The following is a 57,671-nucleotide window of genomic DNA, read 5'->3' on the forward strand; positions in this document are numbered from 1 at the left end:
GTTTAAGCACATGCCCTACAGGCGCCTTATCAAACAAGTTACGATATCTTTGCTCGCTTTCGACTAAGGTGGCCTGAAAAGCCTGACGACGGGCAATTTCCTTCGATAAGGCCATGGTTTTTTCAGTCACTTTCTCGGCAATACGTTGGCGCTCGCCGGAGGAAACCAGCGTCATACCGCCCACAACAGCACAGGTGATAAAGGCGAGGAGCAACATAAGTAACGATAAGCTAAATGTATCGCCCATCAGCACTGCATAGGATTGATAAATCACTATGTGCCAATGCCGATCTGCAAGCAGCAGGTTTGCTTGAAAATACTGGCCGGTTTTATCGCTAAATAGCTTGCTGCTAAATGCGGGAAATGACTTCTGGGTATTGCTGTAAAGCAATGCACCGCCCGCACTCATGTCGGAGAGTTTCCACTGCAATCCCTTTACGCTCTCAACATCATTAATAATGCTTTGCAAATCAATCACAGCTGAACAAAATCCTGAGATTTTACCCAGCCGATCGAACGAGGGCGCTAGAAGTAAGGTGCCACCTGGGCCATTGGGATCCTGTGCTAATTGGATCTTAGCCGTCATCACAGGCGCTAAGGTCGCGCGCACTTTAGCAATGGCAGCGGCTCGTATTGGTTCACTATTGAGATCTAATCCCAATGCCGCTTCATTACCTATGAGTGGCTGAATATAAATCACTGGCACTAACCAGCCATCGGCATTAGCTTGCCAACCTTGAGGCCGGGTGACTTTGTAGGGAGCGCCAATGGCTGAGCGGGTCGATGCCTCAAAACTGGGTAGATCGGCGGCCGCCACTAACGGCGACCAAGACCAAGCTCTAAAGCCATCTTGCTGCAGCATGTTACGTTTGCCAAACTGCACAAACTCATCCTCAGAAACCTGTTCGCTATTATCGAACAAGCTCGCTAAGGCGATGATTTGCTGCAGATTAGCCTCTTGAAAACTTTCAATATTGCTAATCACGGCATTGGATTGGATCTGAAACTTATCCTGCAACTGTTGGCGCTGGTTCATATCCGAGTAGTAATAAATCCCCACGCAGAATAAAAAGCCCACCAGCAGGGGAACACCCGTCTGAATGCGGCGAGCACGCCAGATAGCTCGCTTATCAAATAACAACATAGTCAAAGGGATAAAGATCACGGCGCCGAGCAAATCCCCCGTCCACCAATTCACTAAACTTCCCAATAAATCAGATGGTGGAATCGTACCGTTGATCACTAAGGCACTGTTGCCAAAAACGGTCGCCACAATACAAGTTAAGGCTAAGCTCAAGCAGGATTTAATAACGGTATTAGGATTATCTAAGGTGAATAAATGATCGACTCGCCCAAGAACATGGGCAGAAAGTACAGCCTGTATACAAGACCCAATCGAGATAGCAAAAGGTAACCAGCCCCAATGGATATGCCCGCCAATATTGATGTTGATCAGCAGGGAACCAATAAACACCCCAACCCAAGGGACATACTCTTTCCACAGGATACAGGCAGCAATGGCAATCCCTGCGGCAGGCCAAATGGCAGCTGAATATCCTGGTGGCAACGCAATCATCAAGCCTAATTTACCTACAATGATGTAAGCTAAGGCGATGAAAATGTTTACCTTAAGGTATGGGGTAATTGACTTTATGTGTAATCCTTTAAACTGCCATAGTTACAATATTCAGAATCATAATGCCCTACTCGTTAACGCAATTTCAAGTAGATATCTGGGCAGTGATAAAATCACAGTCTAATAATCGTTTTACCTAATGTAAATAGCGTAAATGACTGACACAATAATTGTTTTAACTTGATGTTTTTATTTGAGATGCCCATCTCAAATCCGCTTAACCAAACTTAACTCGCATCAAAAATCAGCATGCAAAAATGTGCGGCGAGCAAGGGTAAACAGCAGTGTCATTCGTATACGATAAAAGCGACTGTTGGCTAAAACCCACATGCTCATGGGGGCATTAATCCACGCCATACCGTCGCCAATACATCAGCTTTAGCCAAAACGAATAAATGAAGCGCCTCACACATTTTTATTTTATGAGAACCAAATCAGTTAAATTTCGGTTAATTTTGTAAATTTATTGATTTCATTTAGTTTTAATTAAGGTTTTTTTAACGCTTAGGCCCTTTTACCGCGGGGATCCGCTTTCATTCAATAGCCGCTTCTTGGTATCCTCCTGCCGCATAAAAAAGTTGCATGCTGAATATTTTTTGTTCTGCCAACTGGCTCCCTTTCCCGTTCAACCGGACCCGTTAATTGAAATTAGCTCTTAGCCAATTCATTGCTGAAAGATTGAACCTGATTATTCGGTTTTCAACCTTTAGCATGACAAACCTAACCCTGTTTTTCGGGTTATTGTTTGTGCTGCCTGTAGCTGACGTTTTATACGTATTGATCGGCGGTTGTGTCGATATTAGTGAACTCATCAGCCTCAGCAATGGCTTTTTAGTCGAGTTTATCGGCGCCAGTCTGCTCAGCCTGTTATTGCTCAACCCCCTCGTTATTCTGCAGTTATGGCATTTAATCGACTGCTGCTTCAAATTTTTCAATAATCTCGATTTAACTAACGCTTCACTTTTTTTAGCACCCCCAAGGCTAAAACCCCTCGAACATACCGCCCACGGTTGTCGCGCCCCACCATTTTAACCCTCTGTTTTTAAATTCAAATTAAGCATTAAGCGCTGAAAGCTGATCTTCGATTTCGTCGGGATGGTGGCACATTTTTGTGTCATGTCTCTTGGGTTTCAGGATTTGCGCTCAGATAACGCCGCTTAGTGCGACTGCCGGTTCACGCTTGGCAGAGTTGTAAACCTTAGGGTTAGAGGAATCTTCCTTTGTTAATTCGAAAATTAAGTAAAGCGGCAATCGCGGCAGTAGCATTCATGCTCGCGGGTTGTGATGGCGGTGTGTTGGACCCTAAGGGCCAAATCGGTATCGATGAAAAACACCTGATTATCGTCGCCACCCTACTCATGCTCATTGTTGTTATCCCTGTGATTGCCATGACATTGTACTTCGCGTGGAAATACCGCGATGGCCGAGATCAAGAAATCTATGCGCCTAAATGGGCACACTCAACGGCGATTGAAACCGTCGTGTGGATAGTGCCGATTGTGATCGTAATAGTGCTAGGTGTGATCACTTGGGGTTCGACCCATGATCTTGATCCATATAAGCCTTTAGTGCACGAAGCTAAACCCGTCACGGTTGAAGTGGTGTCGCTGGACTGGAAATGGTTATTCATTTATCCAGAACAAGGCGTGGCATCGGTCAATGAGTTGGCGTTCCCTGCCAATGTGCCGGTGAACTTTAAGATCACCTCTGACACTGCGATGAACTCCTTCTTCATCCCTCAGTTAGGCAGCCAGATTTACTCTATGGCGGGCATGACTACTAAATTGCATTTGATCGCTAACGAGCCAGGCACCTTCGATGGTATCTCGGCTAACTACAGCGGCGCCGGATTTGCGGGCATGAAGTTTAAAGCGATTGCCACTCAGACACCTGCCGACTTCGATGCATGGGTTGCCAAGTTAAAACAACAGGGCAAGACATTGGACTCAGCGGCCTATGCCACACTGGCTAAACCGAGTGAATACAATCCGGTTGAATACTTTGGCTCAGTGAGCAAAGGGATGTTTGACCAAATCGTGATGCAATACATGCACATGGACTCACATGACGGCATGAAAGGTCACGAAGGAATGGACATGCACGCAGGCATGGAACCTATGGGCACTGAGCACACATCTGACATGGCAGACATGAAAGGTATGCACGACATGGCACATATGGCAGGCGAGCACGCGATGGAAAATACACAGAACATGGCCGACATGGATAGCTCAACCCATTCTGACACTTCATCTACAGAACACTCATCCACTCAAAAAGTGGAGGCGGAGTAATCATGTCATTTCTCGGTAAATTAAGCTTAGATGCGATTCCGTATCACGAGCCTATCATCATGGTGACCTTAGCGGTCGTCGCAGTGGTAGGTTTGTATATCGCAGCCTTGATCACTAAACACAAAAAATGGAGCGTACTTTGGAACGACTGGTTAACTTCAGTTGACCATAAACGTCTCGGTATCATGTACATAGTGTTAGCTTTGGTGATGCTCATTCGTGGCTTCTCCGATGCCATTATGATGCGTACCCAGCAAGCACTCGCCACCAACGGCGCCGCAGGTTATCTGCCGCCTGAACATTACGACCAAATCTTCACCGCCCACGGCGTGATCATGATTATCTTTATGGCGATGCCATTTATGATAGGTCTGATGAACTTAGTGTTGCCGCTGCAAATTGGTGCCCGCGACGTTGCCTTCCCATTCTTGAACAACCTCAGCTTCTGGCTTACCGCCTCTGGCGCTGTGTTGATCAATATTTCATTGGGTTTAGGTGAATTTGCTAAGACAGGTTGGGTGGCGTATCCACCACTCTCAGAGCTGGCTTACAGTCCGGGGGTTGGGGTCGATTACTATATCTGGGCACTGCAGATTTCGGGCATAGGGACGACCTTAACCGGGGTGAACTTTATCGCCACCGTGCTGAAGATGCGTGCCCCAGGCATGAAGCTGATGCAAATGCCAATCTTCACTTGGACTTGTACGTGGGCGAACATATTGATCGTCGCGTCATTCCCAATCTTAACCGCTGTGTTAGCCTTGCTGACACTCGACCGTTACATGGATTTCCACTTCTTCACCAATGACGGTGGCGGTAACGCCATGATGTATATCAACCTGTTTTGGGCGTGGGGACATCCTGAAGTTTACATCCTGATTTTGCCTGCTTTTGGTATTTTCTCCGATGTGATCTCAACCTTTACCTCTAAGCGTCTGTTCGGTTACACCTCTATGGTGTGGGCGAGTGGTGCGATTTCAATTCTAGGTTTCATCGTTTGGTTACACCACTTCTTCACCATGGGCTCAAGTGCCAACGTCAACGCCTTCTTCGGGGTGATGACTATGGTGATTGCGGTTCCAACCGGGGTAAAACTGTTTAACTGGTTGTTCACTATCTACCGTGGCCGCCTACGTTTAACGGTACCTGTGTTGTGGACGTTAGGCTTTATGGTGACTTTCACCATAGGCGGCATGACAGGTGTGCTATTAGCCTTACCTGGTGCCGACTACGTTCTACATAACAGTTTGTTTTTAATTGCACATTTCCATAACACTATTATTGGTGGTGCGGTATTTGGTTATTTAGCAGGCTTTGCTTACTGGTTCCCTAAAGCGACAGGTTTCCACTTAAATGAGCGTTTAGGTAAAGCGTCATTCTGGTGCTGGCAAATCGGTTTCTATGTGGCCTTTATGCCGCTGTACGTACTGGGCTTTATGGGTATGACACGCCGTATCAACCACATTGATAACCCAGCGTGGAACGTGTGGATCTACTTAGCCGCCGTGGGTGCTTGCATCATCATGGTCGGTATCATTCTGCAGTTTATCCAACTGTACGTGAGTATCCGTGACCGCGACCAAAACCGCGACACCACGGGCGATCCATGGAATGGCCATACTTTAGAGTGGTCAACCGCTTCTCCACCACAGTTCTATAACTTCGCTAAGCTGCCACAGGTTGCTGATATCGATGCCTTTACCGATGCGAAAGAAAAAGGCGTGGCTTATCAACGTCAAAAACACTACCAAGCTATCCATATGCCGAAAAATACCCCAAGCGGTATCTTAATGGCGCTGGGGATCACTGCCGCGGGTTTTGCCGCTATTTGGCACATCCTGTGGTTAGCCATTGTGGGTTTAGTGGGCGCTTTCGTGGTGTTCCTGTTCCGTGCTTATAACAATGACGTCGACTATTACGTGCAACCCGATGAAGTGGCTCGCATTGAAAATGCCCACTTAAACAATGTAGTAAGGGGCTGATATGAGTATTGCAATCCCAGCAGATTTAGAAGTAGCTCACGCAGAAGATCACCACGAACACCATGACACCAGTGGCAACACTCTGTTTGGTTTTTGGATTTACCTGATGACCGACTGCATTTTGTTTGCCTCGGTTTTCGCAACCTATGCTGTGCTCTACATGAACACGGACGGTGGCGTTTCGGGTAAAGACATTTTCGAATTGGACTTTGTGCTGATTGAAACTGCCGCCCTGCTCGTTAGTAGTATTACCTACGGTATGGCGCTGATTTTTGCTAAGCGCCACAACAAAGCCGCGACCTTGGCTTGGTTAGCCATTACCTTCGCCCTCGGTTGTGTGTTTATCGGGATGGAAGTCTATGAATTCCATCACCTGATTGAACACGGCAATGGCCCACAGCGTAGCGCTTTCCTGTCGTCCTTCTTCACCCTTGTCGGTATGCACGGCTTGCACGTGACCGCAGGTCTGATTTGGATGGCGATCATGATGATTGAAGTGGCGAAAACCGGTTTAGGTAATCGCAGCATCACCCGCCTGAGCTGCTTAAGCTTGTTCTGGCATTTCCTCGACATAGTGTGGATTTGTGTATTCACGGTCGTGTATTTATTGGGAGCACTTTAATGAGCGCACATAGTCATACTGATAAGCCTAGCCATGGCACTGACGATCTGGCCGCGAGCATTAAGTCATATCTAATGGGCTTTATGCTGTCAGTGGTATTAACCGCCATTCCGTTTTGGGCCGTAATGACTCATCACTTCGAGAAAGCGACCACCCTTAGCTTAGTGCTAGTGATGGCGATAGTGCAGATAGTGGTACATCTTAAGTACTTCTTACACTTAGATTTCTCGAAAGAAGGCAAAGTAAACACCTTCTCCTTCCTGTTTACTGCCCTGATTATTGTCATGGTAGTCGGCCTGTCGGTGTGGATCATACTCGAAGCCAACGCTTTGATGATGTAACGAGAAACAGTCTATGCAAATACAAGACAGATTTATGTCACCGCAATGGAAAGCACGCTTCAAAGGGTATGTACAGGTGACTAAGCCTGGCATCATTTTCGGGAATCTGATTTCCGTTGCTGGCGGTTTTTTATTAGCCGCCAAAGGCGACGTAAATCTGGTCTTGATGCTAGCGAGCTTAGTAGGATTGTCCTTGGTCGTAGCCTCGGGCTGCGCAATCAATAACTGTATTGACCGTGATATCGACGCCAAGATGCAGCGAACCTGCAAACGCGTGACCGTCACGGGCGAAATTGCAGTGGGTAACGTACTCGCGTTTGGACTCGCCTTAGGCGTGTTGGGCTTTAGCATCTTAGCCTTGTTTACCAATGTATTAGCCCTGCTATTTGCCGTTATTGGTTACATAGTATATGTGGGGGTTTATAGCCTCTACATGAAACGTAACTCAGTGTATGGCACTTTAGTTGGCAGCTTCTCGGGCGCAGTACCGCCCGTGGTTGGCTATTGCAGCGTGACAGGGCAAATGGACATGGGCGCGGCTATTTTGCTGTTGATGTTCAGTCTATGGCAGATGCCACATTCCTATGCCATCGCGATTTTCCGTTTTAATGACTATGCGGCCGCCAATATTCCTGTGCTGCCAGTGGCAGAAGGCATGACCAAAGCAAAACTGCATATCGTGCTTTATATTGCCGTGTTCGCCTTAGTCAGTGCACTGTTGCCACTCGCGGGTTACACAGGTATCGCCTTTATGGCGGTCACCTGCGCCACCAGCCTGTGGTGGCTTGCCATGGCATTAAAAGGTTATCGCCACGGCGTCGACATGCAACGCTGGGCTCGCCAAGTGTTTGGTTTTTCAATCATCACTATTACGGCGCTCAGTGTGACTATGGCGCTCGACTTCCAAGTCGTGAGTCAGGCGCCACTGCTCACCTTAGTGAAGTAAACCCTAAGCTTTCAGCTAATTGCCTAGTCCTGAAATAAGTTGATAATAAAAAGCGCTAACCTAAATTAGCGCTTTTTTTCTACCTTAAAACAGCCCCTGATATATCACTTCTAAGTGAACATCATTCGCCACCACATGCCTGGCAGGCTAGTAAAGCCAGTCGTGTAGTGTTTTAACTCACCATCTTTAAAGATCATAATGGTTGGCGTCGCCTGCAATGACCAATCACGGGCAATCTTGCTGTCACTATCGTTAATAGTGTCAAAGCCATAATCCTGATGCTGAAGATATTTTCTCAGTTTCTCATCCTCACCCGAACTCATGGCAACCGTCACCACGGGGTAATAGGCCGACATTTGATTGACCGCCGGGCTGACAAAATTACACACAGGACACCAAGTGCCCCAAAAGTACACCAATACCGCCTGATCTTGGCTGAGCGTGGCAATATCAAGCATCTCCCCTGCCAACGTCGTCCCTTGGAGTTGCGGCAAATTATCCCGCGGAATATCTTTGCCGCGCCAGATGTCCATCACGCTGGTCACGATAATGACAATGAGCAGCAAAAGTGCCAGCTGCTTAATCCAGCCCAATATGCGTTTAGGTAAAGATATCGAAACTTGTTCGGCGCTCATATTTTCAGTTTCCTTTGGCGGCATCTTAACTGCTCTTCTGCGTCTTATCTTTAGCGGCAATCGCGGCTTCAAGCTGCTCTTTTAACACTTCGTAAGGCACTAATCCGGGAATAAGCGTATCGGCCACTATCATACTTGGCGTGCCACCTATGCCTAACTCATTCATTAAATTAACATTGTCATCGACCATTTTAGCGACGCGCTCATCTGTGTTGCCGACCCAGCGCTCAGTTGCCGTCAGTTTAGCGACCTTAGCGATGGCGGCGGCATCGAGTCCACGCGGGCTCGACATCAACATATCCTTCACCTTGAGATACTTTTCAGGCTCGTTTAACCAAACCGTTTGGGCAAAATCGACCGCCATTTTGGAGCCTTCGCCCTGCAGCGGCACCATTTTGACTATGATTTTTAACTGCGGAAATTCTTCAATCAGCTGGTTCAGCGAAGGCTCGATTTTCTTGCAGTATGGGCAGTTAAAATCGGTGAAGTACACCATCTCAATCTCAGGTGTCGCAGCGCCCTTCCACGGATCGCTTTTGGTCTCATACATGGCTTTATGATGAGTCACAAGACTGGTTTGCATGGCTGTATTTGCCCCCTCTTGCTCCCTTGCTTGCCACGCAATAATCGCCTCTCTCATTAGGTCAGGATCATTGATCAAGGCATCTTTAAGAATCGCTCGCACCTCTTGCTGCTGCGCCGCCGATAAACTGCTGTCCTTGGCATAGGCCATTGTGCTCACCGAAGGCAAGGAAACCACCAGCATGGCCATGGCGACACCCGAGACAGCAAACATCTGCAACTTGCGATGTTTGAATAAAGAGCTAAATTTCGACATTTTGGTGCCTCCGATGACTTGAGTATTCTGCATTGATTCAGTGATGTTTTGTGCTTCAATTGTCTGTTTCATAATCGATTTCCATTGTTTCAGGTCAGGGGCTTCCTGACCTGAGTATTTGTTGAGTGTCACTCGGCGAGCTACCGTACGAGATTGGCTAGTGATATTGCCGAGTGACATATCCGAGTGAATGGCTGGTCGTTAGCGTTATTTCCCTGCCGCTACGGATGACTTTTCAGGGGACGCAGAGGCCTGCTCAATCGCAGCAAGCACAAGGTCAGTCGATAGAATTTCCGGTAACTCAATCCCCTGCGGTGCACCCGGGCCGTAAACCACGTTAAATGGCACTCCAAAACGATTATGGCTTTGCAGGTAGTGAGTAATGGGCTCAGAAGGCGTAGTCCAATCGCCCTTCATCGGCAAAATATGCGACTGTTGCAACAGGCTATAAACAGGATCTTGCAAGATCACGCCAACTTTATTGGCCTTACAGGTAATGCACCAATCGGCAGTGACATCAACAAACACAGTTTTGCCTTGGGCAACCTGCTGATTAATCAATGCTTGGTCCAATGGCGTCCAAGCAAGATCCGCAGGTAAAGGTTTAGCCCACTGGTTCGCCGTCATAAATGCAATAACCGCCGACAGTAAAATGCCGATACCTAAGCAGCTCACAATAGCAATCGCGCCATATTTTTTAGCCATAAACACCATAAATATCAGTGTAATGACACCCGCCAATGGCCACAGGTAGTTAGTATCAATGAAGCTGGCCAACAGGCTAATCAGCCACAAACTGGTGATGAGCAACATGCCGGAGAAAAACACTTTAACTGTGTTCATCCAGCGACCGGGTTTAGGGAAATAACCCGCCACTTGCGGGAATGCCGCCACGATTAACCAAGGGAACGCCATACCCACGGCCAACGCGGTAAAGATGGCAAACAGGCTCAGTACATCGGCGCCCAAGGCGAAAGCGACCGCGGTACCCAAAAATGGTGCACTGCACGGTGTCGCCAGTAGCGTCGCAAACATACCCTGTAAAAAGTGACCGCTGTTATTATTGCCGCCCGTCGTCGCCAACTTGGTTTGTACGTTAGAGGGTAAGTTAATCTCAAACACACCTAACATATTGAAGGCAAACACTGTGGTCACCAGCGCCATAAAACCGATAAACCAAGGGTTTTGGAACTGCACACCCCAACCAATCGCTTGACCCGTGAGCTTAAGCATTAAGATAAAGCCAGCCAGTAACCAGAATGAGGCCAATATCCCCAGCGCTGATGCGATGAACTGTTGGCGGATTTGATTACGCTTAAGATCAGGCGCAGCAACCACTGAACTGAGCTTCATGCCGAGAACGGGTAACACGCAGGGCATGACGTTTAAGATCAAACCACCGATAAGCGCTAACAAAATCATGCCAAATATCGAGGTACTTGCTTGAGTAATCACCACAGGCTTAACCTCGGCGCTGTATTCCAACGCCCGCTCGCTATCGGCGACAGTCATGTTCAGCGATTTACCCAAAACTTCAGGCTCGCCCAGCCAACTTTTACCGCTGAAAATACCGACCAATTGCTTGCCGTTAGCATCACTTTCGCTTGGCTTTAAGCTCACTAGCTTGAATGTGGTATCTGGCTCGCCATCGATAATCACTGTGGGTTGCTGCCAGTTGGCATTATTGAGTCTGACTTCAAGTTGACCTTTGGCGGCATCCCAACCCATTGTCATGGCAGGATTCTGGCCCTCTTGGGTCAACACTTTTTGTGGCACAAGCGACACGGCCTTGTTGTAGGCCAACATGGCATCGGTATCCGCTTGCAGCGCATTGGGCGTGAAGTCGAGACTAATCTGATAATCCGTCAGTACACAGATAGTGGTACAGGTCGACAAGGTCACTTTGCCACGCAGCTGAGTTGGGGCAGCGATATCATCGACTTTTAGGGTTAAGGGAAAGGTGGTATTACCTTTGTAACCAAAGGTTTGCAATCCCAACAATGAGAATTCCTCTGGCGTAGGCCATCTCCAATCCACTTGCTGTAGATTGTGTGAGCCATCCCATTTTATCGTCGGCGCAATACCGCCTTCCCCAGGACTGCGCCAATAGGTTTTCCAATCGCCCTCAAGTTGTACTTCAAGCACAGCGGGCAAAGTATTCGTTGCGGGATCAACTTCGCCCGTTAGCATAAAACGTACTTTGGCTGGCGGGTGATTATCGTTAACTAACCATCCCGTCGATGCGGCCAATAGCGACGGACTCGTCACTATCAAGGCGAGTATCCAGAATCTGGTTAACATGGATTTTAATGTACTCATTTTGTCCCCATTGGCATGAACTGTTCGTTATGCCCTGTAAATGCTTGCTTTACTGCTTAACTCTGCCCCCATTACAAAGGGCGTGATGACTTAAGAAAAATCAATGTGATAGCAGGCTTAATTCAAGAAATTTGATAGGAGATAGGATGTGTAAAAGCGGACGTTCTGCAGCTAGGTAATGGTCCTTTCAACCGGTAAACGGGTAAGAAAAGCCAACTATCGAGCTAGAGAATGGGCGCCAGAATAAACTCACCTATCAGTTTGATAAGTAAATTATTTCTATTCTTGAAAGCGACAGAGAGTGAGATGTATTCGCCTAGGTTTAGCTTGATAACCTTGTATGGGTAACAGTGTTATCACGCGGGAGGCGCGGGGAAGTAACGGAAGTAGGAACAACAGGATAAGAAATGGAATGGAACTCGGAGCATCGATACAGGTTCGGATCGATTTCTCAGACAATTCACATTTTTTAGGCTCGCTTTTGACCAGCTCAGTACCCGCCGCTTGGGCATCGACGTGACTAGCCATATTGCTTGAAGCTGAGCTGCTGTTAAAAGCTGAACTTGAGTTTAAAACTGAGTTGGCGCCAAAACCAGCACCAGAAAAAGACGTAGCCGACATCGCTTGCGCGCTCGACTCCTTGAGCAACAAGTTAAGTATTCCACTGTTTTGAGTCAAACAGAACAAGGTCAGAATGGTAAACACCATCACGCCCCATAAGTTGCCTGTTTTCTTAGTCAATAACGTAAAAATTTGGATTTCTCTTCGTCTTATTCTTTGATAATAAAGATAAAAAATGAGTGTCTTTCAACAGATAGCTGAAGATAAGACCGGCGGATTGTAACAATAGTTCATCAACAAGCAAATTATTTTGCCTTGCCTGAAAAATAGATACAGACAAAGCTTATGCTGAAAACCCACCATCAATCATCAAACTCGCACCAGTGATGTAACCCGCTTCTGGACCCGCGATAAAAGCGACAAAGCTGGCGATCTCTTCGGCTTTACCATAACGACCCAGAGCACCCATCGCCTTGATTGGCTCAGATGAATCGCCGTTATCAGGATTCATATCGGTATCCACAGGGCCTGGCTGAATGTTGTTCACCGTAATCGCACGCGAGCCTAAATCCCGCGCTAATCCCTTGGCTAAACCGACTAATGCCGATTTACTCATGCCGTAAATCGCACCACCTACAAACGGAATACGCTCAGCGTTCGTGCTACCGATATTGATGATGCGGCCGCCGTCATTCATGTGCAGCGCGGCTTCTTGGCTCGCCACAAACACACTGCGCACGTTAGTGTTAATTGTTCGTTCCCAGTCTTCTAGCGTCAGATTTTCGATGCTATCCCAAATCAGCGTGCCCGCATTATTAACCACTATATCTAAGCCACCGAAATGCGCTTTGGTCTCGCGAATGGCACGACGGATCGCCTCTGGCTCAGTACTGTCAGCCTTAATGGAAATGGCTTGACCACCCTGCGATATAACTTCATCCACCAGCAATTGTGATTGGGCTTCAGATGACACATAGGTAAAGGCAACTGCGGCGCCGTCACTAGCCAATCTTTTAACGATGGCAGCGCCGATACCACGGCTACCACCTTGTACAAAAGCCACTTTACCTTGCAGATTATTTGACGATTTCATAGTTAGCTCACTCAATAGGGATATAAACGTTATGGTATAGAAAAGCGTTGTTAATCAATTACAAAATGACGTTCGCTTGTTAGTTAACGCTCATTTTCATACTGTGGTAGTAGCTTACGCGATTCACTTTCCATGATTAAGTCACTAAAATGACCATCACTAAGTCCTTCAAGGAATTAATTGCCGTGATAAATAATCAATTTGTTGAGATACGCCATTTCGTCACAGTTGCACAACTCGGCAGTTTTACCTTAGCGGCGCAGGCGTTAGGCATGACAGGTTCGGCGCTCAGTAAAAGCATAGTGCGATTAGAAACCCGCTTAGGCACTAAACTTTTACACCGCACCACAAGGCGTGTGAGCTTAACCAATGATGGCGATTCGTACCTCAAAGAGTGCCAAAATGCTATGGCAATCCTAGACAATGCACAGAGCCGACTCGGCAGCGAACAGCAAATTCCCTCAGGTCGAGTGCGAGTGGATTTACCCGTCACGTTTGGGCGGCGATATATACTGCCAACCCTATTATCACTATCGCAAAAATATCCCAAGCTCGAGTTATCCATTACCTTCAACGATAGAGCGACTGACTTGTTCAGTGACGGCATTGATTTGGCGGTGCGTGTCGGACAACTCGGCGACACTGTGGATTTAGTCGCCCGTAGATTAGGAGAACAACGCCGAGTAATCTGCGCATCTCCCGCCTATTTCGCTCGACTTGGTACGCCACAAGACAAAGCAGATCTCAGCCAGCACCAATGCATTGTCGGCTGGCCGCTTGGGCAGCAACATCGCTGGTTACTTAAAAATGAGGATGGGATTATCGAGGCTTATGACATTCCAGTACGCCACGAAATCGCTGATTGCGAAGCCATTTTAGCGGCCACACTGGCGGGAGTGGGTTTAGCGCAAGTGCCTATATGGTTGGTTGAGGACTATCTTAAAACTGGTGAACTTATCTCGGTACTGGACGAACTCGCCAGTGACGACACACCCATCCACTTGATTTGGCTTAAAACCCCTTACCTCCAACCCAAGCTACGGGTGATCATCGAAGAACTGGTCGACTTAGCGAAAGCGCCCAAAAGCAGATTTAAGGCAGGATAAGTAAAAGGCCTCGACTAAGCGCGACCTTTCACTTTGGGACTAACGGCTATTTATTTTGATGTACAGATTGGTCATAGAGAGTGATCGCTTTGCTGAGCGCGTCAAAATCCGCCGAACACAAATACCGCTTTAATCTTTCAAACTTTTCGGCAGGCCAATCGTAGATTTTTAACGCCAGTAACTCAGTAATGACGTCTTTATCAAACCGATACTTGATTAATTTCGCAGGTGATCCCGCCACAATACTGTAGGGTTCGATATTTTGAGTGACGACACTATTTGCGGCAACAACCGCACCTTCACCTATCGTCACCCCAGGCATCAGCATACATCTCATGCCTAACCAAGCCCCATCACCAATATGAGTATCGCCTTTGCCTACATAGGCCTCCTCGATGAAATCCATAAAGGGATATAAACAAAACCAATCCGCTCTATGCGTATGATTTCCGCCCATTAAGATCACAACTTCGGCGGCGATACACACATAGTTCCCGATATAAAGTTTATCGATAGGCCACTTAGGCTCCCACTCACGGCTCACTTCATCACCATGAAGATATCTCACTGCTGATCCCTCAAAGCCAGCATCCCAGCAATCACTGTAATAGCTATGTTGGCCTTTGACTATGATATTGGGATTGGTGACCACCTCATGCAATAACTGAACTTTTGACCAATGCTTGTTCTGCATTGTAAATCCTCTTTATAAACAAAATAATAGATATAAGACATCATGTTATGAGAAGTTTCACATTAGAATAGTCAGTGAATACGCGGTTGTTTTAGCAGAGGAATGAGTTTCATATAAAAGTCATAAGTGGGTATCAAAAAGAAAATAGCCCATAAAGCTGAAATATCGACATGAGCTATGCCAGCCGACATGTTAACCACCATAGCCCGCCGCTGCAAAGCTATGATGGTTAGTTAAGTCACACGTTTAGACAATGACTTGAGGGCGAAAAACATTTTAATCGTAATAATATCCCACTTTTTTACCGCGCAATAAAATCTCATCAATCATATTTACCTTTATATAAATCTTGAACCATTGTTTGATATAGCCCTGATTTCTGTATTTTTTCAAAGCCAGAATCATACTTTTCGACAAGAGCTTCGACATTAGGGTAATTTTTAGAAAACATGAGGAAGGAGAAATTTTCATCATACGCTAAAGGGTGAATTTGAATTTTAGCTTGTTCTTCAGCAGATAAATCGCGTATCAGTTTTCGCCCCACAGCTTCATTTACAATGAACGCGTCAAAGCGTTTAGCAAGTAGCATCTTGATCCCCTGCGGATATTCGTTTAACTCTTGAACTTTAACTCCTATCTCAGTCAGTGCTTTAACATAGTAATCGGCTCGGTTGCACCCAATAGTAAATTGTTTAAGATCACTCATAATCTTCCAGTCAAACTGACTATCTATTCGTTCAATAAATACGCTGCGAGAAACGATTATCGGTTTCTTACTGAACAGATATTGGGCTTTACGATCTTCTTGAATGGACCAACCGGGTGACGCGAGAAAATACCCATTACCGGTCTCGACTTCAATACGAGCCCAAGGTTTGAACTCGAATTTTGCGGTAATTCCTTCCTGCTCAAAAGCGATTGTGACCACATCGTTTAAAAAACCCAATCCTTTCAATTTAGCACCAGCATACGGAGACCATTCTCCGCTACCGATAAGAACATCTTGGTTTGCAGCCGAAACAAAGGCACTCATAGTTAAAATCAGGAACAGCAGAAACTTACTCATCAATTTCTCCTAAAATATTCCAACTTTCTTTTTATTCACTTAGAAACTAAGTCAAACCACCAGCAAGCTAAACCTAACAAGATGTTTTTATATCATTAATGAATCACCATATTTTTCAAAAAGATAATCGGTAGTCCTATAGAGATAAGGCTCAAGTTTAGTTGAGCCAGTCAAAAACACAAAAAGATAGGCGAATCCTTTTGCTCGAAAGTCGCATAAAACAGGATTACAGCTTATTTCCGCCATGATTCTCGCTATGCATAAGCAGGTAATCTCATGGGCGTAATGACACAAAACTTGACCTATTAAATGATAATCAATATCATTACAGAATTATTAATATTCTTGCCTATACCGTATGACGTCGGTCAATATTTCTTCTCCTATCAATAACCTATATAGAGATAACCAGTTTTGGCTACGCGGCTGGCTATACTCACGCGTGGGTTGTTCAGAAACAGCGGCCGACCTAGCCCAAGATACATTTCTACGTTTGTTAAAAACCGGAAATTTACCGCCTTCAGGCGAATCTCGGCGTTTTTTAACCCGCATTGCCAAAGGATTAATGATTGACGCTTATCGTCGGCAGAAGATTGAAGAAGCCTACCTAGAAAGTTTGAGCTTGATGCCAGAAACCTTCATTCCTGGGCCAGAAATCCATCATGTCATCATTGAAACACTCGCTGAAATTGCCGTTATGCTCGATAACTTGCCGGATAATGTGCGCTTGACGCTGTTACTGCGCCAGATAGAGGGTTTAAGCTATGCCGACATTGCTAAGCAGCTATCAGTCTCTGTTTCATCGGTAGAAAAGTATGTTGCGCGAGGCTTAGCGGCCTGCTGCCTCGCGCTGGAATCCTATTAGTCATGCCTGCCAATCAATCTGGGGCCAAGAATATCGGGCAGGAAAACGACAGCAATGCCATTGAAGCGGCGGCTGGCTGGATGGCCCGTCTGTTGGCGGATGACGCTACCGAGCAAGATAGTATTAACTGCCAACAATGGCGTGACCAAAGCTCACTTCACGAACAAGCATGGCAACGCATGTGCCAGATCACTGGCAAGTTCGCCTCCTTACCTAAGGGTACAGGCATCCAAGTGCTTGAAAAAGTTAGCCAGTCCGTCGTATCACGTCGGCGTTTCCTCAATGTTTTAGCGCTGGCAGGGATTGGCGTCACCGCGACTTGGCTTGGCGCGTCACAGACTCGACTTGGCCGGAGTCTGCAGACTCAATACCGCACCGGCGCAGACGAAACTCGCACCTTTACTCTTGAAGATGGCACCCGCTTAACACTAAACATAGATACTGCGGTGGATGTGGATTTCTCAGCCGAGAAGCGGCAAATACAACTCCATCAAGGAGAGATCTTAATCAAAACGGGTCATGAATCTCCCCGTCGCCAATTCTTAGTCACCACCCACTTCGGCCAACTAATCGCGTTAGGTACTGAGTTCTGCATCCGCCAATACGAACACTATGCCCGTGTAGCCGTAATCGACGGCGCTGTAGAAGCTTATTCTGCCAGTGGTGTTAAGCCACAACGAGTAGATGCAGGCCAACAAACTCGGTTTGATAAGACAATGATTGCGCCTCCCGAACCGCTACAAAATGCAGCGATAAGTTGGCGCCATGGCAAGCTAGTGGCAGAAGGGATGCGGGTAGCAGATTTTGTCGAGGAGATCGGCCGCTATCGACCCGGCTTCACGCTATACGATAGTACCGTGGCCAATTTGACCATCAGCGGCGTATTTTCTCTGCAAGATACCGACCTTGCCCTACAAAGCCTTGCAAGCAGCCTGTCAGTAGAACTGCAATATCGCACAGCTTACTGGGTCAAAGTGATCCCAGCCCGCTAAAACCTTAACGCTGAAAATTATTTTCAAAAATTTTTACGGGTTTTGCGATCTCGTTCGGAATAGTAGATAGAACCTATTAACTTTCTCCCTTGGGACTCTCTATGCATTCCGTTGAATTTGGCCGTTCGCGACCCAAAAAATACCGCGCTAACTACCTGTCCCTTATGGGCCTGAGTTTCACCGTCATCTTAAGCATTACAGCACCACAGCCATCACAGGCTCAAACTGTCGATGTAGATGCCAAACAAATCAACAAGCTACAACATTATCAGATTAAGGCGGGCACGCTCGATGCTGTACTCAACAGCTTTGCTCTTGCCGCGAATATTGATCTGTCGATATCTTCAGCACTCACTCGGGGTAAAACCAGCTTAGGGCTAGAGGGACAATACTCGATTGAAGCAGGCTTGCAAAAGATACTGGCGGGGACGGGTTTACAGGTCACATCGCGCCTTGAGGGGCAATATATTCTCGGCAAGGCGACCGCCGCAATAGTGTTGGCACCCATAACGGTTATCAGCGCTGCGGGTTATGAACAGGATATCAAAAATGCGCCAGCGAGCATTAGTGTGCTTTCGGGCAAGGATCTAGAGCAACGCAAATTTAATTCACTGCAAGATATCGCGCGGGAAATTCCCGGAGTCAATGTTATTGGCTCTGGCGCACAGAGCGGAATATCCATACGCGGTATGGAGAAGGGTTATACGTTAGTGCTCGTTGACGGCAAGCGGGTACGCTCGGACACGGGAAATCCGCGAGGATTGAACAACGAAGATCTCGATAGCAATTTTATCCCTCCCGTTGCGTCGATTGAGCGCGTCGAAGTGGTTCGTGGACCTATGAGTTCTCTCTACGGTAGCGATGCAATGGGCGGCATCATCAATATCATCACCAAGAAAACACCAGAACATTGGAGTGCCAGCGCGGGCTATAGTTTGCGCGTGCCAGACAGCAGCGCTATGGGGAATCAAAACCAACAGGATATCTATATTTCGGGGCCGCTGGTTAAAGATCTGCTTGGTGCTTCCATTTGGGGAAATCAAGCCGTACAGGACGAAGACAAATATTACGGTGGATATCAGGAATCCACTAAGCGAACCCTAGGCGGTAAGCTGCGGATCACGCCTAATCGCGACCACGAGTTTATCCTCGACTACTCAAAGGCGAGTCAGCGCTACATTGGCAATCCTGGTGGAGTTCTACTCACCACCGCCAGAGGAAGTATTGACCGCGAATGGACCCGAGATGCATGGAGCATTGCCTACAATGCCTTGTTCGATCTTGGCGAACTAGAACTGAAATACTATGAAGAAGATTATGAAAGACTGACTTATCCTGCTGCAGCTGATTTCACTACAGGCTCAACAAACAAAGTCGGCGATGCGCGCTTCATCACAGGTGTGGATAGCCATACTCTGACTTTCGGTGGTCAATGGACTAACGACAAACTGACTAACGGTGATTTAGGTAATGGCACTCCCCGAAGCTTTGGTACCCGCTCTGTCAGCGATATCAGTATTTTTGCAGAAGACGAATGGGAACTGCTCACAGAGAAACTTTATCTCACCCTTGGTGCGCGACTAACGGATAACGAATTCTTTGATCATCATGTATCACCTAGAGCATATCTTGTTTTCAATCATAACGATCACTGGACTTTCAAAGGGGGCATAGCCACTGGCTACAAGAGCCCGAAGATTGACCAGATTGATAACTCCACAGGCTCTCAACGCGGCGGCAGTACGAGTCAGTTTGTCATTGTTGGTAATCCCGACTTAGAGCCAGAACAAAGCACGAATTATGAAATCGGCGCGCTTTACACTAAAGATGACACGCTAAATATCGGCGCAACGCTATTTTTCAATGACTTTTCCAACAAAATCCTCAACACCAACACCTTCTATTTCGACGATGGTAACGGTGGATATATTCCAGCCTATTGCATTTCAGGTGACGTTGGCACCAAAGACTGCCCAGCTTGGGCAACTTGGCTAAATGCAAAGGGAGCACAGATCCGCGGTGTCGAACTTGAAGGTCACTGGGACATGACTGATACCTTGGCGCTCAAAACGAGTTACACCTATACCGATTCACGAATTGACGCAGACAACGTGATCATCAATACCCCCGCGGGTCCACGCCCTTTCGGTGACACCTTGGCATTGCTGGACGGAAATTCGCTCGTCGGCATTCCAAATCATAACGGCTCAATAACGCTCGACTACCAACCCACAGATGCACTCTCGGCATTCCTGAGAGGTAATTATGAGGGCGAGATCACCCGAGTCAGCTTCGAGCGCAACACGGTCGATAAGAGTGACAAGGATTTGATCACGCTGGACGCAGGTCTGAACTATTCGCTGAACCGCTTTATTAGCCTCAACGTCGGGATAGACAACATCACCGACGCTACACGATTTAAAGTGAATAACGATACTGGGGCCTACCGCTATTCAGAGCGCGGACGTAGCTATTTCGTTAGCGTTAAGACGCAATTCTGAATATGGGCCTACATATCATGCTCGAAAAAGACTCACGATTATCCCATCAATCGAAGCGCAGCAATCAAAGCGCCGTTAGCAAATGGCTGTTCACCACTGGGATGGTGGCACACTCAATCGCCATCTGTTTATTGTGCTATTTATCCAGTGGCCAACTTGTTAATACAACAGGAGCTCTGCTTTACCACATGGGCATGCCATGGACGGATGCCGTGGTAGTCACCAGTATGCTGGGGTTTATCTACTTAGTGCTGATTCTATTGTGGGCATTTTCCCGTAACGGCGTCCTGCGAACTTGGCTGAATGTAAGCAGCCTGATGGGTTTTAGTATCTTCATGGCTTGGATAATTGGAGCATTAGCATGAAAGATGGATTCCGTACTCGGATGAGTCTCCTGCACACTTGGGCAGGATTGATATTAAGCGGCTTGCTGTTCGCCATTTTCTGGACCGGCACGCTGTCAGTATTCGATAAAGAAATCGATCGCTGGATGATGCCACACACTCGAATACACATGGATACTGCAAGGCCATTATCGGTAGACCGCGAGATCATACCTTTACTGGCAGAGCGAGCTGAGGGGGCAAAAGCTTGGACTATCGTGCTACCCGCTGAGCGACGACCTTTTTTGACATTGGCTTATGATTCTGCAAAGTCACACATAGCACAGCGAAATAGTTTCCACCCGATCACGCTCGAACCGCTTCCGGCTCCAAACACCCGAGGAGCGAGTAACTTTATTTACCCCTTCCATCATAATTTAACCTTACGCCAAAACAACATTGGCGCCCTACTGGTTGGTATTGCGAGCATGGGTATGCTTTGCCTGTTAATTTCCGGCATAGTCATACACCGTAGAATATTTGCCGATTTCTTTACCCTTAGGCTGCTTCGTGGCTTTAGCAGAGCCAATCTCGATATTCATAACCTCACAGGCGTTGTGCTGCTGCCTTTCACTATCGTCATCACCTTGTCTGGGCTCATGATTGCGCACTTGATCTATTTCCCCAAGGCGCCCGATGCCGTTTTCGCACAGCTTAACCCACCATCCGTGACGCAGGAACGACCCAAATCCAAAGTAAGAGAAGCTTCACGCAAACGTGAGCAAGATGTTAGCAGTGAAAATGAAGACGAAATGACCGATGCCAGAGAAGGCTCACGCAATAGTCCTGCACGGAGCCGTTTTATCGCCGAATCACAGGGGCGTGTTAGACCACAAGCAATAGGCCAACCCGCCAATGTTGCCGCAATTGATCCTATGATTGCGGCGACCGAAAGCGAGCTAGGTCAAGGGGCAGTCTATATGATTCGGGTTAGCAATCCTGGAGATGCAGGTGGTGTCGTCGCACTCAGGCTAAATGGCGATAACAGCGTATCTCAGAATATTGATAATAGGAGATTTTCTACCGCCGCTGGAGAGGAACTAGCACATTTCAACTCATCCTCGACGACCAATGTATTTAACTTTATTGCTGGTATGCATTACATCAAATTTAAACACTGGCCACTGCGCTGGCTTTATTTTATCGCAGGGCTGGGTGCTTGCGCGTTAATCGCCACTGGCCTACTGCATTGGACTCAGGCACGTAACCAAAGGCAAGGCAGCACTGGCTTCAATGTGTCTTTTATGAATGCACATAACATCGCTGCGATCACTGGCATTATTTCTGCGACCGGGGCTTTTTTAGTGGTCAATCGCTTGCTCAATAATAGAGAACAATTTGCAGGTATCTCCAGCCGCGATCTAGAGGTATATGCCTTCTTTGGTGTCTGGCTAGCTTGTTTACTTCATGCGTTGATCAGAGAGTTTTTGAACAAACAGCATGGTTACCGAAAGGCTTGGGCAGAACAATGCTGCGCGATTGCTCTGATTGCTATCGCAGCTGTGGGACTGAACTGGATAACCACAGGCGACCATCTGCTTAAGACCCTATTCACCCATACCTATTGGCCCGTTGCGACCCTAGACTTAGTGCTTGTTACTAGTGCAGTGATGGCCATTTACGCAGCGCGGAAACTATCCGTTATCCGTGAGAGTTAGATGTTAAAAGGAGAGGATTAATGCCTAAAGACCTGCTGTTAGTCGCCATATTTAGCACGGCCTACCTCAGCTTTGCTTTGTTCGCCCTGAGCGAAGTACGGCATTGGCGCGTTGTTTTCGATAAGGCGCTACCCACTCAAAGGGAGGTGTTGCTCCTACGCAGCCTAGGCATCTTGATGCTAAGCATATCTTTAGCACTGTCGCTGGTGCGCGACGGTGCCAGCTTTGGCAGCCTGCTCTGGATAACAATGATTGGCGTGGCTGCACTTGCCGTTGCTTTAACCTTAGCTTGGCGACCTCGCTGGTTACGCCCTGCAGGTAAATTATTCTCCTTCACTTACCCAGATACAGGGCGAGTTAACCATAAAATGAACCAAGTTAAAGGTTGATAAAATTGATGATATTGAAAGCCGTTTTACTCTCATTGGCACTACTTACTTTACCACTCACCGGTTGGGCGCAGGAAAATGCCAGTGCCGATAACAGCCAAGCCACGTTACCGCTCAACACTGAGACTCATGCCATTGATCAATCATCTTCAGCATCTGAAACGGTAGTTTCGGGTGTGCAACAGCCAACGGAGGAAGCTTCCGCTACAGATGTGTTAGCAACATCGACTTGGTGGAACGATGCCTTCGCGCTGCTGGAGACGGGCGGCACTGTAGTGGTGATATTGGTGTTGATGTCATTGATTGCGATGACGATTGTGCTGATGAAACTTATCCAGTTTCAGCGAGCCGGACTGTGGCAACGTAAACCCGCAAGGCAGGCATTAGCGCTATGGCAACAAGGCAAGCAGGAAGAAGCATTACAGCTTGCTGCGGTAAGCCGCAATCCCACAGCACAGGCAATGGCACAAGCGATTCGTGGCATCACACGCCAACTCCCTGAATCTTTAGTCCGCGAAGAAGTACTGCGTTATGGCTGTAATGCGCTATTTCAGTTAAGACGCGGATTGCGCCCACTAGAGGTCATAGGTTCATTATCACCACTACTGGGATTACTGGGCACGGTAATGGGTATGATCGCCGCCTTTCAACAACTCCAAGCGGCGGGTAATAAAGTGAATCCGGCGATTCTATCGGGCGGGATCTGGGAAGCCTTGCTCACCACAGCGGTCGGTTTGTGTGTCGCTATCCCAGTGGTGGCATTGCTGAACTATCTAGAACGGCGCGTCGATCATCTCGCTCACGAAATGGATAACTTAGTGACGCAACTGTTTACCCCAGAGTTATCGGCGGCCAGCACTTATCAAGCACCAAGCACAGTGGTTACACCACTCACAGCCAATAACAAACAGGCACGCCATGCAAGCGCCCTTTAGTCAACGACCAAGACTCACGGCTCATCCTTCAAAACGTAAAGCTGTGATTAGCTTAACGCCACTCATTGATGTGGTGTTTATCCTATTGGTGTTTTTTATGCTGTCTTCCAGTTTTCTAGACTGGCGCACTGTGGCGCTCGATACCAGCACGGCAGGTAGCCCCGCTCCCGCTGAGCAAGCGCCATTTTTAGTACAAATTAGCGCAGACCAACTGCAACTAAACGGCGAAACGATCACACTGGAAGCATTACAGCAAAAAGCACAAGGGCGCCAGCCTGCAAGCCAGATAGTGAGCCTACAGCCGCAAGCGGATACTCCAGTACAAAGGTTAGTACAGGTATTGGATGCACTTAATGCCGCAGGGATTACGCCGCTAACACTGGTAGAAGACTCCAATTGGCAACCCGCACCTGCGGGCAATAACATAGAGAACAGCCACTAATGCATTTTCCTGAACGTCGGCCGGACCAAACCGAAGAACGTATTTTGCCGCTGATTAATGTGGTGTTCTTGCTGTTAATCTTTTTTATGATCGCAGGTAGCCTTTCAGTGACAGCGCCGTTTGATGTCACTCCACCGGTCTCGCAAAGTGATGGCGTAGATGAACCGGATGCCGTGCTCATCCTAATAAGCCGTGACAACAAACTCGCACTCGATAATGAACCGATTACGGAAGCAGAACTGTTAGCACGCATCGATATGCTGCTGTCCGCCGAGCCAGAAACCCAAGTCACGCTAAAAGTTGATGGTGAGTTATCGGGAAATCAGCTCGTACATTTTACCCAAGCCTTGTATGGCGTAGGCGTTAAAAAGCTGCGTTTATTAACTGAGCTGGGGGCCAAATGACAGACCAAGAGTTAGCGCCGAACATAGCGCAATGCGGTATAGCTTTGCTGTTAGCGGCTTTTTTGCACATCGCCTTAACGGCTGCAGTGTTTTGGTCACCAGCAGTAATAACACCCACGGGTCAGGCTAAAGCGGTTGGCAACGGAGGGATTGAAATTTCCTTAGGGCCAGCAGGTAGCGCAGCGAGTGCTCTGCCACAAACGACGGCGCCAGTTGCTAAGCAAAAATCTGAGCCAATCGCAGAGCAACTCGATAAACCAACACCATTGACACCTGTCACAAAGAAAGCAACTCCCACACTAAGTACCAAACCTAAACCCATAGCGCCAACGCCTCAAGATGAGCTAACAACTCAGTCCGAGGTGAATGAGCAGCATAGCAGTCCAACCGAAACCCCATCGCCGACAGCGTTAGCAGCGTCTGCCAACGAAGTAGGTCAAAGTGGTGAAGGTCATTCCGCAGAACAGAATAAGGCGGCTAGCGGCGATAACATGACTGGCGGAGGTTTGCTTGGCGATACCCAGGACTACACTGCGACTTTATTAGCTTGGTTAGAGCAACATAAGGAATATCCGCGTACGGCACGTAATCGACGACAGCAAGGCACAGTAATGCTGTATTTTGTGTTAGATCGCCAAGGCAGAGTCAGCGCGAGTCGAATTGAGCAAAGTTCGGGCTATCAAACATTAGATGCAGAAGCACTAAAAATGTTGGAGCGAGCCCAGCCCTTACCTGCCATACCCGATGCAATGCCAAACGAGATGTTAGAACTTGTTGTGCCAGTGCAGTTTTTCTTACGTTAAGCTGCGCCGTAAAATGGGACATCCAGCGGACAAACTTATCGATATGGTCATCATATTTAATGAGTGCCTTGCTTGTTTGTCTGAGCAATCATGTAAATAGGTATAAACCCTATTTCATCGCGGCTTTTACGTAGACATCGAAACGGTTTTTCTTAGTTTCGATAACCGTATTTGGCTTAACCCCATCCAAATCTTCGGCATAATCTGGGCGCTTAACGACGACACGTTTCGTTGCTAAAGCCAAAGCGGGGGCGAGTAGGCCATCGGCGTCTAAATCGGCACCAACTAAGGATTGGAATACACGCATTTCCTTTTTAACAAGGGCCGATTTATCGCGGTGGGGATACATAGGGTCGAGGTACACCACATCTACCTCTTGTGCCAATTTCGAAAGGGCTTCGAGGCTCGAACCATGGAACAGGCGCATCCGCTCACGCATCCAGACACCGATTTCAGCATCTTGATAGGCGCGGCGCAGACCATCTTCAAGCAATGCCGCAACCACAGGATGACGTTCAACCATAGTTACAGTGCAACCAAGGCTTGCTAGCACGAAGGCATCGCGTCCTAAACCCGCAGTGCCATCAACCACACTTGGCATTACCCCTTGCTTTAATCCCACGGCTTTAGCGATGGATTGGCCGCGACCACCACCGAACTTACGTCTATGGGCGACGGCGCCAGTCACAAAGTCCACCACTATGCCATCGAGCTTAGGCTCATCGCGTTTATGCAGTGATAAAGTATCTGAATCAAAACGCAATTCGAAGGTCGCATTCGCATCGTAGACGAGTTGCCAACGTGCACAAATATCCACAAGTGTTGGGTATTGCTGATTGAAAAAAATCGGTGTCACAGGCTGTCTTCTAACCAACGAAAATGATGGCCATTATGCCTAAAAATCTGGTTTATGAATATGCCAGTCAGCAAATCACATCAGCAAACTCATCACTGTCTTAGTCAATTTGTCGCAGTGCACCCTTAAAGATTCAAACAAGCATCACACTGTAATTCACTGATTTATAAAGATAGTAATCTATTTGTATAACAATTAGGTGATTTATGTTATATGTTATATCCCCAGTCAACCTGCGTGACTTCCGTATGGGATAAGGACTCTTTTTGCTTCAATGGCTGAAAGGTTTTTTGTTTATTAGGGATCAAGACTTTTTAAATCCTGATAGAACAATATTAAAAACCAGCTTATTGCGGATCATTCTGCTCAGTGGCGCGATATTGACCGCTAGCATAGTGCTGCATAGCTCTTTAATTGCGTATGAGTTAAACCTCGCTTTCATTATCAGCATTACGGTCAGTTTTTTAACCGTACTCTTCTTAACTTTATGGTTTACCCGCAAATATTTACTCGCCAGCTCTATTAGCCTGCTGGCCATGGTCATTGCCGCCTGTATTTCTATACTCTTGTTTGTCCCAGACTTTAACTTATCCCAGGCGGGGATTACCTTCTTATATACCTTGCCCTTAATGGCGCTTTTTCTATTTGGCAGAAAAGTGGCCGTTATCATGATGTTTTTTAATGTATTACCTTTTTTACTGCTGCTGCGTAACCAAAATATTCCCCCGATTATTGATATTGATATCAGTCTGCCTGCGACCCACGCTTATCTGAATGGCTTGCTGTTTGTCTTTTTTAATATCTGTATTCCCTTGTCGGCGATGCGCCTGCTAAAAACCCAGAAAGTCCATGCGCAGCAAATGATCCAGCATCAAAATGATCTGCAACGTACCTTAGATCAATATGCTGAAATCTTTGAAAATAATGGTACCGCTTCCTTCTTCTGTAATGAGGACGGCGTGATCCTCAACCTGAATAATGCGGCCAAAGAAATCGCCGGAGAGGTCACACTAAACCGCACTCGCCTATGTGACATTTTTGAACTTACCGAAGATACCAGCACAAATTTACTGGCGGCCGCGTTTCCGACCCATTTAAAGAACAATAACAGTATTAAATATCTGCTGCAGAAAGCCTCATTAGAGCACCATGACACTTTGTTGTTTCACTGCCACGATGTCACTGAACAGGCTAACCATGCGATTGAACTAAGCCGACTTAAAAAGCACCATATCAGCACACATTTCTATGATTTAGTGACCGGATTACCCAACGAGAATCACTGGTATAACCCAGCCCCAAGTACGATCCATTTGGATATGACAGTCGCCTTAATCAAAATTGATAATCTGAGTCAAATCAATGCCGCCTTCGGTATCAGCGTCGGGGATGCCATCCTAAAAGCCTTTGCGACCGAACTCAAAAATCGCTTTGGTCATCACGCAAAAATATACCGGTTTAGGGGAGCCTCGTTTGCGCTTGAGTTTACCAGCCTGCCGCTGATCTCCCCCGAAAACCTCGCGCTACAATTACGCGAGCGTATTCCAACAAACCTGCAGCTCAAACATGAACAACAAATTGAATATCATCTCGAGTGCCGAGTCGGTTGCAGTTCGGGTAATAAAGCCTCACCGCAGCAAGCCGCAGAGCAATGTTTAATTGCCATTAAGCAAACCACCCAAGCTAGCCCAGTCATGGTGTATTACATTGGTTTGATTAATAATCTTCTCGAAGCCTCATCGCAGAAAGCTAAAATTCGCGACGCATTGAAACACAATCGTCTGGAGATGTGGCTACAGCCTAAAGTAAGGGCCGATGGCCACATTATTAGCTTTGAAGCGCTGGCAAGAATGTTCGATGAAGACGGCACTATGATTATGCCGAACACGTTTATCCCTATCATAGAGTCATCCCAATTACAGGCGATTTTTGCGATAAAAGTCTTCAGGCAATTACTACAACTGATCCGTTCTTGGCCGAAAAATGTGCCTCTGGTCAGGATAGCCTTCAACTTATCTGGGCAGGATATATTGTCGGATCGCTTCTTTAAGGTGTTGATCCAAACCTATATGAATCACCCCGAACTCATCCCATTATTAGAGATTGAAATCACTGAAACCTCAGTATTTTCAACCCATAAAGAAACGGGCCGACGCCTAAACACCTTAGCTCGCATGGGAGTTTCTATCGCCATTGACGATTTTGGCACTGGCCATGCGTCATTAAGCCAACTCATTGATATCAGTGCCGACACGATAAAAATCGACCGCTGCTTTGTCAGTCAAATGGGCATTAGTGAACGCCATACCCAAATTGTCAACGCCGCCATCCTGTTAGCCAAGAGCTTAAAACTCAACGTCATTGCCGAAGGTATCGAAACCAAAGCCCAGTTATTGCAACTCACGGCGCTAGGATGTGAACAATTTCAAGGCTATCTATTCGGTAAACCCGCACCCGCGAATCTATGGCTGAAAACCTTTCAAATGCAAACACCCACACATTGGTTCGCCAATAAAAAGAGCGCCAACTGAGGCATTAAATTTACGCCTACAAGCATCGCAGGTATAATTGGCGTCAGGCATTTGCCTCTCTTTGCTATGTTTGCAAATTACTAGGATCCCCCATGTTAAGTTACCGCCATGGTTATCACGCTGGCAATTATGCCGATGTGTTGAAACACGCCATCTTGCTTCAAACCTTGCAGCTGATGCACAAGAAAGACAAACCACTCGTGTATATCGATACCCATGCGGGTGTAGGTGGTTATGCTTTAAGCGATGAATTTGCACAAAAAACCGGTGAATACCTCGAAGGTGTAGCTAAGCTTTGGGATAAAACTGATCTGCCGCAGTCGCTGCAGGACTATGTCGCCGCCGTGCGTCATTTTAATGAAGAAAATCCTGACGAACTCAACTTCTACCCAGGTTCGCCCGCCATTATAGACATGGAATTGGGGCCTAAAGATCGCATGGTGCTGCACGAGCTGCACAGCACTGATTATGTGTTGCTGGATGATTATTTCTGCGAAGACAGACAAGTAAAAGTGATCAAAGGCGATGGCTTAAAAGGCCTTATCGCCGCAGTGCCACCATTAGAGCGCCGCGCTCTGGTGCTCGTCGATCCTAGCTACGAGATGAAAACCGACTATCAAGATGTAGCCGAAACCCTGATCAAAGCGCATAAACGTTTTGCTACAGGCGTGTTTATGCTTTGGTATCCCGTGGTAAATCGCGCTCAGACCGAAGGCATGTTATCGCGTCTCGCCAGTAGTGGCATTAAACGTCAGCTAAGAATTGAGCAGGCAATTAAACCCGATTCGGATGAGTTTGGCATGACAGCGGCAGGGTTATGGATCATCAATCCGCCTTGGCAGTTAGATGAAATCGCAACCGAATTAATGGATTACTTAGGTAAGACGCTCGGACAAGCGGACGGTAATATCACAGTAAAATGGGAAGTCGGCGAATAACCTTCTACTCAAATGGCGGCGATGATCTCAGGTTTTCGCCGCTTGATTTAAGTTCACAAAGTCTACAGCTAAACGCCCTTCTGCTCGCGATAACGCTTCAATAGAATTTTAACACGCTCAACATAGGCTTGGGTTTCAGGATAGGGCGGAATGCCATTGTACTGCACCACAGTTGTCGGCCCCGCATTGTAGGCCGCGCAGGCCAAGGCCACATCCCCGTTAAACTGTTTTAGCATTTGCGCCAGATACTTACTGCCACCTAAGATATTTTCTTCGGGTAAAAACGCGTTTGCCACACCCATTTCTTTAGCCGTTTCAGGCATTAATTGCATCAATCCCATAGCGCCAGTACGCGACAATGCACGCGCATTAAAGGCTGATTCTGCGTGGATCACGGCGCGGATCAAGGCGGGGTCGAGTTGATGTTTATGGGCAGCACGAGTGATCAGGGCATCGTAATTGGCGGTAAATAAACGGATACCATTCCAATCTATAGTCGAGTCGGGGCGGCAGGCAAAACAGTCATACAACAAAATTTGATACGGGTTATTGGCAGGGGCTTTGTCGGTAAATACAGTGACGCCATTGGCTTGTTGGTATTGATAAATCTTGAGTTTTTCTAAGCCTTCACGGCTGACTATGCCGCTCTCTGAATATCTGGCAACGATACGCGGCTTAGCTTTAACGCTCGCCTCCTCCGCTTTTATACTCGTCATCAGACTCGATATCAGCCATAAACTCAGACCCAACACGGCAAGGCGGCGAGGCGATAAAAAGGCCGCTGCCATTTGTGTACGAGTCGGTGCTGAGCGAGTGAGCAACATCAAAGTCCCGTGTGCTGATTAAGTTTAAGTACTTCAATAATAGCAAAGAGTTGCTTCATCTCTCGGTTTATCTGACTAAATTCTGCTGAAAAGGTCGCGCCATTAAAAATGGACTGTATTTGAAAACGCGTTCTGCGATTTGGCAGGAACATAATCAACTTGTTACGAAAGAAAGCGCATTGAATATTTCCACCAAAATGCTTGGCAAGTTCCTGTAAGCGCTCCATAAATGCCGTATTGAGCAAATAGCGAGACTCCACTTGATCCGTTGAAAACACATCGAACTCTTTTTCGAATTGCGGATCTTCAAGTTTCACTCGCACCAGTCCAGCATGGCTGTCAGACAAGAAATTCGCTAAACCACCGCGATCCCTCAGCACCACAGTGTGGCCGATAAACGCTTTATGGCTACTCAGCTCAACCACTAAGCCACTAAACTGGGTTTCGGTGCGGGTAACGGTTCTGCGCCTATTGGTGCTGGCATCCAGTTCTTCGACTTGCACATTTTTGGTCAAGGTGAGTTCATTTACAGTTAGCTCAACGCCTTTATAGCGACCTTGAATATAGTCACCGAAGCTCACTTTGTCGTATTGCGGCAATACTTTAGCCGCAACGAGTCGATTCATATCGAGGCGCATTTCGCGGCTATAAACAAAATCATCACCGAAATATTTAAACATCAGTGGATAAATATCCCGCTGAACCAGATGTTTAAAATCTCGAGTCGGCGCAAAGCTCCACCAGCTCAACCCAACTAAAGCAAGCAAGGGTAAAGGAGGAAAATAAGCAACGCCGCGGTAATAGCCAATCACAGTGAGTAAGGTCAGCCCAAGTACTATCATCAAACTCAAATATAAACGTTTGCGCGCCGCCTTAAGGCAGGCCACGCGCTTAGTTTCATATTTACGACTAATGGGGGCTAGATGTTCTTCGTAATACGCTTCGAGTTGAGGAAGTTCATCCAAATCCGCAGACAAACCAACATGACCCCGATAAGTCCGAATCGGGCTACCTAAAATAAAGGTGAAAATATTCATATTGATATCATAGTATTGCAGGGTGAACACTCACCCTGCGCAACTAAGCTTACAAGTATTCGGCCGCATCTACGGGCGCTTTTGCCGCTTCGCTCACCTCATAGAATGGCATCACTTTAATGCTCGCCATAGAAGCGATAATCGAGCCGGGGAAGATTTCAACCGCAGTATTAAGCTCTGACACTGCCGAGTTATAGAAACGCCTCGCTGCAGAGATATGCGCTTCGACCTCGTTATAGGTCTGCATCGCCTGCAACATAGTGTTGTCGGACTTAAGCTCGGGATAGTTCTCCACATTCACCATTAAGGCACCCATTTTGTCGTTCAACCGCTCAGCCTGAACTAAATGCTCTTTAACGGCACTCGGATCGGCCTTGTTGTAATTATGGCTGAGCTGAGTGCGTAATTCGGTGATTTCTGTGAGCAGCGACTTTTCATGATCCATAAATCGTTTGGCGATTTTTAGAATATTAGGCACAAGATCGGCACGTTTGGTTAGCTGTACATCGATACCCGACAGGGCCTCGAGTGCAGTATTGCGCTTTTTGACTAGGCTGACGTACCAAAGATAGGTAACGATAAAAATCAGCGTTAATCCCAATAACAATTTTTCCATCTTCCATCCTTAGGTTTCTTATTCTTGTTAACAGGATACAGCTAATCATAAATGAGTGGAAATTTCACCTATGGCACAGGTTAAGACGATGAAATTATTCGCTGGTCAGAGCTGGCAATGGTGAAAGTGGCTATCTGGAGCTTCAACCACCAGCAAAACTCGCCTCTTTAGGCGGAAAACTGTGATCCGGCACATTAAAAAGCGCAATTAAAATATAAATTTAACGATATTCAGCTCCGATACAGCAAACAAGGTCTATAGTGTATTTGCACAACATTAGAGCATCCAATTTTGCTCGTGAATACTGGACTCCTCGAGAGTCCATTTTTTTATCCCCATTTTGCCCTCATCACTTCTACACAGCCAATCGCAACATTTAAGTTTCAATTAAAACTTAACAATCATACTTTCCGGCTAATTTTTTAACTTTTACCTTAGCTTTCCCCCAGAATACTTGCTGCCAGAGTCGGCCGTCGGCAATGCCTCGCGTCTGTTCTAGGGTCAAAGATAGTGCGCTGCGCAAAGGTCGACATAAAGGAAGAACGATGAGTTTCAATTCCGGCGATATCCCCCCAAAAAAGGCCTCGGAGCCAGATCCACAACATGGCGATATCAGCGCCAGTGGTTGGTTTGTGCGTTTTCTCAATATTGTTGAACGCTTAGGTAATCTTCTCCCCCACCCAATCACCCTATTCGCGCTGTTCTGTGTCGCTGTGGTCGTCATTTCAGGCATCGCAGGTTACTTTGGCCTGACCGTTGTTGACCCAAGACCCATTGGTTCCCACGGCCGCAGTGCAGACGGGTTAATCCATGTAGTAAGCCTAATGAACGCCGAAGGCTTGCGGATGATAGTGTCGCATCTGGTAACTAACTTTACTGGCTTTACACCGCTTGGCACTGTGCTCGTCGCACTGCTCGGCGTCGGGATTGCAGAACGTTCCGGCTTATTATCCGCCGCCATGCGCGCCTTAGTCATGGGCGCCTCAAAGCGATTGGTTACTGTGACCATAGTCTTTGCCGGCATTATGTCCAACACGGCCGCCGAGCTTGGCTATGTGGTATTGATCCCTATGGCGGCGATGATTTTCCACTCCCTTGGTCGCCATCCTCTGGCCGGTTTAGCCGCCGCCTTTGCGGGGGTTTCAGGAGGCTATAGCGCAAACTTGTTACTGGGTACTGTCGATCCCTTATTATCGGGCATTACCGAAGCTGCGGCGCGCATGATAGATCCTGAGTACAACGTCGGCCCAGAAGTGAACTGGTACTTCATGTTTGTTTCCACCTTTGTGATCACTTTCCTCGGCGCCTTTGTCACCGAGAAAATCGTCGAGCCTAAGTTAGGCAAATACCAAGGTGATGATGCGGATGAAACCGTACTGCAATCGATGGAGAGCGTTAGTGAGATTGAAAAGCGTGGCTTAAAATGGGCGGGGTTATCTATGTTAGTGCTCGCCGTTATCCTAGCGCTTTCAGTCGTACCAGAAGGCGCGCCGCTGCGTCATCCAGAAACTGGCCTTATCTCAGGTTCACCGTTCCTCAAGGGTATAGTCGCCTTCATCTTTATTTGTTTTGCCATACCGGGCTTTATTTACGGCAAAATAGTGGGCAGCATCAAAAATGATAAAGATGTCATCAATGCCATGTCCCACAGCATGAGCACTATGGGCATGTATATCGTCCTCGTCTTCTTCGCCGCGCAGTTTGTCGCCTTCTTCAACTGGAGTAATTTAGGTGCTGTATTAGCAGTGTTAGGTGCCGATGGGCTGCAATCCATAGGCCTGACTGGCCCTATCGTGTTCCTGTTCTTTATTATGCTTTGCGGCTTTATCAACTTGATGCTCGGCAGCGCCTCGGCACAGTGGGCCATTACCGCCCCGATTTTCGTGCCTATGCTGATGCTGGTCGGTTATGCCCCCGAAACAATTCAAGCGGCATACCGTATTGGGGACTCAGTGACTAACTTAGTCACGCCTATGATGAGCTACTTTGGTTTGATATTAGCGGTCGCCTGTCGTTACCAGAAAAACCTCGGTATAGGCACGCTGATCGCCACTATGCTGCCGTACACCCTGGTGTTTTTCGTGGGTTGGACAGCATTCTTCTTCCTGTGGGTATTTGGCTTTGGTCTGCCCGTCGGGCCAGGCGCAGCGACTTACTACACGCCTTAACCTCAATAAAAAGGGCGTCGATGATGAAGTCGACACCCTTGCTTTATCGGGTTGAACCACTAAAACCCGTAGATTTAGTCGTATAACCATTCCATCAACATACTGCAAATGAGCAAAAACATACCTAGATTAAACACATAGGTCTGCAGTGTGGATTTTTCTGGCGTGTCCTTGGCTTGCGACACTATTTGGCTCACTGACATAAAAAATAACTGCGGGGTTAACCCCATGCCGACAAATAACACGGCGGCACCAACGCAGCGGGTTAACTCGGGCACAGCAAGCGCCGGCAAGTAAAATGCATATACACCATAGGCCAAAAACGCCAGCGCTATGCTATGGCATATCATTCCCACGATAAGTTGCTTAGTTGCAAGATTACCCCACGAAAACACCATGTCACCCCTACACTCAGCTTAACCAGAACTATTGATGCTATTGGGCGCGCAGTTTATCTCGCTTACGATAAATCTGCACCCACGCAAACCAACCAAATAAAATACCGCCAATGGGATAAATATAGAGCGCTCTTTGCAGTTCCGCCCAGAATGGATCGCCCGAGATAAAATAATGGATTAAGGCGACCACGAGGGACGTCAGCATACCCCAGTAAAGTACGCCAAAGACCAAAATAAAGTACCACTTACCCTTAGCAAGTAGTGCATCTAGTTTTTGCAATTCCAATGCTGCATCATCCATGTTTCGTCCTCTTAACGGCCTAAGCGCAATATGCCAGAACTCGCGCACAGTGCCTATCCATCTTTATAACTAACAGCGTTAAAATAACAAAAAGCCCCGCAATTGCAGGGCTTTAGTTTAGAAACGACTGAGCTTATTCAGCTGAGTTTGGCTTCTCTTCCTTACCTTTCTTCTCACGCTTACTGAAGATACGCTCCACTATCACGAAGAATAATGGTACGAAGAAGATACCTAGGAAAGTCGAGCTCATCATACCGCCAAGTACCGCAGTACCGATGGCGTTTTGGCTACCAGAACCCACACCCGAGCTAATGGCTAACGGCACTACACCTAAACCAAAGGCAAGAGACGTCATCAGAATAGGACGCAAACGCACACGTACCGCATGCAAGGTCGCCTCGACTAAGCCTGAGCCTTTCTCGTAGAACTCTTTCGCGAATTCTACAATCAAGATGGCATTCTTAGTTGCCAAGCCCACTGTGGTTAACAGTCCCACTTGGAAGAACACGTCGTTTGGCAAGCCGCGACCGTTCATTGCAACTAAGGCACCGATGATCCCGAGTGGCACCACAAGCACAACAGCAAACGGCACCGACCAGCTCTCATAGAGTGCCGCCAGTACGAGGAACACCACTAAGATCGACAAGGCATACAGCGCAGGCGCTTGGTTACCCGATAGACGCTCTTCGTACGATAAGCCGTTCCACTCAACACCAAAGCCAGGAGGAAGCTGCTTAGCAAGGTCTTCCATGATTTCCATCGCCGCACCGGTACTGAACCCAGGAGCCGTAGCACCCTGAATGTTCATCGAAGGTAAGCCGTTAAAGCGCTCTAGACGGGGTGAACCGAATTCCCATGTACCAGTGGCAAAGGCAGAGAATGGCACCATGTCACCCTTGTTGTTTCGCACGTACCAAGAGTCTAAGTCTCCTGGTTGCATACGATACTGGGCATCACCCTGCACATACACTTTCTTCACGCGGCCGCGGTCAATAAAGTCGTTCACATAAGAACCACCCCAAGCAGTGGCAAGCACACTGTTCACATTAGTGATTTCAATGCCTAACGCGCTTAACTTAGCGTGATCTACATGTAATTGATAAATCGGCGCATCTTCTTGACCGTTAGGACGCACGCCCACCAGATTTGGATTCTGTGCCGCCATGCCCAGCAGTTGGTTACGTGCCGCCACTAACTTCTCGTGACCTTGGCCGTTCTTATCCTGCAAGTACATGTCGAAACCGTTCGCCGTACCCAACTCGATAACCGCAGGCGGTACGAAGGCAAAGACTAAGGCATCTTTCATCTGGCCGAACACACCCATGGCACGACCCGCAATAGACTTAACGTCCATGCCAGGCGCTTCACGCTCAGACCAATCCTTCAAGCCAACGAAAGCGATACCCATGTTTTGCCCTTGACCCGCAAAACTGAAGCCCGCCACGCTAAATACCGATCTCACGCCTTCTTCAGCCATAAAGTGATCAGAAACTTTCTCCAATACTTTTAGGGTGCTTTCTTGGGTTGAGTTAGTCGGCAAAATCGCTTGGGTAAACAAAATACCTTGGTCTTCGTCTGGCAAGAAGGCGGTAGGCATACGGATGAAGATCCAACCCACTGCAATGACCAGCACAACGTAAATCGTCATTACTCTGAAGCTGCGCTTGATGATACCAGCCACGCTCGATTCATAACGATTAGTCAGCTTGTCGAAAGTACGGTTAAACCAACCGAAGAAGCCTGTTTCTATGTGACCATGGCCCTTCTTGACTGGCTTGAGCATAGTAGCACACAGTGCTGGCGTTAAAATCAACGCCACCAGGACAGACAGCGCCATCGCAGAGACGATAGTGATCGAGAACTGACGGTAGATCACGCCCGTTGAACCTGACATAAATGCCATAGGTACAAACACAGCAGATAGGGTCAGACCAATACCGACTAAGGCACCGGTAATTTGGTCCATCGACTTACGCGTCGCTTCGAGTGGACTTAAGCCCTCTTCGGACATCACCCGCTCGACGTTTTCCACCACCACAATCGCATCGTCCACCAGCAAACCGATGGCGAGCACCATAGCGAACATGGTTAGGGTGTTAATCGAGAACCCTGCCATCGATAGAATCGCAAAGGTACCCAGCAATACCACAGGTACCGCAATGGTCGGGATCAAGGTTGCACGGAAGTTTTGCAGGAAGAGGTACATGATGACGAACACAAGTACGATAGCTTCAAGCAAGGTATGCACCACACCTTCGATAGATTGCTCTACGAAAGGTGTTGTATCGTATGGATAAACCACTTCTAACCCCTGCGGGAAGAAAGGCTTCATCTCAGCAATTTTTTCACGAACCGCTGATGCGGTATCCAGCGCGTTAGCACCCGTTGCCAGCTTGATCGCTAACCCTGTTGCAGGTTGACCATTATACAGTGACACCACGGCATAACTTTCAGAACCTAACTCAACTCGTGCCACATCGCCGAGGAAGACATTTGCGCCTGAAATATCCGATTTAAGGATAATCTTGCGAAACTCTTCCGCCGTTTGTAAGCGGCTTTGCGCCGATACAGTCGCGTTCAGCTCTTGGCCAGCCACAGATGGCGCGCCACCTAACTGTCCAGCGGAGACTTGAGCGTTTTGAGAACGAATAGCCGCAATAACATCTAAGCTAGTTAAGTTATATTGAGTCAACTTCAACGGATCTAGCCATATACGCATCGCATATTGGGCACCGAACAGCTGAATTTCACCTACACCCGGAACACGGCTCATAGGATCTTGAATGTTCGCACCCACGTAGTCGGCGATATCGCCTTTATCTAACGAACCGTCGGTCGATACGAAGCCTAATACCATTAAGAAGCCTGAACTCGACTTGTTAACGTTAACCCCTTGCGACTGCACTTCTTGCGGTAACAGGGTCATAGCGCCCTGTAACTTGTTCTGAACTTGAACCTGTGCAATATCCGGATCGGCTTCGGCGTTGAAGGTTAAGGTAATAGACGCATTACCAAAACTGTCACTGGTTGAGGAGATATAACGGAGGTTATCGATACCCGTCATACGTTGCTCAATCACCTGAGTTACAGAATCTTCAACGATCTTAGCGGAAGCACCAGGATAGTTAGCACTGATCACCACGGTAGGTGGTGCAATGTTAGGATATTGAGACACTGGCAGCGAGCGGAGCGAGAGGATCCCCGCCAGCATGATAATCAAGGCGATCACCCACGCAAAGATGGGGCGATCAATAAAAAAACGTGCCATAGCTATGCCCTATTGTGCTTGCGTTTCAGAAATAACTTTGGTGGTTACTGGAGCGCCTGGACGAATTTTCTGTAATCCTTCCACAATTAACTTATCGCCCACAGCTAAACCAGAAGTGACTCGCCATTGGTTGTTAATCACTTCAGCGGTCGTTACAGTTTTCGATTCAACGACACCTTGGTCATTTACAACCATAGCCACTGCTTGACCCTTAGAGTTACGCGTGATGGCTTTTTGTGGAACCAAGATAGCCTGTGGATCGGTGCCCGCATTCAACATAGCGCGAACATACATACCAGGTAACAAGATACCTTCAGGGTTCGGGAACTCGGCGCGCAGAATCACAGATCCAGTGTTTTCATCCACACTCACTTCGGCGAACTGCAACTTACCTAGATGGCTGTATTGAGTGCCATCTTCGAGCAACAACTGCACATCAGCATTTTCTGAAGCTTGTAGCTTACCTTGCTTTAACTTAGCTTTAAGACGTAACAACTGCGCACTCGATTGCGCGATATCCACATTGATAGGATCAAGTTGTTGAATCGTCGCCAGCGTTTGGCTTTGGTTCGCTGTCACTAACGCACCCGCAGTCACACTCGATTTACCGATACGACCAGAGATAGGCGCTAATACTTCAGTGTATTGCAGGTTGATTTTAGCTGTGTTAATCGCAGCTTCTGCCACGGTGACATTCGCTAATGCTTCTTTATATGCCGCTTCAGCTTCATCAAATTCTTGCTTACTGATGGCGTTGGTTTTCACCAGTTGCTGATAACGTGCAGCCTTAGCTTTTGCTGAGGCTAAACCCGCATTGGCTCTGGCTAAATCGGCATTGGCACTCACTAATGCGGCTTTATAAGTTGCAGAGTCAATTTGATACAAGGATTCACCCTGTTTCACATTGCCACCTTCAACAAAACTACGCTTAGTGATAATACCGCTCACCTGTGGACGAACTTCGGCCTCGAGGAAAGCTTTACTGCGTCCTGGTAACTCCACCTGAATCACTTGTGGCTGGGCAACAATATTAAGGATTCCCACTTCCATACTACGTGGGCCAGCGCCCGCCTGAGCTTTCTCTTCTTGAGGGCTGCAAGCTGCCATCCATAACGCCACGCTTATAACTGAGGCAAGTTTAATTGTCTGCCGCATGAGAACTCCTTCAAATATTAACTGCCCACATACCAGTACACTTATTGCGCTGACACGAGCCGTAATTGTAACTAAAATCAAATCCGTTATTTATCTCATAGCCTATATGAATCAACAAGGAAGATAACGAAACTAAATTGTAAACTAATGAAAATTTTCACTCATTCGGCATTACTATATTCATCGAATTGTTATTCGATTTAAAAAGCCTGTTAACTTTGAGTAGCATTGTTAGAGGGATATGCCGTAAAACACCCAATAAGCCTACTCCATATTGAATATGTTGCAAATCTGTTCATATTCTAAACTTGCCATAGGCCAAGGCCCACAGCTCAATGGCGTTAGCTTAACCGCCACTTGTTGCAATAATTTGTACATAGAGACAAAAACGCAGCGCTGTTGTTTTTACTCAGGCCACTCTCAGCATCAAGTCGCTAAAAACGACCTATCAAGACTGACAATACCGAAAGAGAGTAAACAAGGAATTGGCTTCAGACTGCCTGCGCGTAAAAAACATCATTTAGCGGATTAATGTGCAGTTTGTTACCTCAAACATATGGCCGAAATACGGCGCCAATGGTTTGAGTCAAACCCACAACAATAAAAGTAACCGTCTCAAATTATACTGAGCGGGTTATTTTAGTGGTTAGCCATAGGCGGAGCAAACCCGAAATCCAGTTTAATACCCCATTAAATGAAACTCAGACTCCCACAATTAACACTTCTTTAATGACGAATATTGCTTACAAAGCTAAAAATTCCTCGCTTAAAAACGCATTTGTTCATATTCATTCACATATTTTCGTGATTGGTTCATTCCAAGCATCACGGCTATTCACAAGTTATTTTTACGATAATGGTGCGCTAACAACTCCCAATAATTTGAAATAATTTTGAGATGATGATTATGAAGACACGCACTAAATTTCTGCTCAGTGGGGCGTTACTTTCCCTTGCTATGACTGCCCAAGCGGCCGATAACAACCAGCTCTTTGGCGGTACGATTAATGCCAATGTTAACTTTGCCTCCGATTATGTGTTCCGCGGTGAATCTGAAACCTTAGACGGCGATATCCCCGTAGTGCAAGGCACCTTAAGCTGGAATCACGATGAAGGTTGGTATGCTGGGGTATTTAGCTCCAACATCAAGTTTGCCGATCCTAATTTAGAGATAGTTACCGCGCCTTTTATCGGCAAAGCCGGTGAATTTGGCGACTCAGGATTTACCTATGATGTGATGCTGTTTTCATACCTCTACCCAGGTGCATCCTATTCAAACTACACAGAACTCTGGCTCAAAGTGGGCAAACAGTTTGGCCGCGCCAATCTGCAATTAGAAGTCACACCCACAGTCGATGACTGGTTTGGTGTCGATGGCTGGCACGGCGTGAACTATGCCTTGCACCCAAGCTACAACTTCGATAATGGCGTAAAAATCTCAGGCTCTGTCGGTTATCAAGACTTGAGCGGTGAAGGTGCCGAAGGTTGGGGACACTGGAACTTAGGTCTAAGCAAAGTATTCTACGGGTTGAATTTTGATGTCCGTTACCACGGCAGCACAGTCGATACCGACCACAAGGTCTATGGCACTCAGACTGAAATTTTCGATGACAGATTTGTCGTGGGCATCAGCAAAAGTTTTTAAGTGTAGTTCGTCGCGTTACCCGCTCATCCGCTGCTTCCCTGCGGCACTCCAGTGGCTTGATTAATAGAGCCTTGACCAGCCCACGTGGCTGGTCTTTTTTATGTTGCGCTTAAAAGTGCTAAATCTAAACGTCCTAAATTCGATTATCACCCACGCTACAAGCCAAAATACGGCTGATGTCGGCCAAACAACGACCCGATTCCTGTTGCCACTGATTAAATACAGCTTGCACTTGTTTAAGCGCCGTCTGCGACGTAAAACCCGCATCGACTAACTTGTGTGCTTTAAAATAGCCTTGTACATCATCGGTTAACAAAAAGGTATCTTTGCCAATGCCGCGCAGAAAATAAGGACCTGTGTTGCCGCCCAGTCGGGTGCCGCGTTTCTTTAACAGTGCCCATAAACCGATAATATCCTGCGTCGGCCAAGCCGCGATCAGCTGTGCCAAGCTGCCATGTTCGCGAGCAATATCGTGGATCATTAAAGCATTATCATAAATGGCTTGGGTCTTTTTTAGATGGCGGATCAGTGTCGCATCACTCGCCCGCGCTTGAATTTGCTCTGGAGATAACATCAACACTTTATGCGGTTCAAACCCGAAGAATGACTTCTCATATTCAGGCCATTTATTAACAACCACCCGCCATACAAAACCACTTTGAAACACCTGACGGCTCATCGCTGACAATAATTCAGCATCACGATACTGGCGAATTTCATCATCGGAAAGGCAACCAGACAACAAGGCTTCGAGTCCCGCAGCCCCGCCTTTGCGCTCACTGGCTCTGGCATAAATAGATGAAAAACGCTCTAACTGGCTCATATTATTACCTTTAAAATGATTAAATCCCGACACTTTTGATATGTCGTTAATAATACCGATTTTTATCCTTGATGGATCATTTGGCTTTGCCGCTAAAAATTGTGTTTATCCCTGCATTTTTTAGAAAAACTCTTACAGCAAGCACCTTAATTACGACTAAAGTTAAGGCGTAAAGTCAGTAAAATTCAGGGTTTGGAGTTAGTGCCTATGGAGCTTTTTTATCACCCCTTATCTCGCTATTCACAAAAGGTGCTGATCGCACTTTATGAAAAGCAGGCCAATTTCTACCCCAGAATCATAGATCTGCGCGACCCTTTTTCACGCAAGGAATTTCACCAAACCTATCCGCAGGCGAGAGTTCCCCTGCTAAAAACCCACGATGAGCTGCTTGTTCCCGAATCCAGCATTATTATTGAATACTTAGATAGGCATTTTAATAACAGTACCCAGCTGCTGCCCCAAGAACCGCAACGCAACTTACAGGTGCGTTTGTTCGATCGCATCATAGACAATGATATTAATAACCCATTATTTCAATTAGAAAAGTTGAAGCATACCGAGGACAGTAACGAGTTCGAAATCAAACAATTAGAGAAACAACTACTGGTACAATTTCAACGTTTAGACACGCAACTCACGCAACACCATTGGGTTTGCGGCGACAGTTTCACCTTAGCCGACTGCGCCCTAATCCCTTGTTTAAGTTATAGCTTTCAACACTTAAATCTATTGGATTTGGATGAAATCGTGCGCTATTGGCAGCAGGCACAATTGCGCGGCGCTTGGATGTTAGTACAAGAAGAGGTGTTGCTGGCTGAAATGGAGGAAACGGCGGGAATAAGAGGCATACCTTAGCGGGGTAAGTCATGCCTCAACAAGATCACATATTGCGTTCTTTCTTCAACTGCAAAAACGCTTTCCACTTCACGACTTCTGGCGGTAATTCAGGTGCAGCATCGGTATAACCCGCCTCTTTCACTAACACATCTAGCGGCACTTGCTTACCTTTGCACACGAACACGCCGCGCACATGCACGATACAATGCAGGCCACGTTCGCTCACAAAGCGTTGTTCAATATAGAAATATTTCTCATCCCAACCGACAACTTTGGTTTCAATTTCAAAGGTTTTTAGCGGCTTGATATCGCGAATATAGGTAAACTCGGCGGCGTTAACTATCGGCATCCACTTCAACTTTAAGAAACGTTTCAGCAGACCCATCTCGGCCAACATATAAGTCCGCGCCAGATCCATAAACGCAGGATAGCGGGAATTAGTAAGATGGAAATTGATATCGCAATCGCTCGGTAAAGCACGATACGTGATACGGCTTGTCCCTAAAAAATCGATCTTACGGCAGTGACGCGTGCGCCAAAATAACAACCAAAACAAACGAAAATACAGATTCATAACGAGTCGCCCTTGGAATAAGAGCCACAGGCTAACAGAGGTCATACCACAGGGCAAGCGGGATCTATGTCACAAAAAAGGCGTCAGATGACGCCTTTTTATCCTTTAGCAAAGCTAAATGCTCAGAGAAAATCAGCCCGTTCAAATGGGTTGATTTATCAAGGCGAACAATTGCTTATCTAGCTTATGCAGCAATGCCTGAATGTCTTAACAGGGCATCGATATTCGGCTCGCGTCCCATAAACTGTTTGAACAAGTCCATAGGTTCGGCTGAACCACCCATTTCGAGGATATTGTGCAGGAAACGACGACCCGTTTCAGGGTTGAAAATCCCTTCCTCTTCGAAGCGGGAAAACGCATCCGCCGACAGGACTTCTGCCCATTTATAGCTGTAATAACCCGCGGCATAACCGCCCGCAAAAATGTGGGCAAAACCATGTTGGAAACGGTTAAAGTCTGGCGGCGTTAATACGGCGACCTGACGACGCACTTCGTCTAAGGTTTCTTGAATGCGCGCGCCTTTAGCGGGGTCGTATTCGTGGTGCATTCTAAAATCGAATAGCGAGAACTCGAGTTGGCGCAGCATCATCATGCCGGATTGGAAGTTTTTCGCCGCCAGCATCTTATCTAACAAGGCTTTAGGTAATGGCTCACCCGTTTCGAAGTGGCCAGAAATTTCGGCTAAGGCTTCTTCCTGCCAGCACCAGTTTTCCATAAACTGGCTCGGTAACTCGACCGCATCCCAAGGCACACCATTGATACCCGACACGCCTGCAACATCGATTTTGGTCAGCATGTGGTGGATACCATGGCCAAATTCGTGGAACAGGGTCGTCACTTCATCGTGAGTGAATAGCGCAGGTTTGCCATCGACCGGTCCATTAAAGTTACAGGTCAAATAGGCCACTGGCTTTTGCAATCCATCGGCGGTTTGACGGCGCACGCGGCAGTCATCCATCCAAGCACCGCCACGTTTACCTGTGCGGGCATATAAGTCGAGGTAAAAACTGCCTCTGTGTTCGTCAGTTTCGTCGAAAATATCGAAGAAACGCACGTCTTTATGCCAACGATCAAGGTCTTTTTGCTCAACGATTTTAAGGCCAAACAAACGCGATACTGTGTAGAACAAACCCGAGAGCACTTTATCTTCAGGGAAGTACGGACGCAGGATTTCCTGTGAAATCTCATACTTATGCTGCTGCAACTTCTCAGCATAGAAACTTAAATCCCAAGATGCCATTTCGCTCACGCCGTATTGTGCCTCAGCAAACGCTCTCAGTTCGGCCACTTCGGCCTTAGCTTGATCCTTTGAGCGCAGCGCTAACTCATTTAAAAATGCCATCACCTGCGCCGGCGTTTCAGCCATTTTCGTCGCTAGGGATTTGTCGGCAAAACTGTCAAAACCGAGTAACAATGCGAGTTCGTGGCGCAGCGCTAGGATTTCGTCCATCAGCGGGCTGTTATCAAACTCTCCGGCATTGGGACCTTGATCTGAAGCGCGCGTAACGAAGGCGCGGTAACACTCTTCGCGAAGATTGCGGTTTTCGCTGTAAGTCATGACAGGTAAATAAGAAGGGAAATCTAAGGTGAATAACCAACCGTCTAACTCACGCGCATCGGCCATCGCCTTAGCGGCGGCTTTGGCTGACTCTGGCAGGCCAGCAAGTTCCGCTTCATCTGTGATTAACTTAGTCCAAGCTTGGGTCGCATCCAGTAATTGATTCGAAAAGCCACTGGTGAGTTCAGAAAGACGTTTTACCATTTCGCCATAACGCACTTTTTGCGCGTCATCTAAGCCAATACCCGATAGTTCAAAATCGCGCAGACTGTGTTCAATCACCCTCTGCTGGGCTTGGCTTAATTGTGCAAATTCATTCGATGCACGCAGGGCTTTATAGGCTTGATACAAACCTTGGTGTTGACCAACATAGGTGCCGTATTCCGACAATAATGGCAAACAAGCATCATGAGCAGCGCGCCATTCATCGGTGCTGGTCACTGAATTCATGTGAGAAACGGGCGACCAAATTTGGCTCAGTTCATCGTCAACCTGTTCTAGTGGCGCGACCAAGTTGTCCCAAGTGTAAGGACCTTGATTCTGCAGCACTTGATCAATCTTAGTGCGGCACTGAGCAATGGCATGCTCAACGGCGACTTGAATATGTTCCGGTTTAATCTGTGAAAAAAGCGGTAATTTTGCGCCGCTAAGCAAAGGGTTGCTCATATTGACTCCTCAACAATCTGTATCACTTATAGATAAGGGCTAACAGGCTATTTATCAAGGCAAGAAAACCGATTGTCCCCTTCGAACGCCTTGCTAACGCGATTTCTGCTTAAAAAAAGTGAACTCGTTCGCATTTAGCATTTACGCTTAATGTACCTAAGCATTATTGTCGGCTTGATCGCAAATCGAATCAATTCGCATTAACACTTACCTGTGGGAAAGGTATTCTCGCCCTAACAAACGCATTTCTACCTAAATCAGCAAAAATATGGCAACACACTCAGTAAAACTGATGGCGAGCATCCTCTGCACTTTAGGCATCAACGGCCTTAGCTACAACGCATTCGCCAATGAGAGCCTAGAAAGCATCGAGAGCATTTCAAGCGCCGGATTGCCCAGCCAGAATAGCCAAGCCTTAGCTGTAACACTGGATTTAGGTTGGGACAGTCAATACGTCTCACAGGGTCGTAATAATCTGCAAGATAGCGGCATCTATTGGCTGAATACCGCAGTCCAGCAAGACAATATCACCGCCTACGCTTTAGTTGGCCGCGGCGATAGCCAAGCCTACACTGAGTGGAATATCGGCCTTGAATATGGGTTCGATGTGGCCGAAAACCTAGAGGCTAATGTGGGATATCAACGCATTGAAGGCTACAGCAATAGCCGTTGCCACGATAACGAGCTATTTGCCGAACTCGCTTACACCGCTGAACCTTGGCTAGTACCATCGGCAAGTTATGTCTATTCCACCGAGGCTGCGGGTTACTTTGTTGAAGTGAGTTTACACAGCTATTGGCATGTCACAGATCAGCTCAGCCTCACGCCATACATCACTCAAGGGTTTGATTTTAAATACCGCACAGAAGAACACGATGGCCGCAATAACCTGCAATTTGGCCTCGAAGCCAGTTATCAGCTGTCATCCTACATGAGTATCGATGGTCACATCAGCCACAGCATTGCCCAAGAAGATATTGAGCAAGAAGCGATGGCGAATGGCGATATGAGTTCGCAAGATGAGACCTATGCCGGCATCCACTTTGCGATAACGTTTTAACTCCATTCTTAGCGCCGTGTTTTTTAGCTCAGTGTTTTTAGCGCGGTATTACAACCTTCCTCAGTCAATTTATCCCGCTCCATTTGGCAAAATAACGCTCACTAACTACACTCAAAACGTCGACGGAACGACTCACCATTCATATCGATTTTGCCGAGGAACAGGGAATGTTAGCCCAGCACTTTTATCTCATCCGCACCGCCGTTATTGCCTTACTTCTGTTTTTTCTCCCAGTCATACACTCGGCTGACGCACAGCAATTACTTGAACTTGAGCCTGAATCTGAACCGAGTCTGGAGTCCTTATCACAATCGACACAAACCGCACCTTTGCCCCTAGGCACCTTGCTCGACAGTGAGGGCAAACCGATTAATCTGCCTAACCAAGAGCAAAGCAGCTTCGAGTATTCGGCTCCCACTCTCACGCCAACCGAGCCATCCAAAACCACTAAATCAACTAAAGCCACGCAATCGACCAAAGCCGCTAAGAGTAAAAAACTCAGCCGCAAGCAACAACTTGCCAGCCGTGAACACGTAGCCAATGATCCCAACTGCCGCTGGCTCGATAAACGTATGGATCAGTTAGAAGCGCAACTCGGCGGCAAACAAGATAACACCGCTACGTATCAAGCCGACGAACTCAGCGCCCGCCAAAAGGAATGGCAATGTTTGAAATGTGGCGCAGAAGGTCCCGCTCAAAACGATCACTCTAATTGCCAATATCGCCGCTAGACGGCGACCCGATGAACAGCTAATGCCCAGTTCGGGTAAGTGTAAAGCTCGGGATCTTTTTCAGTCAAAGTACGGTCTTATGCGTTAGTCATGCAATGGGCTGGTCTGTTATCGCAAACACCCCTACAATGACCTTCTGCTGTAAAGCATCTCATCCTTGAAGTAAGACGGAGAAACTCATGGCTCAACATTTTGACTATATCTGCCTAGGCGCAGGCAGCGGCGGTATCGCCTCAGCAAACCGAGCAGCAATGCGTGGCGCTAAGGTTCTACTCATCGAAGCCAAACACGTAGGTGGCACCTGTGTAAACGTAGGCTGTGTGCCGAAAAAAGTCATGTGGTATGGCGCCCATGTTGCCGAAGCGATGAACCTTTACGCCAAAGATTATGGTTTCGACGTCACTGTTAATAAATTCGATTGGAATACCTTGGTCGAGAACCGCGAAGCCTACATTGGCCGTATTCATGATGCCTACGGCCGTGGTTTTGCCAACAACAAAGTGACCCTGTTAAATGGCTACGGCCGTTTTGTCGATGGCAACACTATTGAAGTGGATGGCGAACATTACACCGCCGATCATATCCTTATCGCCACTGGCGGCGCGCCGACTATTCCGAATATTCCTGGTGCCGAATACGGTATCGACTCCGATGGTTTCTTCGCCCTGCGTGAGCAACCAAAACGCGTTGCCGTTGTGGGCGCGGGCTATATCGCCGTTGAAGTCGCTGGCGTGTTACACGCTCTGGGCAGTGAAACTCACTTATTAGTGCGTAAACATGCGCCGCTGCGTAACTTTGACCCCATCTTAGTCGATGCCCTCGTTGAAGCCATGGCGACCGAAGGCCCTACATTGCACACCCATAGCGTACCAAAAGCTGTGGTTAAAAATTCCGATGACAGCCTGACACTGAGCTTAGAAAACGGTGAAAGCATCACAGTCGATTGCCTAATTTGGGCGATTGGCCGTTCACCAGCGACGGGCAATATCGGCTTAGAAAACACCGAAGTGCAAGTAGATAGCAAAGGCTATGTCATCACTGACGAGCAGCAAAATACGACCCACAAAGGAATTTACTGTGTCGGCGACATTATGGCGGGCGGCGTAGAGCTCACACCTGTTGCGGTTAAAGCGGGCCGTTTGTTATCCGAGCGTTTATTTAACGACATGACAGATGCCAAAATGGATTACAGCCTGATCCCAACGGTCGTGTTCAGCCATCCACCCATTGGCACTATGGGCTTGACCGAACCAGAAGCCCGTACTCAATACGGCGATGATAACGTCAAAGTGTATACCTCGACGTTTACCTCAATGTACACCGCCGTCACGGCCCATCGCCAAGCCTGTAAGATGAAGTTAGTTTGCGCTGGCAAGGACGAAAAAGTCGTCGGTATTCATGGTATTGGTTTTGGTATGGACGAAATCCTCCAAGGTTTCGGCGTCGCTATGAAAATGGGTGCAACTAAGGCCGATTTCGATGCGGTTGTTGCTATCCACCCAACGGGCGCTGAAGAATTCGTTACCATGAGGTAAAAGCGATTTTTGCTTTGATTTCATCATATTTAGGGCCAGCTAATGCTGGCCCTAATTGATCACAGATAGCATAAAATCATTAACTCTCACGCGACTTTCCTATAATCTCGACTGAGTACTTTGCATTTTAAACACATAGCGCGGTTATCGCTGCGCCACTGTAATCGGGATGAATAGCGTAATGCTTAAAGAACTCGCGTTCGATGGTTTGTTATTTAGTCCATTAATTATCTTTATCCCCTTAGCTTTTCTGCTTTCCTGCATCACTCGCTTGGTACTCTATCAAACTGGGCTCTATCACAAGCTGTGGCGCGAAGCTTGGTTCGAAGTTGGGCTGTTTATCTGCTATCTGGCGTTGGTCATTTACTTGCTTGGGAGTTGATTGTTCATGGGAAAAATCTTTCGTATCAGCCTCACCCTCATTGTGGTCGCGGTTGCAGGTATCGCGGGACATTGGATATGGTCACACTACCTTTATTCTCCTTGGACCCGCGACGGCCGAGTTCGCGCCGAAATCATTACCATAGCGCCAGATGTGTCCGGTTGGGTTAATCAACTGAATGTAAAAGACAATCAAGTCGTCAATAAGGGTGATGTGTTGTTCACTGTGGACGATACCCGCTACAAGGCCACAATTGCCGAATTAAATGCCAAAGCGGAAAGCCAAAAATTAGCATGGGAACTGGCAAAACATAAGTACAAACGCCGTATCGGCTTGACCAATGACAACTTGGTCAGCAAAGAAACCTTCGACGAAGCCTTTATCAATACCGAACTGGCAAGAACCAGTTATGAACTCGCACAGGCGCAATTGAATACCGCCAAAATTGACTTAGCGCGAACGCAAATTCACGCTCCCGAAAACGGCACCCTGATCAATTTAAGTCTGCGTAATGGCAACTATGTCAGCAAAGGCAACTCGGTATTTTCGCTGGTCAAACAAGACTCCCTCTATATCACAGGCTATTTTGAAGAAACCAAAATCCCCTTGGTTCACATAGGTCAAAACGCCGATGTTAGCCTGATGAGTGGCGGCCATGTCTTGCATGGCAAAGTGACCAGCATAGGTAAAGCAATCGCCAATACCAATGTCACTACTAATGGACAGTTATTGCCGCAAATCGGCCAAACCTTTAATTGGGTGAGGTTGTCGCAGCGTATTCCGGTCGATATTCAGCTAGATAGCATTCCTAAGGACATAGAGCTGAGCGTCGGCATGACAGTTTCCATCCAGCTACAGACTGACAAATAGTCATTATGACGCTGTTACTGAAGAGTTTATTCTTTCCAGACCGACGAACCCTCATCTTCGCGATTAAGGGCGTGATCTCGATGGCGCTCGCCTTATATGTGGCCATGTTCTTAAATCTAGAACGGCCATATTGGGCGCTGGTGTCGGCGGTATTTCTGCAAATCCGCCCCGAAAGCGGGCTCGCGATCGAAAAGGGCTTATGCCAAATCGGCGGCACCTTAGTCGGCGCGCTCGCGGGGATTGCCATACTCAACTGGTTTACGCCCTATCCCGAACTCGCCTTAGGATTACTCGCCTGCTGGATAGGGCTAAATTCTGGGTTGTCGGCCATGGTGCGCCAGCAAAACTTTGTCTATGCCTTTGCTATGGCGGGCATGACCGCCTGCTTGATAGTGCTCATTGTGATGGCGAGCCCAAGCACGGCCGATAGTGCAAAAATATTCGATGTGGCGCAGTCGAGGATCAGCGAGATTGTTGTTGGGGCGATTTGCGCCGTCTTGGTCAGCTCGCTACTTTGGCCGACCAAGGTAAAACATAGTCTGCAACTGCATGCTAAAAACACAATTAATCATACGCTTAACTATCTTGCATTAGAACTCGATTTACAGGGGGAACACACGAGTCGCCATGAACATATCGACACGATTATGGAGTCAGTATCGGCGCTGAGTGACGACTCCAGCGCGGTGATTTATGAAGGCCCCGAAGGCCGCGGGCAGAGCCATGCGGCAAACTTTCTCTGCAATAAAACCCTTTCGCTATTGGCGGCAATCCAAATATTTGGCCGGCTGCAACGTAATCATTCCCATCTTGTTAGCGAACCACTCGCGAAATCCTTAGCCAATATGCGCAGTAGTTTTACCTTGATGGCGCAATCGAGTGATTACCAAGAATGCTACAAAATGGCGCGCACCTTGAGGTATCAACTCCAGCAAAACCTGATGCAATACCGCGACCGCGCGCCGCTAGAGACGCGCTTACTCAAAGTCGCGATGGAATTAAGCGCCGATCTGATCATGGTGCTCAAGAGTTATAACGTGCTAACCAGTCATTCTGCGGTACAGCTCAACGCGCCGCCGATGGAGTTTCACCGAGACCCATTAATAGGCGTTACCACGGGCCTGCGCAGCATGGCGGTGTTTGTCATTGGGGCTTCACTGTGGATTGGCACAGGGTCGAACGCGGTCCTCATGATGATCCTGCTGCCCGTGGTCTTTTCCATCATGATGGCACGCCAACCACTGCCGATGTTAACCACGATTTTGCGCCGTATTCTTGTCGGCATCACTATCGCTGTACCGCTCACAGTGTTTTACGCTTTACCTTTGCTGGCACAGAGTAGCGGCGATTTCGAAATCCTGGTTTTAGTGCTCGCTGGGCCGTTTTTTATCGGCTTACTCGCCTTGGCGAATCGACCGACCTTGCCCTATGGGCTCGGCATTTGCGTGCCGTTTGCTGTGTTAGTGCAGCCCAGCAATACCATTTCATTTGCGATAGAAAACACCGTCAGCAATGCCTTAGCGATTTTTGTTGGCGTTACTGTGCTGTATTGGTTATTTAAATTGATTACCGAACCTAGCCAGCGGTTGATGCAATATCGTCTGCTGCAATCCATCCAAAAAGATCTGGTGCATATCGCGCAGCATGATGATCCTGAGCCTTGGTTTAACGCCCGCATGGGCGATCGACTGCTGCGGATCGCCAGTTACGAAAAAGGCTCGGGCAAGAGTTCGAGGGTATTTACCGATCTGGTGTTTACGGCACTTAATCTAGGCCATGTGTCGATTCGGATGCGGCGCATGTTGCAGGGCATTTCAGATACGCACTTAAACTTAGGCTTAGAAAATGCACTCAACCTCTGGCAACACAATTTAGGTCAGGCATTTATCGCCTGCGCCCACGGACAAGTCGCAGAAGAGTTTAAAATCAGCAGCGAGGCCTTATTACAAGCGCTGGCCCAATGTCCGTTACCCCACGAACAATTTACTATGATTACTGGGATGTTTGAACGCATCACTTTAACCTTCGAACGCACTGCCCACAGTATCGCCGAGCAGAAAAACACCTCAGAAAAATAGTCAGTTCTCAAACTATTTCCCGCCCCAAAAGCCACTCTTTTACTGCCACCAAAACCATTTAAATCCAATATAAGCTTGATATTTGGCCGATAAAATGCCTTAATATAGTTAGATCACTAACTATATTGGTGATATAAATTCAATTATCAACCAAGGAGAAATTATGTCTACGGAGAACCCACCAGAGGAAAATCTCATCTCGCAAGTAGCAAGCTTTACCCGATTACACGCTAAGGAATCAATGCAGTTTATGTGTTTACTTGCAATATTAAGCACCTATCTCTTTGTCATTTTGAAACCGAGTATTATTCAAAATAACAAAGCGTTAGGAGAAAAATAACCAATGAATTACCTCGCTTACATTTCCTTAGCTATCTACTTTATCGTTATGCTCGCCATTGGCTTATTCGCTTACAAAAAATCCACCAGCGATGTGTCAGGCTATATTCTTGGCGGCCGTAAGGTAAGTCCACAGGTCACCGCACTCTCAGCGGGTGCATCTGACATGAGTGGCTGGATGCTAATGGGTCTTCCCGGTGCTATGTTTTTGGTTGGTTTCGAAACCATTTACATCGCACTTGGGCTATTGATTGGTGCTCTAATCAATTACTTGGTCGTTGCACCAAAACTTAGGGTTTATACCGAGGTAGCGGACAACGCCCTCACTATCCCGGAGTTTTTTGCTAAACGCTTCGGCAATGCTAACGGCAGTATCCGTATTATCTCGGCCGTGATCATTGTGATCTTCTTTACCTTGTATACCTCAGCGGGTTTAGTGGCTGGCGGTAAATTGTTTGAGTCAGCATTTGGCCTGAACTACGACATAGGTTTAGTCGTCACACTAGCGGTTGTGGTTTCTTATACCCTGTTAGGCGGATTCTTGGCAGTGAGCCTCACTGACTTTGTCCAAGGCTGTATTATGTTTGTCGCCTTAGTCTTAGTTCCTGTCGTGGCATATCAAGAATTTACCAGCGCTGACACTATGTTGAACTTTGCGTATCAGTCGATTCCACACTTCACCGATGCGATGCAAAACGTCACTATGTTAGGGCTTATCTCAAGCTTATCTTGGGGACTCGGTTACTTTGGCCAACCGCATATTATTGTGCGTTTTATGGCGATTCGTTCAGTAGCTGACATTAAAACCGCCAGACACATAGGTATGGGCTGGATGACAGTGACCATTGTGGGTGCACTGGCAACAGGTCTTGTCGGTATCGCTTACGCCAATAAATTTGGTATGAAGCTGACCGATCCTGAAACCATCTTTATCGTGTTTTCTGAGTTGTTGTTCCATCCGATCATTAGTGGCTTCTTACTGGCAGCAATTCTGGCCGCGATCATGAGCACCATTTCATCGCAGCTATTAGTGTCATCAAGCTCACTCACGGAAGATATCTATCGCGTTATTTCGAAGAAAGAATCTACCGAGAAAGACATGGTGAAAATGGGACGCTTTGGCGTAGCAGGCGTGGCAATTGTCGCGAGTCTACTGGCGCTCGACCGTTCAAGCAGTGTGCTATCACTGGTGAGTAATGCATGGGCAGGATTCGGTGCCGCCTTCGGTCCGTTAGTTTTGTTTAGCTTGTATAAAGCGAACTTAACCCACAAAGCCGCGATTGCCGGCATAGTGTCAGGCGCAGCTACAGTGTTGTTTTGGATTTATGCCCCGGTATTGACAGATGGACAAGCCTTAACCACAGTGGTGTATGAAATGATCCCCGGCTTTGCCGTGAGCAGTGTGGTGATTTGGATAGTCTCGTTACTCGATACTGATCCCTGTGCCAAAACCACTAAATTATTCCATAAGGCTGGCCGTGTTTTAGCCGAAGACAGATGAGGCGCGCAGGTATGACTGACTTACCCTGGAAACGCATTGTCGTTAAGGTAGGTAGTGCCCTGATTGCACCCCACAAACAAGGTTGCAGCAGCCACTACTTACTCGGCATTGCCCAATTTATTACTTATTGTCGTGCCCAAGGGATCCAAGTTGTCTTGGTCTCTTCGGGCTCAGTCGCCGCGGGATGGCATCACTTTGGCGAGGTTGATAAACCTAGCGTTACAGTGAAGAAAGCCATGGCAGCAGCAGGTCAGGCCGATATGATGGCCACATGGAACAAGTTATTTGATTTCCCGACCGCACAGCTACTGTTAACCCACGGTGATTTACGCAATCGAGATCGTTACATCAGTATTAAAGATACGATTTTCAGCCTACTCGAACATGGGCTACTGCCTATCATCAACGAGAACGATGCCGTGACCGCCGACAAGCTCAAAGTTGGCGATAACGATAATCTCTCGGCCATGGTAGCCGCAGCGGCCGATGCCGATACCCTGATTATCTGTTCGGATGTGAATGGGCTTTACACACAAAACCCCCATGAAAATCCCGATGCACAGCTTATCAAGCAGGTGACCGAGATTAATGCCGAGATCTACGCCATGGCAGGCGGCGCCAGTAGCGCCGTCGGCACAGGTGGTATGCGGACTAAGATACAAGCCGCCAAGAAGGCGATTTCCCACGGGATCGAAACCTTTATTATCAATGGTTTTGATGCTGACTCATTCAACCAATTGTTGAAGGGCCAAAACCCAGGAACCTTATTTACCCCCGATGAAAAGCCAATGCAAGATCACTTGCACTGGATGACACATACCTCGCAGGCTCAGGGCGAAGTCATTGTTGAAAATGACTTTAATATCTCCCTCGATATCCATAGCGAGCAATTGACCAGCGACGATGTCGTTGCCATCAATGGGGACTTTTCTGCCGGTGACACCATTTTAGTACGCAAAGGTGATGGTACTAAATTGGCCAAGGCCAAATCCAATTACAGCAGTTGTTTACTTAGCTTTATTACGGACCAAGACGATCGCGAGTTTGCCAGTGAATTTCAGCAAAAGACTGGACCGATCATTTCCGAGAAAAACATCGCCATTCTCGAATAAGCATCAGCCGAATAAAACTAAGCGAGTAAACATCTAAGCGGAGTAAATATGACTTTAATCAAAAACTTATCTCAAGAAGCTGCTAAAGCGGCTCTTATTCTCGCCCAAGTTGACGAACAGCTTAAAAATACTGTACTCCTCGACATGGCGCGTTCATTACGTGAAAAGTCCTACGAAATCCAAAGCGCTAACTTAATTGACCTACACAGAGCAACAGCCGATAACGTTGCCCCTGCTATGCTCGACCGCTTAACGCTAACACCAGAACGCGTAGAAGCCATGGCAGTAGGGATTGAAACCATCGCTGCCTTGCCCGATCCCATTGGCAATGAACGTTATATTGGTCAACGACCTAACGGCTTATCCATCAGCAAGATGCGCGTGCCATTAGGCGTGGTTTGTATGATTTATGAAGCGCGTCCGAATGTTACCGCCGATGCAGGTGCCCTGTGCTTTAAATCCGGTAATGCCGTGATTTTGCGCGGTGGTAAAGAGGCGCTGCACACCAGTAAAATTATCGCCACCATTTTGCAAAGCGTATTGAAACAGTACGGCTTGCCCGAGGCGTTAATCACTGTAGTGCCCGATCCTGACCGTGCCCTGATGTTGGAACTGATGCAGCAACGAGATTATATCGATGTGATCATTCCCCGTGGCGGCGAAGGCTTGATCAACTTTGTGTCTGACAACAGTAAAATCCCAGTGATCCAGCATTTTAAAGGCGTGTGTCATTTATACGTCGATAAAGATGCCGATCTGGATATTGCTTTGGACTTACTGCTCAACGGTAAAACCCAGCGCACAGGTGTTTGTAATGCCCTCGAAGCCCTATTAGTGCATCAAGAAATTGCTTCGCAATTCCTGCCTAAAGTGGCCAAAGCGCTAGCCGAGCATAAGGTTAAAATCAATGCTTGTACCCAATCCGGTGGCTATTTTGAAAACTGCACTTATATGGAAGAAGACGATTTCGGCCAAGAGTATTTAGATCTCGAAATCGCCATTCGCCAAGTCGATCACTTCGACCATGCTATCCAACACATTGCCCGTTTTGGTAGCCAGCACACCGAAGTGATTTGCACCGAAAACGAAGTCACAGCCGCACGCTTCCAACGTGCAGTCGATGCTTCAGTGGTGATGGTCAATGCTTCTTCGCGCTTCTCCGACGGCAGCGAACTCGGTCTTGGCGCCGAAATTGGCATCGCGACCTCTAAGCTACATGCCTACGGCCCAATGGGACTCGAATCCTTGACCGCTGAGAAGTATTTAGTCTCAGGTACAGGCCAAGTGCGGGCGTAAACCTAAGGTGTAAATCATACTTTTAGGCTTAACAAGTCCGTTGGATTTCGATTCAATTGTAAAGATTAAAGGCCACAGTCGGTAACGACTGTGGCCTTTTTGTTGGCTAGAGGAGCTTGGGTCACAACAGCTTTTGTTCCAAGTCGATGCCCTGAAACCGAGTTATAGTAAGGCATGCGCTAAAAGCGCGGTTCCCACCGCGACCGCTTATCACAGCTGGCTGACAAACTATTCGCCAATAAGTTACAACCCCGCTTAAACAATTTACACATTGAGCATATTGCATTTATTTTCAACAAACCTATCATGCGATCGATTCTCATTTGCAACTATGTGCTTTATTTGCACTCAGGATCACCAATCATCATTTAATCTGAAATCGCCTGAAAGGATTGAAATACCATGCCTCCCCTATCTGTTTTAACGTCATGGCGCTCGCCATTGATCCCTGTACTTCTCAGCACACTCACTTTGACGGTTCAAGCCAATACGGACCCTAAGCAAGATGAGAAAGAAGATACAGAACAGATAGAAAGATTAAACGTAGTAGGAACCTACACCCGAGCGGCAATGAATAGCGCCACGGGTTTGTCTATGTCACTCAAAGAAACCCCGCAAAGCGTCACTTTGATTACCGAAGAGATGATCAGTGACAAAGGCTTGATCACTATGGAGTCAGTGTTAAACCACACTCCGGGCGTCACTATGGTGGGTGATGCCTCTGAAAACAGTAAGATTTTCGTGCGCGGTTATGCACTCGACAGCGGTGTGCAAATTGACGGCTTAATCACAACCTCTTCATCCAATGTTTACAGCGGCTCAATTGATCAAGGTTTAGACCCTGTGATTGCCGAACGGGTTGAAGTGTTAAAAGGTGCGGCCGGGATCTTAAGCGGCTTAGGTGAACCTTCTGCCACGGTTAACTTTATTCGTAAACGCCCAACGGATGATACCCGCGCCACGGCAAGTGTCAGTTATGGCTCGTGGAATACCTATAGATTAGAGGCCGATGTTTCTGGCTGGCTAACGGATTCAGGCAATGTGAAAGGTCGATTCGTCAGTGCGGT

52 protein-coding genes (2 of these 52 cut by a window edge) are annotated in these 57,671 nt (G+C 47.4%); 33 read left to right on the forward strand and 19 right to left on the reverse strand.

Features of this window, described 5'->3' with window-relative positions; translation table 11 throughout:
* Positions 1-1,654, reverse strand: partial view of an EAL domain-containing protein gene (locus tag KV201_RS14050; RefSeq protein WP_226059724.1) — the 5' end (the start) only. 1,970 nt of this gene lie to the left of the window's left edge; only the first 1,654 of its 3,624 coding nucleotides appear in the window; the start codon lies at positions 1,652-1,654; its stop codon lies off the left edge, out of view.
* Positions 1,655-2,278: 624 nt separating this feature from the next.
* Here KV201_RS14050 and KV201_RS14055 point away from each other — a divergent pair.
* The 6 genes from KV201_RS14055 (at position 2,279) to cyoE (ending at position 7,821) form a co-directional block, all read left to right on the forward strand.
* Positions 2,279-2,668: a hypothetical protein gene (locus tag KV201_RS14055; RefSeq protein WP_226059686.1), complete on the forward strand. Its 390-nt coding sequence runs from the start codon at positions 2,279-2,281 to the stop codon at positions 2,666-2,668.
* A gap of 188 nt (positions 2,669-2,856) precedes the next feature.
* A complete protein-coding gene (gene cyoA, locus KV201_RS14060) occupies positions 2,857-3,930 on the forward strand; it encodes a ubiquinol oxidase subunit II (RefSeq protein WP_226059687.1) in 1,074 nt (357 codons plus the stop codon).
* A 2-nt stretch (positions 3,931-3,932) separates the two neighbouring features.
* Positions 3,933-5,912: a cytochrome o ubiquinol oxidase subunit I gene (cyoB, locus tag KV201_RS14065; protein ID WP_006079491.1), complete on the forward strand. Its 1,980-nt coding sequence runs from the start codon at positions 3,933-3,935 to the stop codon at positions 5,910-5,912.
* A gap of 1 nt (position 5,913) precedes the next feature.
* The gene (gene cyoC / locus KV201_RS14070; RefSeq protein ID WP_063882167.1) at positions 5,914-6,534 is read left to right on the forward strand and encodes a cytochrome o ubiquinol oxidase subunit III; all 621 of its coding nucleotides are present in this window, start codon (positions 5,914-5,916) and stop codon (positions 6,532-6,534) included.
* Positions 6,534-6,875: a cytochrome o ubiquinol oxidase subunit IV gene (gene cyoD, locus KV201_RS14075; protein ID WP_226059688.1), complete on the forward strand. Its 342-nt coding sequence runs from the start codon at positions 6,534-6,536 to the stop codon at positions 6,873-6,875. The genes cyoC and cyoD overlap by 1 nt, the downstream gene beginning before the upstream one ends.
* Positions 6,876-6,888: 13 nt before the next feature.
* The gene (cyoE, locus tag KV201_RS14080) at positions 6,889-7,821 is read left to right on the forward strand and encodes a heme o synthase (RefSeq protein ID WP_226059689.1); all 933 of its coding nucleotides are present in this window, start codon (positions 6,889-6,891) and stop codon (positions 7,819-7,821) included.
* A gap of 110 nt (positions 7,822-7,931) precedes the next feature.
* Here the strand turns inward: cyoE and KV201_RS14085 are convergent, their stop codons facing one another.
* The 5 genes from KV201_RS14085 to KV201_RS14105 form a co-directional block, all read right to left on the reverse strand.
* The gene (locus tag KV201_RS14085) at positions 7,932-8,456 is read right to left on the reverse strand and encodes a protein disulfide oxidoreductase (protein ID WP_014620499.1); all 525 of its coding nucleotides are present in this window, start codon (positions 8,454-8,456) and stop codon (positions 7,932-7,934) included.
* 25 nt (positions 8,457-8,481) lie between these two features.
* Positions 8,482-9,366 (reverse strand): thioredoxin domain-containing protein, encoded by an 885-nt coding sequence (locus KV201_RS14090; RefSeq protein ID WP_012197816.1) that lies wholly within the window; start codon positions 9,364-9,366, stop codon positions 8,482-8,484.
* Positions 9,367-9,501: 135 nt separating this feature from the next.
* Positions 9,502-11,613, reverse strand: coding sequence for a protein-disulfide reductase DsbD (locus KV201_RS14095; RefSeq protein WP_226059690.1), 2,112 nt, complete (start codon positions 11,611-11,613; stop codon positions 9,502-9,504).
* Between the two features lie 279 nt (positions 11,614-11,892).
* Entirely contained in the window at positions 11,893-12,321 is a 429-nt protein-coding gene (locus KV201_RS14100) for a hypothetical protein (RefSeq protein WP_226059691.1), read from the reverse strand.
* A 196-nt stretch (positions 12,322-12,517) separates the two neighbouring features.
* The gene (locus KV201_RS14105) at positions 12,518-13,267 is read right to left on the reverse strand and encodes a 3-oxoacyl-ACP reductase family protein (RefSeq protein ID WP_226059692.1); all 750 of its coding nucleotides are present in this window, start codon (positions 13,265-13,267) and stop codon (positions 12,518-12,520) included.
* Between the two features lie 185 nt (positions 13,268-13,452).
* On the opposite strand from KV201_RS14105, the gene KV201_RS14110 reads away from it, so the two are divergent.
* Entirely contained in the window at positions 13,453-14,373 is a 921-nt protein-coding gene (locus KV201_RS14110) for a LysR family transcriptional regulator (RefSeq protein ID WP_226059693.1), read from the forward strand.
* Positions 14,374-14,419: 46 nt separating this feature from the next.
* Here the strand turns inward: KV201_RS14110 and KV201_RS14115 are convergent, their stop codons facing one another.
* Both KV201_RS14115 and KV201_RS14120 read right to left on the reverse strand, forming a co-directional pair.
* Complete coding sequence (locus KV201_RS14115) at positions 14,420-15,067, reverse strand: CatB-related O-acetyltransferase (RefSeq protein ID WP_226059694.1); 648 nt, start codon at positions 15,065-15,067, stop codon at positions 14,420-14,422.
* 322 nt (positions 15,068-15,389) lie between these two features.
* Positions 15,390-16,133 (reverse strand): ABC transporter substrate-binding protein, encoded by a 744-nt coding sequence (locus KV201_RS14120; protein ID WP_226059695.1) that lies wholly within the window; start codon positions 16,131-16,133, stop codon positions 15,390-15,392.
* A 358-nt stretch (positions 16,134-16,491) separates the two neighbouring features.
* Between KV201_RS14120 and KV201_RS14125 the strand changes: the two genes are divergently transcribed.
* From KV201_RS14125 to KV201_RS14170, 10 genes are all read left to right on the forward strand, one after another.
* Positions 16,492-16,998, forward strand: coding sequence for a sigma-70 family RNA polymerase sigma factor (locus tag KV201_RS14125; protein WP_012090589.1), 507 nt, complete (start codon positions 16,492-16,494; stop codon positions 16,996-16,998).
* A gap of 2 nt (positions 16,999-17,000) precedes the next feature.
* Entirely contained in the window at positions 17,001-17,990 is a 990-nt protein-coding gene (locus tag KV201_RS14130) for a FecR domain-containing protein (RefSeq protein WP_226059696.1), read from the forward strand.
* A 101-nt stretch (positions 17,991-18,091) separates the two neighbouring features.
* Entirely contained in the window at positions 18,092-20,491 is a 2,400-nt protein-coding gene (locus tag KV201_RS14135) for a TonB-dependent receptor (protein WP_226059697.1), read from the forward strand.
* A gap of 2 nt (positions 20,492-20,493) precedes the next feature.
* Entirely contained in the window at positions 20,494-20,856 is a 363-nt protein-coding gene (locus KV201_RS14140) for a hypothetical protein (RefSeq protein WP_226059698.1), read from the forward strand.
* A complete protein-coding gene (locus tag KV201_RS14145; protein ID WP_226059699.1) occupies positions 20,853-22,532 on the forward strand; it encodes a PepSY domain-containing protein in 1,680 nt (559 codons plus the stop codon). The genes KV201_RS14140 and KV201_RS14145 overlap by 4 nt, the downstream gene beginning before the upstream one ends.
* A gap of 20 nt (positions 22,533-22,552) precedes the next feature.
* Positions 22,553-22,921, forward strand: coding sequence for a DUF3325 domain-containing protein (locus KV201_RS14150; RefSeq protein WP_226059700.1), 369 nt, complete (start codon positions 22,553-22,555; stop codon positions 22,919-22,921).
* Between the two features lie 8 nt (positions 22,922-22,929).
* Positions 22,930-23,856: a MotA/TolQ/ExbB proton channel family protein gene (locus KV201_RS14155; protein ID WP_226059725.1), complete on the forward strand. Its 927-nt coding sequence runs from the start codon at positions 22,930-22,932 to the stop codon at positions 23,854-23,856.
* Entirely contained in the window at positions 23,840-24,298 is a 459-nt protein-coding gene (locus tag KV201_RS14160; RefSeq protein ID WP_126493243.1) for a biopolymer transporter ExbD, read from the forward strand. The genes KV201_RS14155 and KV201_RS14160 overlap by 17 nt, the downstream gene beginning before the upstream one ends.
* Positions 24,298-24,702 (forward strand): biopolymer transporter ExbD, encoded by a 405-nt coding sequence (locus KV201_RS14165; RefSeq protein ID WP_006079461.1) that lies wholly within the window; start codon positions 24,298-24,300, stop codon positions 24,700-24,702. The genes KV201_RS14160 and KV201_RS14165 overlap by 1 nt, the downstream gene beginning before the upstream one ends.
* A complete protein-coding gene (locus KV201_RS14170) occupies positions 24,699-25,505 on the forward strand; it encodes an energy transducer TonB (protein WP_226059701.1) in 807 nt (268 codons plus the stop codon). Before KV201_RS14165 ends, KV201_RS14170 begins: the two co-directional genes overlap by 4 nt.
* Before the next feature lie 109 nt (positions 25,506-25,614).
* Here the strand turns inward: KV201_RS14170 and KV201_RS14175 are convergent, their stop codons facing one another.
* Positions 25,615-26,361 carry a class I SAM-dependent methyltransferase gene (locus tag KV201_RS14175; protein WP_226059702.1) on the reverse strand — a complete coding sequence of 249 codons (747 nt, stop codon included), beginning with the start codon at positions 26,359-26,361 and terminating at the stop codon, positions 25,615-25,617.
* A 266-nt stretch (positions 26,362-26,627) separates the two neighbouring features.
* On the opposite strand from KV201_RS14175, the gene KV201_RS14180 reads away from it, so the two are divergent.
* Together KV201_RS14180 and KV201_RS14185 are read left to right on the forward strand one after the other, a co-directional pair.
* Complete coding sequence (locus KV201_RS14180) at positions 26,628-28,892, forward strand: bifunctional diguanylate cyclase/phosphodiesterase (protein WP_226059703.1); 2,265 nt, start codon at positions 26,628-26,630, stop codon at positions 28,890-28,892.
* 92 nt (positions 28,893-28,984) lie between these two features.
* Entirely contained in the window at positions 28,985-29,830 is an 846-nt protein-coding gene (locus KV201_RS14185) for a 23S rRNA (adenine(2030)-N(6))-methyltransferase RlmJ (protein ID WP_226059704.1), read from the forward strand.
* 68 nt (positions 29,831-29,898) lie between these two features.
* Here KV201_RS14185 and KV201_RS14190 read toward each other — a convergent pair whose 3' ends face one another.
* The 3 genes from KV201_RS14190 to KV201_RS14200 are packed head-to-tail and all read right to left on the reverse strand — an operon-like array spanning position 29,899 to position 32,307.
* Positions 29,899-30,654 carry a lytic transglycosylase domain-containing protein gene (locus KV201_RS14190; RefSeq protein WP_226059705.1) on the reverse strand — a complete coding sequence of 252 codons (756 nt, stop codon included), beginning with the start codon at positions 30,652-30,654 and terminating at the stop codon, positions 29,899-29,901.
* Positions 30,654-31,691: a DUF3137 domain-containing protein gene (locus KV201_RS14195; protein ID WP_226059706.1), complete on the reverse strand. Its 1,038-nt coding sequence runs from the start codon at positions 31,689-31,691 to the stop codon at positions 30,654-30,656. The genes KV201_RS14190 and KV201_RS14195 overlap by 1 nt, the downstream gene beginning before the upstream one ends.
* Before the next feature lie 49 nt (positions 31,692-31,740).
* On the reverse strand, positions 31,741-32,307 hold the full coding sequence (locus tag KV201_RS14200; RefSeq protein WP_006079455.1) for a LemA family protein: 567 nt from the start codon (positions 32,305-32,307) through the stop codon (positions 31,741-31,743).
* A 545-nt stretch (positions 32,308-32,852) separates the two neighbouring features.
* Between KV201_RS14200 and KV201_RS14205 the strand changes: the two genes are divergently transcribed.
* Entirely contained in the window at positions 32,853-34,475 is a 1,623-nt protein-coding gene (locus KV201_RS14205; RefSeq protein ID WP_012588902.1) for an AbgT family transporter, read from the forward strand.
* Between the two features lie 74 nt (positions 34,476-34,549).
* On the opposite strand, the gene KV201_RS14210 is transcribed toward KV201_RS14205, so the two are convergent.
* The 4 genes from KV201_RS14210 to KV201_RS14225 all read right to left on the reverse strand — a co-directional run bounded on the left by KV201_RS14210 (position 34,550) and on the right by KV201_RS14225 (position 39,597).
* The gene (locus KV201_RS14210; RefSeq protein ID WP_226059707.1) at positions 34,550-34,873 is read right to left on the reverse strand and encodes a hypothetical protein; all 324 of its coding nucleotides are present in this window, start codon (positions 34,871-34,873) and stop codon (positions 34,550-34,552) included.
* Between the two features lie 37 nt (positions 34,874-34,910).
* Positions 34,911-35,174 (reverse strand): hypothetical protein, encoded by a 264-nt coding sequence (locus KV201_RS14215; RefSeq protein ID WP_014620474.1) that lies wholly within the window; start codon positions 35,172-35,174, stop codon positions 34,911-34,913.
* A gap of 133 nt (positions 35,175-35,307) precedes the next feature.
* A complete protein-coding gene (locus KV201_RS14220; RefSeq protein WP_226059708.1) occupies positions 35,308-38,442 on the reverse strand; it encodes an efflux RND transporter permease subunit in 3,135 nt (1,044 codons plus the stop codon).
* 9 nt (positions 38,443-38,451) lie between these two features.
* Complete coding sequence (locus tag KV201_RS14225; RefSeq protein WP_226059709.1) at positions 38,452-39,597, reverse strand: efflux RND transporter periplasmic adaptor subunit; 1,146 nt, start codon at positions 39,595-39,597, stop codon at positions 38,452-38,454.
* Positions 39,598-40,495: 898 nt separating this feature from the next.
* Here KV201_RS14225 and KV201_RS14230 point away from each other — a divergent pair.
* Positions 40,496-41,242 carry a TorF family putative porin gene (locus KV201_RS14230; RefSeq protein WP_226059710.1) on the forward strand — a complete coding sequence of 249 codons (747 nt, stop codon included), beginning with the start codon at positions 40,496-40,498 and terminating at the stop codon, positions 41,240-41,242.
* Between the two features lie 133 nt (positions 41,243-41,375).
* Here KV201_RS14230 and KV201_RS14235 read toward each other — a convergent pair whose 3' ends face one another.
* Entirely contained in the window at positions 41,376-42,065 is a 690-nt protein-coding gene (locus KV201_RS14235) for a DNA-3-methyladenine glycosylase I (RefSeq protein WP_115335841.1), read from the reverse strand.
* A gap of 207 nt (positions 42,066-42,272) precedes the next feature.
* Between KV201_RS14235 and KV201_RS14240 the strand changes: the two genes are divergently transcribed.
* Positions 42,273-42,920: a glutathione S-transferase family protein gene (locus KV201_RS14240; RefSeq protein WP_006079447.1), complete on the forward strand. Its 648-nt coding sequence runs from the start codon at positions 42,273-42,275 to the stop codon at positions 42,918-42,920.
* Between the two features lie 25 nt (positions 42,921-42,945).
* On the opposite strand, the gene KV201_RS14245 is transcribed toward KV201_RS14240, so the two are convergent.
* Both KV201_RS14245 and prlC read right to left on the reverse strand, forming a co-directional pair.
* Entirely contained in the window at positions 42,946-43,476 is a 531-nt protein-coding gene (locus KV201_RS14245) for a thioesterase family protein (RefSeq protein ID WP_006079446.1), read from the reverse strand.
* Positions 43,477-43,660: 184 nt separating this feature from the next.
* Positions 43,661-45,700: an oligopeptidase A gene (gene prlC / locus KV201_RS14250; protein ID WP_226059711.1), complete on the reverse strand. Its 2,040-nt coding sequence runs from the start codon at positions 45,698-45,700 to the stop codon at positions 43,661-43,663.
* 268 nt (positions 45,701-45,968) lie between these two features.
* On the opposite strand from prlC, the gene KV201_RS14255 reads away from it, so the two are divergent.
* The 11 genes from KV201_RS14255 to KV201_RS14305 all read left to right on the forward strand — a co-directional run.
* Positions 45,969-46,760 (forward strand): hypothetical protein, encoded by a 792-nt coding sequence (locus tag KV201_RS14255; RefSeq protein WP_226059712.1) that lies wholly within the window; start codon positions 45,969-45,971, stop codon positions 46,758-46,760.
* A 167-nt stretch (positions 46,761-46,927) separates the two neighbouring features.
* Positions 46,928-47,491 carry a hypothetical protein gene (locus tag KV201_RS14260; protein ID WP_226059713.1) on the forward strand — a complete coding sequence of 188 codons (564 nt, stop codon included), beginning with the start codon at positions 46,928-46,930 and terminating at the stop codon, positions 47,489-47,491.
* Positions 47,492-47,670: 179 nt separating this feature from the next.
* Positions 47,671-49,026 carry a glutathione-disulfide reductase gene (gene gorA, locus KV201_RS14265; RefSeq protein ID WP_226059714.1) on the forward strand — a complete coding sequence of 452 codons (1,356 nt, stop codon included), beginning with the start codon at positions 47,671-47,673 and terminating at the stop codon, positions 49,024-49,026.
* A 181-nt stretch (positions 49,027-49,207) separates the two neighbouring features.
* Positions 49,208-49,408, forward strand: a complete 201-nt coding sequence (locus KV201_RS14270; RefSeq protein WP_006079439.1) for a DUF1656 domain-containing protein — start codon at positions 49,208-49,210, stop codon at positions 49,406-49,408.
* A gap of 6 nt (positions 49,409-49,414) precedes the next feature.
* Positions 49,415-50,278: an HlyD family secretion protein gene (locus KV201_RS14275; RefSeq protein ID WP_012090615.1), complete on the forward strand. Its 864-nt coding sequence runs from the start codon at positions 49,415-49,417 to the stop codon at positions 50,276-50,278.
* A gap of 5 nt (positions 50,279-50,283) precedes the next feature.
* Positions 50,284-52,356 (forward strand): FUSC family protein, encoded by a 2,073-nt coding sequence (locus tag KV201_RS14280; RefSeq protein WP_226059715.1) that lies wholly within the window; start codon positions 50,284-50,286, stop codon positions 52,354-52,356.
* Between the two features lie 163 nt (positions 52,357-52,519).
* Positions 52,520-52,696, forward strand: coding sequence for a hypothetical protein (locus KV201_RS14285; protein ID WP_006079436.1), 177 nt, complete (start codon positions 52,520-52,522; stop codon positions 52,694-52,696).
* Between the two features lie 3 nt (positions 52,697-52,699).
* Entirely contained in the window at positions 52,700-54,196 is a 1,497-nt protein-coding gene (putP, locus tag KV201_RS14290) for a sodium/proline symporter PutP (RefSeq protein ID WP_226059716.1), read from the forward strand.
* An 11-nt stretch (positions 54,197-54,207) separates the two neighbouring features.
* Positions 54,208-55,308 carry a glutamate 5-kinase gene (gene proB / locus KV201_RS14295; RefSeq protein WP_006079434.1) on the forward strand — a complete coding sequence of 367 codons (1,101 nt, stop codon included), beginning with the start codon at positions 54,208-54,210 and terminating at the stop codon, positions 55,306-55,308.
* 48 nt (positions 55,309-55,356) lie between these two features.
* Positions 55,357-56,604, forward strand: a complete 1,248-nt coding sequence (locus KV201_RS14300) for a glutamate-5-semialdehyde dehydrogenase (RefSeq protein WP_012588921.1) — start codon at positions 55,357-55,359, stop codon at positions 56,602-56,604.
* A gap of 402 nt (positions 56,605-57,006) precedes the next feature.
* Positions 57,007-57,671, forward strand: partial view of a TonB-dependent siderophore receptor gene (locus KV201_RS14305; protein WP_226059717.1) — the 5' end (the start) only. It continues 1,522 nt past the right edge of the window; only the first 665 of its 2,187 coding nucleotides appear in the window; its start codon is at positions 57,007-57,009; the stop codon falls past the right edge of the window.

The organism is Shewanella sp. SR1, assembly GCF_020447145.1.
In the GTDB taxonomy this organism is placed as follows: Bacteria; Pseudomonadota; Gammaproteobacteria; order Enterobacterales; family Shewanellaceae; genus Shewanella; species Shewanella baltica.

Coding starts and splice junctions, on each gene's coding strand:
- cyoB (WP_006079491.1), top strand. CDS start 3,933: ATGTCATTTCTCGGTAAATTAAGCTTAGATGCGATTCCGTATCACGAG.
- cyoC (WP_063882167.1), top strand. CDS start 5,914: ATGAGTATTGCAATCCCAGCAGATTTAGAAGTAGCTCACGCAGAAGAT.
- cyoD (WP_226059688.1), top strand. CDS start 6,534: ATGAGCGCACATAGTCATACTGATAAGCCTAGCCATGGCACTGACGAT.
- cyoE (WP_226059689.1), top strand. CDS start 6,889: ATGCAAATACAAGACAGATTTATGTCACCGCAATGGAAAGCACGCTTC.
- KV201_RS14085 (WP_014620499.1), bottom strand. CDS start 8,456: ATGAGCGCCGAACAAGTTTCGATATCTTTACCTAAACGCATATTGGGC.
- KV201_RS14090 (WP_012197816.1), bottom strand. CDS start 9,366: ATGAAACAGACAATTGAAGCACAAAACATCACTGAATCAATGCAGAAT.
- KV201_RS14095 (WP_226059690.1), bottom strand. CDS start 11,613: ATGAGTACATTAAAATCCATGTTAACCAGATTCTGGATACTCGCCTTG.
- KV201_RS14100 (WP_226059691.1), bottom strand. CDS start 12,321: ATGGTGTTTACCATTCTGACCTTGTTCTGTTTGACTCAAAACAGTGGA.
- KV201_RS14105 (WP_226059692.1), bottom strand. CDS start 13,267: ATGAAATCGTCAAATAATCTGCAAGGTAAAGTGGCTTTTGTACAAGGT.
- KV201_RS14115 (WP_226059694.1), bottom strand. CDS start 15,067: ATGCAGAACAAGCATTGGTCAAAAGTTCAGTTATTGCATGAGGTGGTC.
- KV201_RS14120 (WP_226059695.1), bottom strand. CDS start 16,133: ATGAGTAAGTTTCTGCTGTTCCTGATTTTAACTATGAGTGCCTTTGTT.
- KV201_RS14125 (WP_012090589.1), top strand. CDS start 16,492: ATGACGTCGGTCAATATTTCTTCTCCTATCAATAACCTATATAGAGAT.
- KV201_RS14130 (WP_226059696.1), top strand. CDS start 17,001: ATGCCTGCCAATCAATCTGGGGCCAAGAATATCGGGCAGGAAAACGAC.
- KV201_RS14135 (WP_226059697.1), top strand. CDS start 18,092: ATGCATTCCGTTGAATTTGGCCGTTCGCGACCCAAAAAATACCGCGCT.
- KV201_RS14140 (WP_226059698.1), top strand. CDS start 20,494: ATGGGCCTACATATCATGCTCGAAAAAGACTCACGATTATCCCATCAA.
- KV201_RS14145 (WP_226059699.1), top strand. CDS start 20,853: ATGAAAGATGGATTCCGTACTCGGATGAGTCTCCTGCACACTTGGGCA.
- KV201_RS14150 (WP_226059700.1), top strand. CDS start 22,553: ATGCCTAAAGACCTGCTGTTAGTCGCCATATTTAGCACGGCCTACCTC.
- KV201_RS14155 (WP_226059725.1), top strand. CDS start 22,930: ATGATATTGAAAGCCGTTTTACTCTCATTGGCACTACTTACTTTACCA.
- KV201_RS14160 (WP_126493243.1), top strand. CDS start 23,840: ATGCAAGCGCCCTTTAGTCAACGACCAAGACTCACGGCTCATCCTTCA.
- KV201_RS14165 (WP_006079461.1), top strand. CDS start 24,298: ATGCATTTTCCTGAACGTCGGCCGGACCAAACCGAAGAACGTATTTTG.
- KV201_RS14170 (WP_226059701.1), top strand. CDS start 24,699: ATGACAGACCAAGAGTTAGCGCCGAACATAGCGCAATGCGGTATAGCT.
- KV201_RS14185 (WP_226059704.1), top strand. CDS start 28,985: ATGTTAAGTTACCGCCATGGTTATCACGCTGGCAATTATGCCGATGTG.
- KV201_RS14190 (WP_226059705.1), bottom strand. CDS start 30,654: ATGTTGCTCACTCGCTCAGCACCGACTCGTACACAAATGGCAGCGGCC.
- KV201_RS14195 (WP_226059706.1), bottom strand. CDS start 31,691: ATGAATATTTTCACCTTTATTTTAGGTAGCCCGATTCGGACTTATCGG.
- KV201_RS14200 (WP_006079455.1), bottom strand. CDS start 32,307: ATGGAAAAATTGTTATTGGGATTAACGCTGATTTTTATCGTTACCTAT.
- KV201_RS14205 (WP_012588902.1), top strand. CDS start 32,853: ATGAGTTTCAATTCCGGCGATATCCCCCCAAAAAAGGCCTCGGAGCCA.
- KV201_RS14210 (WP_226059707.1), bottom strand. CDS start 34,873: ATGGTGTTTTCGTGGGGTAATCTTGCAACTAAGCAACTTATCGTGGGA.
- KV201_RS14215 (WP_014620474.1), bottom strand. CDS start 35,174: ATGGATGATGCAGCATTGGAATTGCAAAAACTAGATGCACTACTTGCT.
- KV201_RS14220 (WP_226059708.1), bottom strand. CDS start 38,442: ATGGCACGTTTTTTTATTGATCGCCCCATCTTTGCGTGGGTGATCGCC.
- KV201_RS14225 (WP_226059709.1), bottom strand. CDS start 39,597: ATGCGGCAGACAATTAAACTTGCCTCAGTTATAAGCGTGGCGTTATGG.
- KV201_RS14230 (WP_226059710.1), top strand. CDS start 40,496: ATGATGATTATGAAGACACGCACTAAATTTCTGCTCAGTGGGGCGTTA.
- KV201_RS14235 (WP_115335841.1), bottom strand. CDS start 42,065: ATGAGCCAGTTAGAGCGTTTTTCATCTATTTATGCCAGAGCCAGTGAG.
- KV201_RS14240 (WP_006079447.1), top strand. CDS start 42,273: ATGGAGCTTTTTTATCACCCCTTATCTCGCTATTCACAAAAGGTGCTG.
- KV201_RS14245 (WP_006079446.1), bottom strand. CDS start 43,476: ATGAATCTGTATTTTCGTTTGTTTTGGTTGTTATTTTGGCGCACGCGT.
- prlC (WP_226059711.1), bottom strand. CDS start 45,700: ATGAGCAACCCTTTGCTTAGCGGCGCAAAATTACCGCTTTTTTCACAG.
- KV201_RS14255 (WP_226059712.1), top strand. CDS start 45,969: ATGGCAACACACTCAGTAAAACTGATGGCGAGCATCCTCTGCACTTTA.
- KV201_RS14260 (WP_226059713.1), top strand. CDS start 46,928: ATGTTAGCCCAGCACTTTTATCTCATCCGCACCGCCGTTATTGCCTTA.
- gorA (WP_226059714.1), top strand. CDS start 47,671: ATGGCTCAACATTTTGACTATATCTGCCTAGGCGCAGGCAGCGGCGGT.
- KV201_RS14270 (WP_006079439.1), top strand. CDS start 49,208: ATGCTTAAAGAACTCGCGTTCGATGGTTTGTTATTTAGTCCATTAATT.
- KV201_RS14275 (WP_012090615.1), top strand. CDS start 49,415: ATGGGAAAAATCTTTCGTATCAGCCTCACCCTCATTGTGGTCGCGGTT.
- KV201_RS14280 (WP_226059715.1), top strand. CDS start 50,284: ATGACGCTGTTACTGAAGAGTTTATTCTTTCCAGACCGACGAACCCTC.
- KV201_RS14285 (WP_006079436.1), top strand. CDS start 52,520: ATGTCTACGGAGAACCCACCAGAGGAAAATCTCATCTCGCAAGTAGCA.
- putP (WP_226059716.1), top strand. CDS start 52,700: ATGAATTACCTCGCTTACATTTCCTTAGCTATCTACTTTATCGTTATG.
- proB (WP_006079434.1), top strand. CDS start 54,208: ATGACTGACTTACCCTGGAAACGCATTGTCGTTAAGGTAGGTAGTGCC.
- KV201_RS14300 (WP_012588921.1), top strand. CDS start 55,357: ATGACTTTAATCAAAAACTTATCTCAAGAAGCTGCTAAAGCGGCTCTT.